The organism is Dyadobacter psychrotolerans (assembly GCF_004349265.1).
GTDB lineage: Bacteria > Bacteroidota > Bacteroidia > Cytophagales > Spirosomataceae > Dyadobacter > Dyadobacter psychrotolerans.
In genome coordinates, this window is sequence record NZ_SMFL01000008.1 from 115343 (window position 1) to 173013 (window position 57671).

The 57671-nt window shown below is 42.0% G+C and carries 43 protein-coding genes (2 of these 43 running past the window's edge); 17 read left to right on the plus strand and 26 right to left on the minus strand.

Annotated features, from left to right (window positions below; genetic code table 11):
• Window positions 1-747, minus strand: partial view of a hypothetical protein gene (locus E0F88_RS20860; protein WP_131960221.1) — the 5' portion only. It extends 15 nt beyond the left edge of the window; 747 of the gene's 762 nt are visible here — the first part of the coding sequence; it begins with the start codon at window positions 745-747; the stop codon falls past the left edge of the window.
• Window positions 748-977: 230 nt separating this feature from the next.
• Between E0F88_RS20860 and E0F88_RS20865 the strand changes: the two genes are divergently transcribed.
• Complete coding sequence (locus tag E0F88_RS20865; protein WP_229213852.1) at window positions 978-2234, plus strand: 3-deoxy-D-manno-octulosonic acid transferase; 1257 nt, start codon at window positions 978-980, stop codon at window positions 2232-2234.
• Window positions 2235-2272: 38 nt separating this feature from the next.
• On the opposite strand, the gene E0F88_RS20870 is transcribed toward E0F88_RS20865, so the two are convergent.
• Window positions 2273-3499, minus strand: a complete 1227-nt coding sequence (locus E0F88_RS20870; RefSeq protein WP_131960222.1) for an ROK family transcriptional regulator — start codon at window positions 3497-3499, stop codon at window positions 2273-2275.
• 354 nt (window positions 3500-3853) lie between these two features.
• On the opposite strand from E0F88_RS20870, the gene rsgA reads away from it, so the two are divergent.
• On the plus strand, window positions 3854-4789 hold the full coding sequence (gene rsgA, locus E0F88_RS20875; protein ID WP_131960223.1) for a ribosome small subunit-dependent GTPase A: 936 nt from the start codon (window positions 3854-3856) through the stop codon (window positions 4787-4789).
• A 26-nt stretch (window positions 4790-4815) separates the two neighbouring features.
• A complete protein-coding gene (gene mce, locus E0F88_RS20880) occupies window positions 4816-5223 on the plus strand; it encodes a methylmalonyl-CoA epimerase (RefSeq protein ID WP_131960224.1) in 408 nt (135 codons plus the stop codon).
• A 12-nt stretch (window positions 5224-5235) separates the two neighbouring features.
• Here mce and tamL read toward each other — a convergent pair whose 3' ends face one another.
• From tamL to E0F88_RS20900, 4 genes are all read right to left on the minus strand, one after another.
• A complete protein-coding gene (gene tamL / locus E0F88_RS20885; RefSeq protein WP_229213853.1) occupies window positions 5236-7677 on the minus strand; it encodes a translocation and assembly module lipoprotein TamL in 2442 nt (813 codons plus the stop codon).
• Window positions 7667-12640, minus strand: a complete 4974-nt coding sequence (locus tag E0F88_RS20890; RefSeq protein ID WP_131960226.1) for a translocation/assembly module TamB domain-containing protein — start codon at window positions 12638-12640, stop codon at window positions 7667-7669. Before E0F88_RS20890 ends, tamL begins: the two co-directional genes overlap by 11 nt.
• A gap of 128 nt (window positions 12641-12768) precedes the next feature.
• Window positions 12769-13482 (minus strand): hypothetical protein, encoded by a 714-nt coding sequence (locus E0F88_RS20895; RefSeq protein WP_131960227.1) that lies wholly within the window; start codon window positions 13480-13482, stop codon window positions 12769-12771.
• A 338-nt stretch (window positions 13483-13820) separates the two neighbouring features.
• Window positions 13821-16232, minus strand: coding sequence for a TonB-dependent receptor (locus tag E0F88_RS20900; protein WP_229213854.1), 2412 nt, complete (start codon window positions 16230-16232; stop codon window positions 13821-13823).
• Between the two features lie 326 nt (window positions 16233-16558).
• On the opposite strand from E0F88_RS20900, the gene E0F88_RS34075 reads away from it, so the two are divergent.
• From E0F88_RS34075 to lolA1, 4 genes are all read left to right on the plus strand, one after another.
• Window positions 16559-16762 (plus strand): hypothetical protein, encoded by a 204-nt coding sequence (locus E0F88_RS34075; RefSeq protein ID WP_220466362.1) that lies wholly within the window; start codon window positions 16559-16561, stop codon window positions 16760-16762.
• A gap of 81 nt (window positions 16763-16843) precedes the next feature.
• The gene (locus tag E0F88_RS20905; RefSeq protein WP_131960228.1) at window positions 16844-17875 is read left to right on the plus strand and encodes a quinone-dependent dihydroorotate dehydrogenase; all 1032 of its coding nucleotides are present in this window, start codon (window positions 16844-16846) and stop codon (window positions 17873-17875) included.
• A 51-nt stretch (window positions 17876-17926) separates the two neighbouring features.
• Window positions 17927-20428 (plus strand): FtsK/SpoIIIE family DNA translocase, encoded by a 2502-nt coding sequence (locus E0F88_RS20910; RefSeq protein ID WP_131960229.1) that lies wholly within the window; start codon window positions 17927-17929, stop codon window positions 20426-20428.
• Between the two features lie 138 nt (window positions 20429-20566).
• Window positions 20567-21217: an outer membrane lipoprotein periplasmic chaperone LolA1 gene (gene lolA1 / locus E0F88_RS20915; RefSeq protein WP_131960230.1), complete on the plus strand. Its 651-nt coding sequence runs from the start codon at window positions 20567-20569 to the stop codon at window positions 21215-21217.
• A gap of 72 nt (window positions 21218-21289) precedes the next feature.
• Here the strand turns inward: lolA1 and E0F88_RS20920 are convergent, their stop codons facing one another.
• The 7 genes from E0F88_RS20920 to E0F88_RS20950 form a co-directional block, all read right to left on the minus strand.
• Complete coding sequence (locus E0F88_RS20920; RefSeq protein WP_131960231.1) at window positions 21290-22681, minus strand: putative oxidoreductase C-terminal domain-containing protein; 1392 nt, start codon at window positions 22679-22681, stop codon at window positions 21290-21292.
• A gap of 149 nt (window positions 22682-22830) precedes the next feature.
• Window positions 22831-23607 (minus strand): 6-phosphogluconolactonase, encoded by a 777-nt coding sequence (locus E0F88_RS20925; protein ID WP_131960232.1) that lies wholly within the window; start codon window positions 23605-23607, stop codon window positions 22831-22833.
• Between the two features lie 77 nt (window positions 23608-23684).
• Complete coding sequence (gene nagA, locus E0F88_RS20930; RefSeq protein WP_131960233.1) at window positions 23685-24866, minus strand: N-acetylglucosamine-6-phosphate deacetylase; 1182 nt, start codon at window positions 24864-24866, stop codon at window positions 23685-23687.
• A 65-nt stretch (window positions 24867-24931) separates the two neighbouring features.
• Window positions 24932-26248, minus strand: a complete 1317-nt coding sequence (locus tag E0F88_RS20935; RefSeq protein ID WP_131960234.1) for a sugar MFS transporter — start codon at window positions 26246-26248, stop codon at window positions 24932-24934.
• A gap of 82 nt (window positions 26249-26330) precedes the next feature.
• Window positions 26331-27728 (minus strand): Gfo/Idh/MocA family protein, encoded by a 1398-nt coding sequence (locus E0F88_RS20940; protein ID WP_131960235.1) that lies wholly within the window; start codon window positions 27726-27728, stop codon window positions 26331-26333.
• Between the two features lie 150 nt (window positions 27729-27878).
• Window positions 27879-28874: a Gfo/Idh/MocA family protein gene (locus E0F88_RS20945; RefSeq protein ID WP_131960236.1), complete on the minus strand. Its 996-nt coding sequence runs from the start codon at window positions 28872-28874 to the stop codon at window positions 27879-27881.
• Between the two features lie 206 nt (window positions 28875-29080).
• Entirely contained in the window at window positions 29081-30139 is a 1059-nt protein-coding gene (locus tag E0F88_RS20950) for a LacI family DNA-binding transcriptional regulator (RefSeq protein ID WP_131960237.1), read from the minus strand.
• A 205-nt stretch (window positions 30140-30344) separates the two neighbouring features.
• Here E0F88_RS20950 and E0F88_RS20955 point away from each other — a divergent pair, with 205 nt between their 5' ends.
• The 7 genes from E0F88_RS20955 to E0F88_RS20985 all read left to right on the plus strand — a co-directional run bounded on the left by E0F88_RS20955 (window position 30345) and on the right by E0F88_RS20985 (window position 43440).
• Window positions 30345-31082 (plus strand): DUF6250 domain-containing protein, encoded by a 738-nt coding sequence (locus tag E0F88_RS20955; RefSeq protein WP_131960238.1) that lies wholly within the window; start codon window positions 30345-30347, stop codon window positions 31080-31082.
• Between the two features lie 576 nt (window positions 31083-31658).
• Complete coding sequence (locus E0F88_RS20960; protein ID WP_165940123.1) at window positions 31659-34673, plus strand: SusC/RagA family TonB-linked outer membrane protein; 3015 nt, start codon at window positions 31659-31661, stop codon at window positions 34671-34673.
• An 80-nt stretch (window positions 34674-34753) separates the two neighbouring features.
• Window positions 34754-36394, plus strand: coding sequence for a RagB/SusD family nutrient uptake outer membrane protein (locus E0F88_RS20965; RefSeq protein WP_131960240.1), 1641 nt, complete (start codon window positions 34754-34756; stop codon window positions 36392-36394).
• Between the two features lie 91 nt (window positions 36395-36485).
• Window positions 36486-37970, plus strand: a complete 1485-nt coding sequence (locus tag E0F88_RS20970; protein ID WP_131960241.1) for a sulfatase — start codon at window positions 36486-36488, stop codon at window positions 37968-37970.
• 32 nt (window positions 37971-38002) lie between these two features.
• A complete protein-coding gene (locus E0F88_RS20975; RefSeq protein WP_131960242.1) occupies window positions 38003-39445 on the plus strand; it encodes an arylsulfatase in 1443 nt (480 codons plus the stop codon).
• 331 nt (window positions 39446-39776) lie between these two features.
• Entirely contained in the window at window positions 39777-42839 is a 3063-nt protein-coding gene (locus tag E0F88_RS20980) for a ligand-binding sensor domain-containing protein (RefSeq protein WP_131960243.1), read from the plus strand.
• The gene (locus E0F88_RS20985) at window positions 42802-43440 is read left to right on the plus strand and encodes a response regulator (protein ID WP_131960244.1); all 639 of its coding nucleotides are present in this window, start codon (window positions 42802-42804) and stop codon (window positions 43438-43440) included. The genes E0F88_RS20980 and E0F88_RS20985 overlap by 38 nt, the downstream gene beginning before the upstream one ends.
• Before the next feature lie 16 nt (window positions 43441-43456).
• Here E0F88_RS20985 and E0F88_RS20990 read toward each other — a convergent pair whose 3' ends face one another.
• Window positions 43457-44023, minus strand: coding sequence for a hypothetical protein (locus E0F88_RS20990; protein ID WP_131960245.1), 567 nt, complete (start codon window positions 44021-44023; stop codon window positions 43457-43459).
• A 101-nt stretch (window positions 44024-44124) separates the two neighbouring features.
• Between E0F88_RS20990 and E0F88_RS20995 the strand changes: the two genes are divergently transcribed.
• Window positions 44125-44631, plus strand: coding sequence for a DinB family protein (locus E0F88_RS20995; RefSeq protein ID WP_131960246.1), 507 nt, complete (start codon window positions 44125-44127; stop codon window positions 44629-44631).
• A 127-nt stretch (window positions 44632-44758) separates the two neighbouring features.
• Here the strand turns inward: E0F88_RS20995 and E0F88_RS21000 are convergent, their stop codons facing one another.
• The 10 genes from E0F88_RS21000 to E0F88_RS21045 form a co-directional block, all read right to left on the minus strand.
• A complete protein-coding gene (locus tag E0F88_RS21000) occupies window positions 44759-44983 on the minus strand; it encodes a PLDc N-terminal domain-containing protein (RefSeq protein WP_131960247.1) in 225 nt (74 codons plus the stop codon).
• 158 nt (window positions 44984-45141) lie between these two features.
• Window positions 45142-45633, minus strand: coding sequence for an SRPBCC family protein (locus E0F88_RS21005; RefSeq protein WP_131960248.1), 492 nt, complete (start codon window positions 45631-45633; stop codon window positions 45142-45144).
• Window positions 45623-45949 carry an ArsR/SmtB family transcription factor gene (locus E0F88_RS21010; protein ID WP_131960363.1) on the minus strand — a complete coding sequence of 109 codons (327 nt, stop codon included), beginning with the start codon at window positions 45947-45949 and terminating at the stop codon, window positions 45623-45625. Before E0F88_RS21010 ends, E0F88_RS21005 begins: the two co-directional genes overlap by 11 nt.
• A gap of 102 nt (window positions 45950-46051) precedes the next feature.
• A complete protein-coding gene (locus E0F88_RS21015; protein WP_131960249.1) occupies window positions 46052-46828 on the minus strand; it encodes an alpha/beta fold hydrolase in 777 nt (258 codons plus the stop codon).
• A 45-nt stretch (window positions 46829-46873) separates the two neighbouring features.
• Entirely contained in the window at window positions 46874-47305 is a 432-nt protein-coding gene (locus E0F88_RS21020; protein ID WP_229213855.1) for a nuclear transport factor 2 family protein, read from the minus strand.
• Between the two features lie 12 nt (window positions 47306-47317).
• Window positions 47318-47743, minus strand: coding sequence for an SRPBCC family protein (locus E0F88_RS21025; protein ID WP_131960250.1), 426 nt, complete (start codon window positions 47741-47743; stop codon window positions 47318-47320).
• 146 nt (window positions 47744-47889) lie between these two features.
• Window positions 47890-48522 (minus strand): flavin reductase family protein, encoded by a 633-nt coding sequence (locus tag E0F88_RS21030; protein WP_131960251.1) that lies wholly within the window; start codon window positions 48520-48522, stop codon window positions 47890-47892.
• Between the two features lie 81 nt (window positions 48523-48603).
• Window positions 48604-49770: a peptidoglycan DD-metalloendopeptidase family protein gene (locus tag E0F88_RS21035; RefSeq protein WP_131960252.1), complete on the minus strand. Its 1167-nt coding sequence runs from the start codon at window positions 49768-49770 to the stop codon at window positions 48604-48606.
• A gap of 148 nt (window positions 49771-49918) precedes the next feature.
• On the minus strand, window positions 49919-50374 hold the full coding sequence (locus E0F88_RS21040) for a hypothetical protein (protein ID WP_131960253.1): 456 nt from the start codon (window positions 50372-50374) through the stop codon (window positions 49919-49921).
• 58 nt (window positions 50375-50432) lie between these two features.
• Complete coding sequence (locus E0F88_RS21045; protein ID WP_131960254.1) at window positions 50433-50840, minus strand: VOC family protein; 408 nt, start codon at window positions 50838-50840, stop codon at window positions 50433-50435.
• Between the two features lie 163 nt (window positions 50841-51003).
• Between E0F88_RS21045 and E0F88_RS21050 the strand changes: the two genes are divergently transcribed.
• Together E0F88_RS21050 and E0F88_RS21055 are read left to right on the plus strand one after the other, a co-directional pair.
• Window positions 51004-52008, plus strand: coding sequence for a GlxA family transcriptional regulator (locus tag E0F88_RS21050; protein ID WP_131960255.1), 1005 nt, complete (start codon window positions 51004-51006; stop codon window positions 52006-52008).
• A gap of 131 nt (window positions 52009-52139) precedes the next feature.
• Window positions 52140-52721, plus strand: coding sequence for an ASCH domain-containing protein (locus tag E0F88_RS21055; RefSeq protein WP_131960256.1), 582 nt, complete (start codon window positions 52140-52142; stop codon window positions 52719-52721).
• 43 nt (window positions 52722-52764) lie between these two features.
• On the opposite strand, the gene E0F88_RS21060 is transcribed toward E0F88_RS21055, so the two are convergent.
• Together E0F88_RS21060 and E0F88_RS21065 are read right to left on the minus strand one after the other, a co-directional pair.
• The gene (locus tag E0F88_RS21060) at window positions 52765-56982 is read right to left on the minus strand and encodes a carbohydrate-binding protein (RefSeq protein ID WP_131960257.1); all 4218 of its coding nucleotides are present in this window, start codon (window positions 56980-56982) and stop codon (window positions 52765-52767) included.
• 487 nt (window positions 56983-57469) lie between these two features.
• Window positions 57470-57671 carry the 3' portion of a filamentous hemagglutinin gene (locus tag E0F88_RS21065; RefSeq protein ID WP_131960258.1) on the minus strand. Its footprint extends 80 nt past the window's final position, so the window shows 202 of its 282 coding nt (coding positions 81-282); the start codon falls outside the window, past its right edge — the gene reads right to left on this strand; the stop codon is at window positions 57470-57472.

Below are 57671 nucleotides of genomic sequence, written 5' to 3' on the forward strand. Positions count from 1 at the left end.
TCCAAAATACAGGGTAATATATCCTGATGAGAAAAAGCTTTTGTTTTCTGCGTAAAGCATGATATTGGGTTTGCGGGCAAATGCTTCCGCAAGAAATCCTATTTCGACACCTGTTACATTTTCACGAAAGGCGCTTAACTCAAAACTAAGTGCTGTTTTCAGGTGAACACCGGGTACAAAATTCATCTGGCCGAAACCCTTGAAAAAGCTCCCGGAACCAATAAACCCTTCATAAGGATTAGCAGCATCTGCGTCAATTGATTTGGTAACCACACGGCGGTCCGTTCCTTCAACCTGAATCATGTAGGGCTTTTCCAGGCCAATCGTAGGCCCAACAGCAACAATACCGCTGATTGAAATTCCCTCATCTTCATGCCTGCTAAAAAAAGTAACTTCTCTGCCGTATTCCGGCCTCAATGAAAAAAGGTAATTAAGCTTCCCTTCAACAAACCGGGCTCCTGAAACAAAATTCTGCTGAGCAAGTTCTTTCGGATGTTTCACATTTACCAGCTCCACCGCAAGATATCGATACTGATTTTTGCCGGAAAACTTCGAAGAAAGAATAGAAGACTGCCGAAAAACAGCACCACCCAGAATTCCTGAGTTGGTATTGGTTGTTAATCCGAACGATGTAAAGGTTTTATAACTATCCTCCAAATCTTCTGTCTTGGCGCGGCGCTGAGCAAAAAGATCTGCCGACAGGATGATCAGGAAAGAAACAGAAAGTAAAAGTTTTGCACGAATCATATCATATTGTGTATATCCTGTGACGAATCATAACGGAAACGAACGGTGAAATTACTAATTATTGATTTATCACTGCTGATCTCCGTTCCTGTTTAACGGTTTTTTGTACATTTATGTTCTTTAAGTTATAAAGAAAATATTTGTTACAAGGTTTCGACCTTTAATTTACAAAATATATCTGAAAAGCGCCGCGGTTCATTCTCTTTCTCAGATTTTTAAATAAGCCAAAATTGTCAGAATTCTTTTATCAGATATTTATCATTGCGTTCCAGGGCATCATGCGCGTCGCTGCCTGGTTTAGTCCAAAAATCCAACTGGGCGTTGAAGGCAGAAAGAACTTACTTCAAAAACTGGAAACAGTTTTACCTGGTTTGATAAAAGGTCGTCCGGTTGCCTGGTTTCATGCTGCTTCTTTGGGTGAATTTGAACAGGGAAGGCCAGTTATGGAAACCTATCGTAAAGAATATCCTGATCATTTTATTTTACTAACATTCTTTTCTCCGTCAGGCTACGAAATCAGGAAGAATTATGCGGGTGCAGATTATATCTGTTATCTGCCTATTGATACAAGAACAAATGCACAAACCTTCGTCAGGATCGTTAACCCGCAGATTGCTTTTTTTATCAAATATGAATTTTGGTATAACTATCTGGTTGAGCTCAAAAACCGGAATGTTTATGTTTTTTCTTTTTCAACGATATTCAGAGCGGGACAGGTTTTCTTTAATTCATACGGCGGATTTTACAGAAAACTGTTAACCTACTTTGATTATATTTTTGTTCAAAATCAGGAATCTGTCGATTTGCTCCAAAGGATCGGAATGACCCGCTTTGCTCTGGCAGGAGATACGAGATTTGACAGAGTCGCTGAAATAGCTGCACAAACTAAAAATTTACCGGTAATAGATAATTTTGTTAAAGGGCAGATGTGCCTGGTTGCCGGTTCGGTTTGGGGAAAAGACATGGAAGTTTTAATCCCCGCATTAAATGCGCTGAAGCAGCCAGTTAAAGTCATCATAGCCCCACATGAGATCAAAGCGGATGAAATCGAAAACTGGCGGAAGCAACTTTCGGGGAGCTCGGTACTTTACTCGGTCTATAAAGAAACGAACGGCGAAGAATCCTTTGACTATTTATTTATTGACAATATCGGGATGCTCTCGTCATTGTACCGGTATGGAAACATGGCATTTATCGGAGGCTCTTTCGGGTCAGGATTGCACAACATCTTAGAAGCTGCAACTTTTGGATTACCGGTAATTTTTGGTAACAAGGGTTATCACAAATTTCAGGAGGCGGTGGATCTGGTAAAACTTGGAGGAGCAAAAATCGTTTCAAATTCCACAGAAATCGTGGCTCTACTGGAAAACTGGATGATTGATGCTGAATTGCTTTCTGCTGAGGGAGCAGTTAGCAGGAGATACGTTGAAGAGAGAAAAGGTGCAACAGAGAAAGTAATGAAAGAAGTGAGAAAACTTCTGGTTTAAGAGCGAAATACGCGGATTGTATTTCGCTCTTAATTATTTTAATTGGCAAATTCCTTTGTTATCAAATGTTCAAACAGATAAGCCTGCGTCCCCAACAGACGCGCGCTTGCTCCCAGTTTTGAAATATGTATCGAAAGTGAATTTTTGAAATCTGAAAGGCAATATTTATTGATGGCCTGCTCAATAGGATTGGAAATAAATGGCCCGGCTTCTGCAAGCAAACCACCTACAATAATTACTTCCGGATTAAAAAGATGAACGGCAGTTGCCAGTCCTTTTCCAAGTTCGGTACCCACTGTACTCAGCAGATCAATAGAAAATTCATCTCCCGAATGAACTGCTTCGATGATGTGTGAAGTATCTAGTAAATCCAGATTATTGTTGACAATCTGAGTTAAAATAGTTGCTCGTCCGTTCTGTATTTCTTCTTTTGCCTGGCGGATCAGCGCCATAGCGGATGAGATGGTATCAAGACAGCCTATCTTTCCGCAATGACATAACAAACCATCCGGTTTAACCTGAATATGTCCCAGCTCACCGGCAAAACCGGAAGTTCCGTTAAAAACCTCTCCATTGACAATAATTCCCAACCCCACACCCCAGTCGATATTGATGGTCAGTACATGTGACTTGTCCATCGCAAAGCCAAACCGGTGTTCGCCTATTGTGGTAGCTTTTGTATCGTTAAAAAGATAGGTTGGCAGTTTAAAATGTTTGTTAAGATATGCAACAAGCGGAGTGCCGCCGGGAGTAAGATTTGGGTATGTCAGATTAACACCCTGTGAGGTATTAATCAGTCCTGGCATAGCCAATCCGATTCCCCATAAACTACTGTAACTAATATTATTGAAACTTAAAAAATCATCTGTAGCAGCAAAGAGATTTTTAAGGAAAGAAGAAGAATCATCAAGTTTGATATCGACTTTTCTTTTAACAACCAATTTATTATGAAGATCAAAGATGACCAGTTGTGTGTCATGGCGGTTGATGTCCATGATCAGAGTCAGATATTTTTTAGGATTCAGTCCGTATAAAACAGGGGGTCTTCCTGCTCTTGCCGGGCCGGTACCGGATTCGATGATCCAGCCCTCTTTCATAAGGTCATTAACAATACCGGTTGCAGAAGGAATACTCGCGTGAAACATCCGGGCCATCTTGTTGATGGACGTATCACCGGACTGATAGAGGTGTAGTAAAAGATTACTTCTTACGCGATTTTTTCTAATATCTATTACGGAATTCGGCTCCTCAGCAACTAGGTTCATAACGGGCAACAATACATTAACATTTACTAAATATACGGCAATTATTAATATTTCTTAATAATTAGCTAAATATATGGAAAATGTGTCAAAAAGTACTTACCGTAAAAGATTTGTTTGTAAATGCCTGATAAGTGTCATAATAAATTCTGTCTCATCATGATTCCCGTTCAACCTGTAACTTTCCGTAAACAATATTAGTTGCATATTTGCAAACGGCAAAATGTATTTTAAATAAAAACATGGAACTAAAAAAAACTACTTTCTTTATTTCTATTTGTTTTCGTTTTTATTACTGATGCAACACAGAGGAATAAACTTCTGTTATATTCGTCATTGCTAAAAAATATTTAAAGAATGTTATTAGAAAAAGGGCTGGTACTTCGCTCCACAGGTTCCTGGTACGAGGTACGGGATGCGCGGGACGGACATATCTGGCAGTGCAGGTTAAAAGGCAAGTTTAAAAATCTTGGGCTAAAAGTGACAAATCCGATTGCGGTAGGGGATCGGGTCCGGTTTGAGATAGAAGATGAAAATCAAAATTTTGGGATTATACATGAAATAGTGCCCAGGGATAACTATGTAATCAGAAGTTCGGTACATAAAACAGCACATGCCCACCTTTTGGCAGCCAATGTTGATCAGGCCATATTGATTGCTACATTGATTTTTCCTCGTACATCATTAGGTTTTATCGACCGGTTTCTGGTTGCTATCGAATCGTTTCGTATTCCCGGCGTGCTTGTTTTTAACAAACAGGATTTACTGAATGACGAAATCAAGGATTTTCAAAATGAGCTGATGGAATTATATGAAAGTCTTGGGTACAGGTGTCTGACAACGAATGCTATTGATGAAGAGGGTGTTCAGGAATTAAAGGATCTTTTAAAAGGAAAAGTTTCACTGTTTTCCGGTCACTCCGGCGTAGGAAAGTCTACACTTGTAAACGCGATTTCGCCCGGTTTGACAATAAAAACACAGGAAGTCTCCACCTTTGCCAACAAGGGAGTTCATACAACTACCTTTGCAGAAATGTTTGAACTTGAAAAAGACACTTTTTTAATCGACTCACCCGGAATTAAAGAGCTGGGATTGGCAGACATGAAACCGGAAGAAATAAGCCATTACTTTCCGGAAATGAGAGAGTTGTTAAACAAATGCAGGTTTAATAACTGTCAGCATATCAACGAACCGGGATGTGCTGTAAAATCTGCCGTTGAAGATGGAGGAATTGCATTTAGCCGTTATGAGAGTTATCTGAGCATGGTAGGAGGAGGAGATAACCGAAAATAAGAATCAAAAGCCTGACTACTTTAAACATGTTTGTAAACGTTGAACATATCGGTATTGCAGTAAAGGAATTGGCTGAGGCCGAGAACTTATATTCCCGTCTGTTTAGTGTTTTGCCTTATAAAAGAGAAATGGTTGAATCGGAATCTGTTTCCACTTCCTTTTTTAAGATTAATGAAACAAAAATAGAGCTTCTTGAAGCGACAAGCTCCGATAGTGTAATATCAAAATTTATTGAGAAAAAAGGCGAAGGTTTTCATCACGTAGCCTTTGAGGTCGACGATATTGTATCAGAAATGGCTCGTTTGAAAGGAGAAGGTTTTACACTTTTAAGCGAAACGCCAAAACGCGGCGCCGACAACAAACTGGTTTGTTTTCTGCATCCGAAAAGTACAAACGGACTATTGATTGAACTCTGCCAGGAGATACGTCAATAGTCCGGGAAATTCTTAGAACGGCAATCCAACTGCAATATTCAACACAAGGTTCTCCTTTCGCCAGGTTCTGCTGCCAAAATTAATTTCCTTAAATACCCATGGATTTTTATACTGAACAGGGGCATCCGGATCAAACGGAGCGTTTGGATCTGAATCAGCCGGAGTAACGGTGTACCACGGTTTTCGGAAAGGAGTTGCCAGGTCAAGACGGAAAACAAGGAAAGAAAAATCCAGGCGAAGACCAATCCCGCCGCCAACAGCCACCTGATTTAAGAAACCCTTTTTGAATACAGATTCCGCGCCGTAACCATCTTCCGCACTTCCACGATATGACCAGATATTACCGGCATCCACAAATACGGCACCATTTATAATATCTGTGAACTTCACACGAACTTCTGAATTAAATTCGAGCCTAATATCTCCAAATGCATTATATCCAAACAGACGGACTGAAGTTGTATCCGGATTGTAGGCACCAGGCCCCAAAGCCCTAGCTCTGAAAGCACGCAAACCAGTACTACCACCTGCAAAATATTGTTTAAACTGAGGTAACTGCATGGTCCTGGAGTTGCCAAACGGAATGGCTACGCCGCCAATAAAACGATTTGCCCATTTAATTTTTGAATTAATGGTTCTGTAGTAACGAACTTCTCCATCAAATTTAGCAAACTGTAAAATTGGTGTTTTCAAAAACTCCTTTGGAAGACTATCGACCTTATTTTTTCCGGCAAGAAGGCTTAGTAAATTCCCCCCGTAGTCCACACCACCTAAAAGAATAAACTGATTTTTGCTAAATGGTCTTGGTTTTGGACGAAAGGAAATGTTATAGTTTGAGCCCATAATAAAGAATTGCTGATCTATGAGCTGAAAATACCGGTATAGATCAAGAGGATTGGTATTCGGATTTTCAGCAATTCTGCCTAAAAGCTCAGTATTTACATTGCCCGTCCGCACGTAGTTCCAGGCAATCGGTGTAAGTGTGTGTTCAAGCTGTGCACTTTTACTCCATACATAAGCCCAGTCTGCTCTTATGGATGTGGTGGTATAAAATCCCTTTTGAACTCTGTTTTCGTAATTTAAAGAAAGTACGGTTTTAGGGAGAACCTGGCTTTTTTCAGGACGTACTCTATAAAACGGAATTACAAATCTGGGAAATGAGAGAGCTGCTCTTGCACCATATCTGGTAAATTCATTACCAACCCTGTTAGGATTTTCAATTCTGTTACCGCCTAACTGAATATCAAAACCATAGTATGCTGTAAGCGTAAGAATTTCTGCACCCCTTAAAAAATTGCGGTTTTTCCAACTGACGTCAATTTGAGAGCCACCTAAGTTGTTCGATTTGGTACTGGCACTCAAAATGGTTTGAATGGATTTTTTCTTTAATGGTGCTAACTCATAAGTTACATTCAGTAATGCCGAGTCAGAACGAGGGACCAGCTCAAAGTTGTTTTTGACAAATTTGAAATTCGAGAAATTAACCAGTCTGGTTAAAGATAATTCCTGCGTTTTATTGTTGTACAAATCACCCTTTCTAAATCCGATCGCGTCGTAAAATATTCGTCGCTTATATAATTTACCAGGATCGGTCACCGCAATTCCTCTTCTTGCAGGGCCTCTGTTTACCGCGCTGTCTGCACTTGTATCTTCATTTGTTCCTGTATTTACAAAAATACCGTTTATGTAGTATTGCTTTAAAGCGGTTTGAGCCGTTTCTTTTTTTACTTCCAGATATAAATTAACCTGTTGAGGAGCCATCGTGGAATCCTGCCGGCCAATGGTTGAGTCAACTCTTACGATCAGATAATCTGGATTAAAATAATAATATCCTTTACCTTTCAATTCCTGATCGATGCGCACACGCTCAGCAGTAGCAACATCCAGACGGATCGGATCTCCTTTTCTGAAATAAGTGTTTTTATTTGTTAAGACCAGGTCTTTATTAAAAGTTGAACTGTCAGGTACAACGAATTTTATTTCATTAATAAAATACCTTGGCATTACATAGGCTTCATATTCTGCGGTGGCCGTTTTCTTTTTACTATAATTCAATTTACCGCTTGCAGAAGATTTGTAATAACCTTCGTTATCCATAAAAGAAACCATGTTCTTTGCATTGATGTCAACAATCCGCTGCGATGCGTAAATTGGTGGTTCTCCCAATTTTTTACGAAACCAGCTGCGAAGGCCGCCTTCATCCTTTGGCTCACCAATAAAATAATAAAACCATACTTTCCAGGGGAATCCAAACAGGGTTTTGTTTGGAGCAGGTTTTATAATCGATTCAAGGTTATCAGCGAGGTCTGATACATTTGGTTTTGTAATGGTATCTGCCTGTACTTTAACTTTATTACCTACATACAAGGCTTGCCCCTCCGGCACATATTTTTGTACCGAGCAGCTGTTTAACAAAACACATATTATCAAGAAGGCTAAGGTATTAATTCTCATTTTTTTGCTTTTGAAAAATTTCACGGAACAGGTCATAATCTGCCGTTATAATAAAACTCACACCAGTTTCGACAATAAAACCTTCCAGAATAGACTGATACTGGTTTTTTCGATAACCTCTGACAAGGTATCTGCCGTCTTTGGTAAGGGTATAATCCAGTGCAATGTTATCAACTACTTCGGTAGAACTAGGTGTTTGGCTTTTACTTTCAAGTTCGAAGTTTTTACCAACAGAAATTTTAAGTCTGTCACCCAAAAATGCCTTACTAAGCCCTACATTCAAATCCGTACGGGCACCTGCCTGCTGGTCGGTAGTCGAGTTGAGGGCAAGATCCAGATTGACGCCTTTTACTAAATCTGAGGCAAGATTGTTAAGCTGGTCGCTTAGCAGCTGACTTACACTTTGGCGTGCAAGAGCTTCCGCACTTGAACCAATATTGAAACCGGATGATGTCTGATCCGTTATAAATTTGTTGGTGATCAAAAGAGCAAACGCCTGTTTATTCATTTCGGAAGGATTGTTTTTCATGTCATTCCAAAAGGTCTGCCCTTCAATATCCCGCACAACGTTTTGTGATACTTCCGCTCCGGGTTCTACATTAAAGGTAATGTTAGGTGTTGCCAGATTTCCGGTGATGATGATCTGAACCTGGATCGGGATCTTTCTGTCACCTTTGTAGTTGTTATCAATTGAGCCGGGATCCACCATCACCTCGTAAACCGCAGTAATGTTCAAATCCGCTTTCATTGGATCACCCGTCCAGATCAGGCTGCTTCCTTTTTGAATCTGGAATTGCCTTTTAAGAATTTGCAGTGTCAGGTCATACGAACCCTGCGTTACGTCGTAAGCACCAATCAGATATAATTGCCCATTGGGGGCTATTCCGGTATTTAACTTGGCATTTCCCTTAAGCTTGATATTGTCACCATTCAATTCGTCGATTACAACTTTGAAATTTGATTTGTCATCCACATCGATATCGAGAGAAATCTGAGATGCAAAATCAACCATGATCTGCTGGGTTTCGATGGAATCAACTTTAGCAACCTGTGTGGAATCGCTCATATCCACAAACTCGATAACACCTTTCTGAGCATCTCCGGCTTCGGTAGCATTGTCGGCAAGTACAACCGTAATATCACTTCCCGAATCAACCTTAACATCACCATCTACTACCGATTTGCTGCCTTTTCCTTTTACAGTCAAATTCGCATCAATCGACGCTTTACCATAAAACAGTTCATTTTGTTTTTGGGTAGAATTTAGAACTGTAAAATCTTTGGCACCAATGGTCAGGTTATATGAAACATCAGGCAACGTAGCAATGTTTACATTGCCATTAATCTTCATCTGCCGGCTTAGTGAGTCAGCGATGGTGAAATTATTGAAATTGATATTTTGCTGATTAAACTGGATGGCCTGCTTATTCAAAGAATATCTTGAACCAAGCTGCGTAACGTTGAATGCAACGTCATCAAAATTGATTGCACCGTCAAGCTTGGGGCTGTCTGTTGACCCTGTGATTTTTGCTTTACCAGTTAAGTTACCGCTGGCTTTCTGAAGCTGTCCAAAGCTAAAAGCTTCAACCGTGGAAGCGCTCAGCCTTTTAAGATCCATGTTGAAATTGAGGGCATTAGCAGTTTCTTTCAGGTTATAGCTGCCACCCATACGTATGTCATTTTGGTCACTCACAAGCGACATTCCGACACGTATCAGGTTTTCGGTTTCATTGGTGGACCTTAAACTTAAATTCCCAACGGGTATTTTCATTACCGCAAGGCTGTCAATTGTAAGCTGCCCTGTGTAAACCGGCGCTACCATGTAGTTACTTAGCAGGACTTTTCCTTTTAACAAACCGGTTGCCATGGTAGAGTCGCGAGTCACAATAGCGATCATTGGCCCGATAGAAATATTATCCATCTGAATATCCAGCGGGCTGTTCGGTTCCGGTGTGGTAGAATTAATGCTTAAAGATTGCTCACCATCGCGGATGACAAAATTTTTAACAAAGACACTATCCGTTGCATAAGAAATATAGCCGGAAGTATCTGTTTGCCAATTTCGGTAATTCAGCAAGAGATTGTCACGCAAATTCAGACGGTAACTGTTATTGGCAACAAGCAGATCTCCTTTTACTGAATGCTGATCAACATTGACGGAGTCTTTTACAATGAAGTCAAATTTCACATCATTGTTGACGATCTCACTGTTGAGAGAAGCATTTTGCATTCTGAAACTTCCTGTATTCACCAGACCAACCTGTGCATCCAGCGCAGCATGTTTGTCCACGTTACTGAAATTTACATAAACCCTTTCTGTATGTATACTATCATATTCAACAACTGGTATGGTAAGTCTTGCAACAATAGATGAATCCTTTTGATTGTCTACTGCGGCATGAAATGTAACCGGATTAAGTTTCGTAAGCTGTGGAGCTAAAATTTTGAAAACCGGATGGTTAATTACTGTGGCATCTACGGTAAAATCAACCGGCTTGGTGACGGGAGTGTAAGTCAGGCCGGGTGCTTTGAAGTGCTTGCCAACCTCCGTAAACAACACATCCGCCAGTTCTGTGTACACAAAATTACCTTCCATTTTAGCTTTCAGAAAGGGAGAGTCGATGCTTGCCTGACGCTCTCCACTTGAATCAGTCAAAGCTACATGCATATCAGAAACGCTGATGGGTCTGCCGTGATGTGTTAAAACCAGATCCGTAACATCAATATTTCCCAGCGGATTCTCGGGGTTCGTTGAAGGCATATCAACTTTGATATCACCTTTTACCTGCAGGGAGTCAGCATAAAGATTAAGGGCAGTTAAATTAAGGTGACCGATATTTACATCTCCTTTTACAGAAGGGAATTCTTTGGACATATCTGCCTGACCGTCGATACTAACCTTTATGTTTTGATCATTCATTTTGGCCGAAACATTTGCAAGGCCTCTGTTAATGTTGCCGGACAGGGTCAGATTATTGTAAACGTAACCTTTGATATCGGCGCTTTGTACTGTTCCGTTCAGGCTGGCCACCATTGTTTTCGGGGCATAACCAACACCGTTAAAGTCCGTACTGAGTGTAAGCTTGCCAAATTGTTCAGGAGGCTGTTTCATCAGTTTTCCTAAATCAAAATCCTGAAAACTCAGTGTACCGTTATATTTAGCTCTTACGCTATCTGTGATGTCCTTAAGGTTGCCGGCAAAAGTTCCTGTTCCGAAAGAGGTATTTATGGTAGTGTTAACAGTAAGATTAGCCATTGAACCATTGACCTTACCTGAAATTTTAATGTTTTCCGGAATTTCAATGGAAGCAGGAACAGCACTGTCAGGTAGCATTTTCAGCAGATCCTGTTTGGTCGAAGACAGCTCACCGATATTCATATCCACCGCCAGTTTATCAGCATTGGGTAAACCTTTGATACGTCCGTCCAGGCTTAAAACTGTTCCGTCCAGCATGCTGAATCTTGCTTTTGAAATAAGCAAGTCATCAACTGAACCTGTTATTAGCCCTGTTCCTTTTAACATTCCGTTTGGTTCTTTATCAAACGGTGGCGTTTTTGCAAGATCCGGTACGAGTAACAGTATGTCAGAAAAAGCAACCTGGCTATCTGTTAATTTCAACCGGATTTTTACTTTCGCAATGTCTTTTGAAAGCTGATCTAAATTTTCGTAACGAAGAACGAGCTCATCACGTAGAAGTGTATTTGGTGTTTTCAGGAAAAGATTTCTCAGGTATGTCTGCTGACTTCCGTAAGCAAAATTTGTTCTGAACTGTTCTATTCTAAAACCGCTTTTGTCTTTAAAAGAACCTGATTTAAGCGCACCGGCAATGTTTTCCGGAGAGAAGATGAAATCCTTTAAATCAATATCCAGGTCACTGATGTCTAAGTGCGCATAATCCAGACCTTTTGGTTGCTTTGATGTGTTAAAGTCATCGTAACGAAGGCTGTTATTTACTAGATTAATATCTCCAACCTTAACATTCCATCCGGGCGCCGCTTTGGCCGATGCATTTGCCGGCACTTCCTCTGGGGTGGTAGTTGCTTTGTCAATTTCTTCGCCAACTTTCTCTGCACCGCTTTTTGTTTTTTTTGCAAATTCGGCATAGGCAGTCATATTTTCCAGCTTAATATTCTGGATATCCACCTGCTGGCCGCCCATGTAAATTTTGTTAATCTTTCCTTCAAGCTTACCTACTGTAACGCCATTTTTCAGACCGGATGTTTCATCGGTAAAAATCCAGTTAAACTGACGAATGTCTACGTCACCTAATTTGAGGTCAAGCGAGTCAGATGGGTTGGATTCTGATGGCGTCGTTTCTTTTTGAAGTGCAGCATAGATCCGCAATTTTGCTCCGCTGTTGAAAAGCGTGATTTTAGTCGGATGATATTGAGAAGTGGACGGGTTAAATTTATCGAACTGAACAGAAGCAGAATCAATGTTTGCATCCGCGTCCGTTCCGATCACGGCATCATGGTAAGCCAGGCGGACATTTTTCATTGAGATTCTGTCCAGTCTCATTTCCATGGGTGCAGCCGTTGTATCAACAGGTGCAGGATCTTCGGTACCCGCGAAAGCATCTACAATAAACTGAAAGTTAAAAACCGTATCCGGTAATGTGCGGTGAATGTTGGCAGTTATGCCTTCCAGTTCAATTTTGTTGATTCCCACATTGCCTTTTATAAGGCTGTACATGTCGATATCCACATACAGTTTTTTACCTGCAAAAAGCGTATCACCTTTTTGGTCGGCAAAATAAACGCCTTCCAGAAGAATCCAGTCGGGGACGTCAAATCTTACTTTTTCAATATTAAGATTTGTTTTTAGTTTTTTTCTCAGGTAAGAATTTGCCTGGTCGGTGAGAAAGTTTTGGCCTGTCGGAGTTTGAATACCCCATATCAGAACGCCTATCAATATTAATACCGTCAGGATTATTATTGCCAATACTTTCAATACCTTTTTCATTCTTTCAAGTTAAACCTCGCCGGTGAAGGTCGGCGCAGGTAATGTATTCAATAAGTTGCAAAAAAACTGGATAGCTATTTTTGAATAACTATCCAGCATTAAAATATTGTACCCGCTAATTTACCATTCTATCGTTTGAACAGCTCAGCATTAACAGCATCATTAATTGTGATGGCAGAAGTAATCGTTACAGGTTTCTTATCCACACTGTTTATTTCAACTAATTTGGCAGGATAAAGCAAACCATACCCTGATTTTGTATACGCCGACAAATCTGTCACTGTTTCAACACCCCCGCGATTTTCTTTCTGACGAATAAGCAGGCCGCTTTTGGCATCAAAATACAAATTGTATTTTGCTCCGTTACCCTGCAATTCTACCTGATTTACAGATACTCCGTTTAAAGTTTCAGTACCCACGGTTGTTGCAATAAAACCCCGGTTTTGGTAATCTATGAAAGGAGCGAGGTTATCATAAATCTCTGTTTTCATGTTTTGCTGTTCGGCAGCGCTCAGATCTTTCACATCCATTTTGTTGCCAAGCGGTACTTTAATCCAGCCTTCATTATCCTTTACAGTATAAACGAAGCTCCTTTTCATAATTGTTTTTGATTTGTAAATCGACTTTTCAGGCACAGAAACCACTATATTGGCGTCGTAAGGTGTCGATGTCGCCGTAGCGTAGCTTCGCTTTATATTATACGATTTGACTGCGTCCCATAATCCCTTGCCACCGGTAGCAGTATAATATTTGGCGAAAATTGAATCTGCCGGTAATTTTTGAGCGAAAGTCAATGTATTTATCAGCAACAAGGCGATTGATATTCCTAAGATCTTTTTCATAATGACTGTTTTTATTTTGTACAATAGTAATACGAATAAATTCATCAGAAGTAATTGTTCTGATAAATTTTAGAGCGTAGATTATATACAGGGTTTAAATGTCTACCCGGCTGTTAACCTTTGTTAACCATTGAATAAGGGCAAAAATTATTCCAGCCCTTACAATATACGTTTTATGTATCAAATGCGGTTGTACCAACAGGTTTATGCATCCTGTGTAAGTCATCAGGAATTGGTAACTGGCAAAATATGCTTGGTGAATGCCCCAACAATTAAGGGTAGCTGATGTCGTGATCAGCTACCCTTAATTCCTTAAATATCAATATTTAACTTGCGAACTACGCACCATTTGCCGGCCGGGTTGAAATTTTCCCAAAACGATAATTAAAACTAATATTAATAAGTCGGTTGGTCTGATGCCAGAGAGAATATTGGGAATAAGTTGCTGTGTTCAGCTGACTTTTATAAGTTCTTGATAAAAACACATCCTGGATGTTGAAAGAAACTGTGGCTTTTTTTTCCATTAAATCCTTACGAATCCCCATATTGGCTATAAAAACACCGTCCCGGGATCCCTGTGCTATGGCTCTTGGACCTTCATAATTTACATAAGCAGAGGCACGGAAATCCATGGGAAGCTTTATGAAAGCGTTTAAATTTCCTGAATAACTCCATGCCCTGTTGTCGATCTGTGCCATTCTGGATACTACTTCGCTTCTGAAAATACGACCGCTGCCATTGATTTTTAGAATTTCCCAAAGTGTGCTGTTAAAGTCTGTTTCAAGTCCGTAGGACATTTCTTTTCCAACGTTATCATACCGGCTCAGTGAAGTTCCGTTTTCATCAATAGTTCTGATTCTGGTGATGGCATTATCGGAATAATCCATAAACAGAGACGGTCCCCAGCCGCCGTTTGTTTCGTAGCTGGAGTAGCCAAGTTCGGCCTTGTGTGTGAATTCAGGTTTAAGATTCGGATTTCCTGTCTGAACATTCCTTGGGTCAGAAAGATCGGTGAAAGGGTTTAGCCAATCTGCTTCCGGGCGTTGTACTCTCCGGCTATAGTTTAGTTTAAGCTGTGAGATGTCACTCAGTTTTCTCGTTATTGCCAAAGATGGTACCAGTGTAAGAAAATGAACGCCAAACTGCCGGTTACTGCTGATCTGGTTGATATCCTGATTATAATCTGTTATCCTTAAACCTGTTCTGATTCCCCACTTTCCGGTTTTTTGGGAAAAAGTTACAAAACCCGTGTACGTTTCGTCCTGATAAGCAAAAATGTTACTTAGTCTGGAGTTGAATTCAAATTCCTGATTTTCTGAATTCAGACTGTAAAAGGCGTTGGTGTTATCATTGCTGTTAAACCGCGAGCGAACCCCCACTTCCAGCGTTGCTTTTTTCGTGATGGGCCAGGTATAATCGGTGTTCAGGAAAAGGGAATTCCGGTTGTTGTTTCTCAGGTTTTGCTGATGTCGATCCAGGCTGTCTATATTACTTTCCTGATCAAAATAGGATTCACCATCCGATACGCCCATTGAGTAATTCGCAGTGAACGAAAAGAGCTGATCTTTTTTATCGAATTTTTTGCGGTAATCAAAACTAAAATTCATGTTGCCGCCATCGCCGTTGCCTTTGTTGATACGGGTAAACTCTTCTTTTACTGTACCGTTCTCAAACGTGGTTCTGTTTAAAAGATCACTGTAACTTTCATTTTTGTAGCGTGAGTAATTTGCACCAACTTCGATCGTGTTTTTCTCATTGAAGTCATAATTCATTCCGATTCTTCCAAAGGCGTTTTTGTTGCCGTTATCCCCGGATCCTGCTTGTTTAAGGAATGTCGGTGTTTCAGATACAAAGTTCTCCCTGTCCAGTGTGCGCTCCCAGTATTTGTCACCCATCTGACCGCTTACAGATGAATTTAGTCCAAACTTGCCGGCCTTGTAGCTCACATTGGCCGATCCTGCATGCGTGTTTGTATTACCAAGGCTAAGGCGGACGCCGCCGTTTGTACCACGAATTTTGACTTTTTTTGTTATAATATCGATCACCCCGGAAGCGCCTTCACCTTCGTACTTTGCTGATGGAGTGGTCATTACTTCAATCCGTTCGATCAGGTTGGCAGGAAAGGATTGCAAAATCGTTGGTAGATCACTGCCATATAAATTGGAAGGTTTGCCATCAATTAATACCACCACATTTCCTTTTCCTCTTAACTGCGGGTTACCGTTTTCATCCAGGGAAACCGCAGGTAGCTTTTCAAGCAGATCGCTCACATTGTTACTGGCAGCCAGCATATCCTGCCCAATGGTGACAATCTTTTTATCAATATCATCCACAATCATACTTTTTTCAGCGGTGATTGTCACTTCACTTAGTTTTTGCGCTTCGGACGTAATCGTAAGCGTTCCAAGATCGACCAGGTTAGCCTCCGTTGCAACTCTGACGTTGGCAACATATAGTGTTTGGTATCCAAGGTTGGTTACCCGGAGAATATAATTACCGGGTTTTACATTGGGAACGTTAAAAATCCCATCGAGGTCAGCGATGCTTCCCTGTACCACGGCAGAATCCTTTACAGTAAGCAAGGCAATTGTTGCAAAACTGACACCGGTATTATTGGGAGATTCCACAATTTTACCAACAAGCTTGCCGCCGTCAGCATAAATGGATTTTTCCGCGGATAGTGCGTTAAGTGCCGGCAGAATCAGCAACAGAAGGACGTACAGCGGGTTTTGAAAAGTTTTTCTTCTCACAGTAAAGAGTTTATTATACGTTAGGGGTTTTTAGGAATGCTATTTTGTCAATGAAGGAGGGTAGTATTCGCGGTTTCTAAAAAACTGTAATTATAAATATGCCGGTTTTCAGGTCAACGCGTTTTTGCTGCAATATAATATATGAAATTGTAAATAAAGAAGGAACTGTAGTATTTTAAACGGTGGTCCCGGGATTGTGCATCTATTTTAAAATGTTGGAGTTTGAAGATGACATATAATCGATGATCAGGCTATGAGGCAAGCAATGCGAGAGGAAAGAGTTAGCTTTTTGTTATATTTACGACGTGCATATTGAAGGAAGCGACATGGGAAAAAAGCGAGCAATTACAATTTATGATGACATGGACGGTCCATACCTGGAATCGCTACGGCAAGGTATGACTGATACTGTTGAAGGGCGCTACTATAAATTTTTCGAAGAAATAAGAAAGTTTAATAAGATAATGGGGATAAAGAAAGATCCGAATGCACGACGTACCATTGAAATTAAGGGATTAACATGGATGTGAACTGATATTTCATTCCTCCCTCCATAAAATAAAAATCCCCCTCTATTCCCCGCTTCCCCGCAAACCTCCTATTTTTGCAGCATGTATAAATATCTGGTTGCACCTATCCTTTTTCTTTTTGACGCTGAGCGGGTTCATTACTTTGTCTGCGAGGTATTACACATTGCTTTTAAGATTCCGCTCGTTCCCCAGCTTTTACGTTCCATGTATACCTATGAGCATCCTGATCTGGTTCAGGAGGTTGCAGGTTTGCGTTTTCGTAATCCGGTTGGTCTGGCTGCCGGTTTTGATAAAAATGCCGAAATGGTTGATGAACTGGAAGCGCTGGGATTTGGATTTATAGAGATCGGAACCCTAACGCCCAGAGCTCAGCCAGGTAACGACAAACCGCGTTTGTTTCGTTTAAAAGAAGATAAGGCGCTGATCAACCGGATGGGTTTTAACAACAAAGGGGTGGAAGTAGCCGCTGCAAAACTTCGGCACCGTAAATCTAAAATACTGGTAGGAGGCAACATTGGTAAAAATAAGGATACCCCTAACGATCAGGCACTCAGCGACTATCTGATTTGTTTCCAAGAACTGTTTGATGTGGTGGATTATTTCGTTGTGAATGTAAGTTCTCCCAACACGCCCGGCCTTCGCGAATTGCAGGAAAAAGAACCGCTTACTGCGTTACTTGGAGAATTACAGAAACGTAACAAGGAGAAATTTACGCCAAAACCGATCTTTCTTAAAATAGCACCGGATTTGACAACAAGCCAGCTGGACGATATTATTGAAATAGTAAAAGCCTCCGGAATTGCTGGGGTAATAGCAACCAATACAACCATAAGCCGTGATGGTTTGAAAACTTCTGCTTCTGAAATTGCAAACATCGGGGCGGGAGGGTTAAGTGGCGAACCGTTGGTACATCGTGCGACGGAAGTAATTCGTTACCTTTGTGAGAAGTCAGGAAACGCTTTTCCGGTAATTGGGGTGGGAGGGATATCTCTTCCGTCACAGGCACTGGAAAAAAGAAAAGCCGGAGCCAGCCTTGTGCAGATTTATACCGGGTTTATATACGAAGGTCCCGGACTGGCCAGCCGGATTTGCAAAGCAATGGTAGGCCATTAATTGTTTTCTTACTTTATAATTACCACTTCACACATCCTAGTTTAGTAATAAATGGCAGTTAATAAACCCCGGGGAAATACACAACGGCAGCAGGAAGAGAAACCCGCGGGATCCCGTTTCCGCTTTTCGATAGATTGGGAAGGCATATTTTCCAGCCCAAAAGGTACTCTGGCATGGGGTATCTTTTTTATGGTGCTCGGTATTATTATGGAAGCTTCTTTTGTTTCCTATATCTTCACCGGCATTAAAGACCAAAGTATAGTTGACGGGTTAGGACAACAGTCCATCCGTGATGCAGGCAGGCAAACCCGTAATGTTTTAGGTGTTCTGGGTGCAGCCATTTCCCACATTTTTGTTTATCGCTGGTTTGGTATCAGTGCGATTCTACTGCCTGTGATCTCTGTTTTGGGAGGCTGGAAAATTGCTTTTGGAAGAGAGCCTTACTCCCTGACCCGGGTAACAAAAGAAGTTATTTTCTTTCTTTTATGGGGAAGTACGCTGATGGGTTATGTGATCCTGATGAGCAATATGGAGAGCAACCTCAGCTTGATTTCCGGAGGCCTGGGATATGCGGTAAACGTTTTTCTTTTCGACTGGCTTAAATGGGGAAGTATCGTTCCGATTCTGTTTGCCCTTTTTGTCTTCTCAGTTTATTTTTATGATGTAAGAGATGTTATTGATAGCTGGCAAAGCAAATATGACAAGGAAGATGAACCTGTTTTTGAAATGCCGGAGGAAGTTATACCGGCTGTAGAAAAGCCGGAAGAAAAGGAAGCGTTAGTGGAGACCACTTATGTTTCCGTAGTAAACGATACCTATGACGATACAGACGATCAGACGGAGCTTATTGATGAAGAACCGGAAGAGGAAACAGAGCCTGAACCTGAGGTAATCCTGCCTTTGCCGGTTGTGATGCCTGCCCGCCCGGCTGTTCCGGGAGTTCTGGAACTGGAAGTGGAAGATACACTTGTTAAGGAACCGGAAATATTTGTTGAGGAAGAGGAGGATGTGAACGCCTCTATCCTGCGGGAGTTTGGACAATATGATCCTACACTGGATCTGCCTTCCTATCAGTTTCCCAACGTTTCGCTTTTAAACGATGCTGTTGATAATACGCATGAAAAAGTGTCCCAGGAGGAACTGGAAGAGAACAAAACCAAAATTGTTGAGACGCTTGGCAGTTATGGGATCAATATCTCCAAAATAAAAGCAACCATCGGGCCGACAGTTACACTTTACGAAATCATTCCGGAAGCAGGTGTCCGTATTTCAAAAATTAAAAATCTTGAAGGAGATATCGCACTGAGCCTTGCGGCACTTGGAATACGTATCATTGCGCCAATGCCTGGTCGCGGTACAATTGGTATTGAGGTTCCCAACAAAAACCGGGAAACGGTTTTTATTCGTTCCGTTTTGTCCAATGAGCGTTTTCAAAAGTCGACGTATGACCTTCCGGTTATTTTAGGTAAAACGATTTCCAACGAAATCCATATTGCTGATCTGGCCAAAATGCCCCATTTGCTGATGGCAGGTGCAACGGGTCAGGGTAAGTCGGTAGGGCTTAATGTTATCCTGGCTTCGCTGATTTACAAGAAACATCCGGCAGAGCTGAAATTTGTACTTGTAGATCCTAAAAAAGTAGAATTAACCCTTTTCAATAAGCTGGAAAGGCACTTTCTGGCTAAACTTCCAAATTCCGGAGAAGCGATTATTACCGATACCAAGAAGGTAATTTTTACACTGAATTCTTTGTGTATCGAAATGGATTCCCGCTACGATTTGTTGAAGGAAGCATCTGTACGAAACCTGAAAGAATACAATCAGAAATTTGCGCAACGACGTCTTAATCCGGAAAAAGGACATCGTTTCCTGCCGTACATCGTTCTTGTTATCGATGAGCTTGCAGATTTGATGATGACGGCTGGCAAGGAAGTTGAAACGCCTATTGCCCGTTTGGCGCAACTTGCCCGTGCGGTTGGGATTCACCTGGTTGTTGCAACACAGCGCCCATCGGTGAAGGTTATTACGGGTTTGATCAAGGCCAACTTTCCGGCCCGTCTGTCTTTCCGTGTAACTTCCAGTATCGATTCGCGGACCATTTTGGACGCAGGTGGAGCGGAACAATTGGTTGGACAGGGTGATATGCTTTTATCCATTAACTCAGAAGTGATCCGTTTGCAGTGCCCGTTTATTGATACCCGGGAAATTGAGGATGTCTGTGATTTCATCGGATCGCAGCGTGGTTATGACGATGCATATGCACTTCCTGAATATGAGGGTGAAGACGGTGCAGAAGGTAAAAGTGAAGTCAATGTAGATGATTTTGATGGATTACTGCCTGACGCTGCCCGTTTGATCGTTACCCATCAACAGGGCAGTACATCGCTTATCCAGCGCAAAATGAAACTTGGATACAACCGGGCAGGACGTATTATGGATCAGCTCGAGTCAATTGGTGTCGTCGGACCGTTCACCGGAAGTAAGGCAAGAGATGTGATGTTCATGGACCTAAGCAGCCTTGATGATCATCTCCGCAATATGGGCATCAGCTGACCCTCATCTTTGTACCAATTCTTTTGATAGTCAATTTATCGCTTTAAACCATCCTATTCTTGTTTGGTCTAAAATTTGTAATAATTTATTTTAACAGAATACCCGTTAATTAACCTGCTAAGAACCAAATTGTTTGTTATGAGAAAAATAAAAATTTCAATCCTTCTGCTGGCGGTTTCAGTTTTTCTGACTGTTGCTTCGTTTGAGACCCGCGCACAGGGTGATAAAAAAGCTACGGCGATTCTGGATGCTATGAGCAGCAAATACCAAAAAGTGAAATCCTTCAAAGCACTGTTTACTTACACACCGGAAGGCGGAAAACCTCTTAAAGGCGATGTGACAACAAAAGGTACCAAGTTTCGTTTGAAAATGGCGGGGCAGGAAATTTACAATGATGGTAAACTGATGGCGACCTATATCAAAGAAACCAACGAAGTGAATTATCAGGATTTCGATCCGACAGCTTCGGGTGACCTTGATCCGACCAAAATATACTCGGCCTACAAAAAAGGGTTTAAATATGTTTTTGTAGATGAGAAAAAAGTAGGAGCGCAAGTTCTGGAAACCGTAGAACTGACACCCACCAACAAAAACAGCCAGGTGAGCAAAGTACAGATTCAGGTTAATAAAGCTGATAAGTCCATCAACAACTGGAAGATTTTCCAGAAAAATGGTGAAAAAGTGACTTATAAACTGGATCAGTTTCAGCCGGATGTAGCCGTTGCCGATAATTTTTTCACTTTCAATGCCAAACAATATCCTGGTGTTGAAGTGGTTGATTTGAGATAATTCTCAAACCAGCATAAAAAAAACAGGTCAATGCTAACGCGCTGACCTGTTTTTTTTATGCCCTGATATTTTTTACTTCTTCTCCTTTGCCTGTTTAAGCGCAAGTGTTGTTGTGTAATATTTGGCGATCATATTCGGAACTTCCCATTCAGGTAATTTGCCCGCTTTCAGGTATTCCATGTATTTATTTGCAACCTGAGCAAAGTGTGACTCGTGGCCTGTATCATATTTCGCAGGAATCGTTATTTCCCATCCGGCAGCATTTTTCTTTAATTCAATACCCGGAAATTTCTCCTGAACAGACTTAAAGCCGGTAGCAAGCGCATCTTCGTAAGCTTTGCTTTTGTCAGTGCTTTCGATGTACAATACGGGTTTGTATTTCTGATCTTTACCCTGGCGTACGATCAGGTTTGCTTTTGAACCTTTCATGATCGAGTAATGCGTGTCGCCGGTTCCTTCAGGTGCCTGAAAATTCCAGATAACGGAAACTTTTGCATGAACACCTTTTAATGTATAATTCAGTTCACCGTTCGAATAAACATTCAAAGTAGTGTCTTTTACATCCTTTTTAAGAAATTCAGGATAAGTATCGCTTTTTGTCACCAGCTTAAACTGAGAAGGAGTAATTTGTGTTGCGGAACGCTTGGTAGACAACAGTTTAATGTCATTTTTGTAATCCAGAGAAACATTTGGAAAACAGCTCCATTGAACCAGATCAACAAGGTGAGTTGTTACATCCACCATTCCTTCACCCTGCTGATTAACATCAAAAAACCAGGTCGGGCGTACCAGTGCTTCTCCTGAAATGTACTTGAAGAAGTGGTGAACACTTTCCTTTACAACGGATGGATTCGCTGGTGTTCCTTTTTGTAATTCACCAAAAATATCCGGAAGTAAAGCAAGTTCACGCTGAAGCGTATTGGTGATCTCATAACGTTCAGTCATGATGTCGTACAAAAGTACTTTGTTTTTTTCTGCACTGGTGAATGCTTCCTGCAATTTATCAAAACCTGCTGCGTCAATCGCCATCGGTTTGTCTGCAAGTACATTTAATCCTGCATCCACCGATTTTTTAATGAAGTCTGTTTTTTTCTGATTGTTCCCGGCCAGTACCACTACATTACCTTTCTTTTCGGAAATCATCTTGTCAAAAAAGTCGGTACCTGTGTACACTTCTTCTTTCCAGTGTGTCGGATCTTCAGGGCGGGTATTATATTTTTCAATTTTGTCAAGATACGCTTTTACGTCCGGACCTTCGGAAGCATATACGTGGACAACAGAATCAACATCTCCATACATGGATTTTTGAACCAAAGCAGCATGAAAATGACCCGGTTCTACCACAATAAGGCTCAGCGGCTTTTTCGACTCACCTGTCCCTTCTGCTTCTTCTTTTTTTTGATTACATCCCTGGTTCAATGCAAGTATGCCCGTTAGAGCGATCATAAACAGTTTTCCCTTCATTTGATTTTTGTTATAAGTCAGCGGCTGTATGTTAATAACGGATTGAGATTACAATTTTACTCTATTTTTTTCGGCCAATTCTAATTTTTTGCGTCCAAACGGTTTCCGATAACGTTTGAAGAAAACCGTAAAAATGAATATTTGTAATATCAGGCCTGACTATACGACGAGATTTCACCCAACTTCCCTGAACTGTCCTTATCAATAAACAAGGTGATACCGTGATGTTTTCGTAAAATGGTAGATGGGAACTGTTCGCTGATATCTTCTGCAACCGTGTTTAAAATGGCCTGTGCTTTTTTCTCACCCGGGACGATACAGTAACCATGTTTGGCTTTTAATAGAGAAGGAATTGTCAGGGTAATGGCATCTTCAGGAACTTCTTCAAGCGATTCAAAACATTTATCATTAACCTGCTGCTGACGACTCGCTAAGTCTAGCGCAACTTTTTTTACTAAAAGCGGATCATTAAAATCTGCAACGTGCGGATCATTAAACGCGATATGACCATTTTCTCCAATTCCCAAACAGACAATATCGGTGGGATATTCCGTAAGCAGCTTTGCATAACGTTTGCACTCTTCCTCAATATCGGGAGCGTTACCGTTGATATAGAAAACCTTATTTACGTCAACTTTATCAAATAAATTAACTTTAAGAAAATTGCCGAAATTCTGTGGCGCGTCAGCGGGAAGACCAACATATTCGTCCATGTGGAATGCATTTATTTTCTCCCAATTTATACCTTCTGCTACCGACAACGCTGCAAGAAATTCATTTTGAGAAGGAGCCGAGGCAAAAATTATATTGACATAATCCTGATTTTTCTGTAATTCCCGGATCTTTTCAGCTGCTTTTGCTCCTGATGCTGCACCCATTTCCTCCCGGGTTTTAAAAATCAGAATGTCTAGATTGTCAACTTTCATGTGTTGTGTTGTTTAAATTTTAACGCGGAGTTCTCAGGGTTACACGATCTGACGCGGAGCCTGCTTTGTTTTATTAATTAAAATTTGCTGTCATAGACTAACCGGCCGCCTACAAAGGTTTTTTCTACCCGTATATTTTCATCAAAAATGATGATGTCGGCATCTTTTCCTGCAACAAGCGAACCTTTGCTGTTTTCTACTTTCATTATTCTTGCAGGCGTTGCCGTGATCATGCGTACGGCATCAAGAAGCGAAACATCGGCCATTTGAATCATGGTTCTTACAAGTCGGTCGGAGGTAGAAACACTTCCTGCAAAAGAGGAGCGGTCGGGCAGCTTGGCTACGCCGTCTTCTACAATGACTTTTAAGCCGGTTTTTAACGGCCCCAAAACGCTTTCGCCTTCCGGCATACCCGCAGCCCGCATGGCATCGGTGATCAAAGCAGTTTTGTCGGCTCCTTTAATTTTGTAAATCAGTTTTAACAAAGGTGCGGGCAGATGTACACCATCAGCGATAATTTCTACATCCATATCCAAAAGAAAAGCGCTTTCAATAGTTCCTGCAAAACGGAAGGCATTTCTGCGCGTCACACCCGACATGGCCGAGTACAGGTGCGTTGCCAAAGTGTATCCATTTTCATAAGCATCAAGCACTTCTTCGTAGATCGCATCAGTATGTGCCACCGCTGCCAAAATACCTTTTTCATGTAACCTTTTACCAAAAGTTATTGCACCCGGTAATTCCGGCGCTGCACTCCATCGGGTAATAGAATTAGAGTAGGCAAGTACTTCCTCATATTCAGCCGGATCGGGGTTTCGGATGTAACGCGGATCCTGGGCACCACGCTGGCTGAGTGCAAAATAGGGACCTTCCAGATGCATGCCCAGGAATTGGGCACCTTTCAGGTTATGTTTATTTGCTGTTTCGTAAATATCCAGGGTCTTTAACAAATCCTCTTTTTCACTGGTGAGGGTGGTTGGTACCATGGCCGTTGTTCCGTAGCGGGCGTGTATTTCTGCAATTTTTAAAAATGCTTCTTCCGTTCCGTCCATAAAATCATATCCGCCGCCGCCGTGAATGTGCAGGTCGATAAACCCGGGAGATATATACTTCCCTCCGGCATCGATGAGCGTTGCATCCGGGAAATCCAGGTCTCCTTCCTTTACCGCTACTATTTTGCCATTTTCAACCAAGACAGTTCCATTGCGGATATACCGGTAGGGTGTAATGATTGTTCCGTTGGTTATTTTTAGCTTCATGAATTGGCGGTTAGCTGTGGGCTTTTAGCAATTAGCTTTTGATGTGTTAGATTGATTCATTAGAATCACCATTTTCGTAGTTTATGTCCTTTTACAGCATAAAAAACGAGATAAAGATAACAGGGGAAAAGCACCCAATAAGCTTGACGCAAATCGTAAACGTCGGCAAAATGTCCGTAGAAAAGTGGCATGATCGCATTTCCGCAAAGCCCCATAATCATGATTGAAGCCCCAAGTTTGGTAAAGCGCCCCAGATCATCCAGCGCCAGAGGCCAGATACCTGCCCAAACCAGCGAATTGGCAAGACCAAGAAGCACTACGAACCAAATGGAAACATCAGTTTGGTGACCAAGAAATGTAAATTCCCCTTTGGTGAAAATGATAAGTAAAGTAAATACGGTACCTAGAATTGTGCAGATTCGTAACGCATTAACCTGACTGATGAATTTAGGAATTACTGTAATCCCGATCAGGTAACCGCAGATGGTGCAGAATAGGGTATAAGAGGGAAATACTTTTGCTTCCAGTAATCCAATTCCCATAGATCCTGCATAACCGATAATCGTGTCGATGGCAATTACCTGTGTGCCAACATGAAGAAAAATTGCTAAGGCGCCGAGAATTAAATGCGGAAACTGAAAAATACTTGTTTTGCCCGCATTTGCAGTTGCCAGACTTTCATCTTCATGTTCGGTGTCTATTTCGGGAAGTGGCGAGCGGTAAACCAGAATTCCAAGGATAAAAAGGAAACTGCCAAGGCCGATATAGGGATTGATCACTCTGCGTATCAGTTCGTCCAGAGCAGAACTTCTTTCCACATCGGTCATGGAGCTGAGCTGAGCGAAAAGATCTGTATCGGTCGGTCTCAGAATGACTGCTGCGAAAACAATCGGAGATAAAATTCCGGCTGCCTTATTACAGATTCCCATGATACTGATCCGCTGTGCAGCCCGGTTTTTAGGTCCCAGAATGGTGATATAAGGATTGGCGGCAGTCTGTAAAATGGCAAGGCCAATACCGATCGTGAAAAGTCCCAAAAGAAAAATTTCATATGTTCGGGTCATGGCAGCTGGCACAAAAATAAACGCCCCCAAAGCCATTGCCCAGAAGCCAAACATCATTCCCTTCTTAAAACCCACCGCTCTAAGCAGATACGAAGAAGGTACGGACATTACAAAATAGGCGATGTAAAAAGCAAAGGCAACCAGATATGCTTGAAAACTAGTGAGTTCGCAGGCGATTTTAAAATACGGAATCAGGATGGAGTTGACCCACGAAACAAAACCGAAAATAAAAAACATCAGCCCGATCAGTAAGATAGACAGCATGGTTTGCCCTTTGGTCAGGGTTTCGACTTTGATTGCGGCGGACGCAGTTTTCATTTATATCGGGGTCAAGGGTTGGTAGTAGCAACAGTCCCGAAGGGACCAATTTGAATAGCCCCGGATGAAGCCCGGGAGCGAATTAAACAGTAGGTTCCCAACCTTTCTGATATTCTCTCTTCCAGAGTTTCGCAGCTTCTTTATTGTTTTTGATATGACCATTTTTCGGATCAACTTCCAGCATTCCACCGGTACGTACAGCAATATTGCCCAACTGACATAACAGCGTGCTCTGATGCCCTCCAACGATTTCGGCGTTCAGCGCTGACCCTTTTTTAATGCCATCAAAGAAATTCTGAATGTGGATTGCATCCAGCGCCTGCGACGGGTTCATTTTATTTCTAGGATCGATTGGCAGGTCATTCTTAACATGTTTTACCAACTTGTTATCCAGGTCGTAAACTTTATATTCGTTTCCGCCGTCGATCTGAACTGAACCTTTATCGCCATAAAATACAACCCCGACGCTGCTTCCTTCGATGGTCCGACCATTGCAGCTTCTTCCTTCCCAGGTCATTGCGGTATTGTTGTCAAAATTCCAGTTGATAACTTGTGTATCAGGTGTTTGCCAGTCATCCTGATAACGGAAACGGCCTCCCGATGAAGTCACATTTGTAGGATATTCAACGCCAAGACCCCAACGCATTAAATCGACCATGTGGGTTCCGTTGTTGAGTGCTTCGCCGGTTCCCCAGTTCCACAGCCAGTGCCAGTTGTAATGGATCAGGTTATCTTTATAAGCCACGCGGGGAGCAGGACCCTGCCATAAATCGTAGTTCAGCCATTCCGGAACAGCCGTTTCTTTCCCAATTCCGATAGATGCCCGGTTATTGGTATACCATCCTTTGGCAAAATAGGCACGGCCAATAACTCCGTTCTGAACTTCTTTTACGGCAGCAGCAACATTCGGCCAGGAGCGGCGCTGGTTGCCCATCTGAATTACATTTTTATATTTTTTTGAAGCGGCAACCAACAATTCACCTTCATTGGGATTGTGACTGCAGGGTTTCTCCAGATACACATGTTTGCCTGCTTTGGAAGCCAGAATTGCCGCCGGTGCATGCCAGTGATCAGGCGCAGCAATTACCAATGCATCCATGTCTTTATTTTCCAGTGCTTTTCTGAAATCCGGAATGTTGGCTGGCTTTGATTTCTGGAGACCTTCAACGGTTGTTATACACTTAACTGCCGCACGTGAATCCACATCAGAAATAGAGATAACCTCGCAATTAGGCTGCAGTGCGTAATTACTGGCCAGAGCCAAACCGCGGCTGTTAACGCCCATCATGCCTACCCGCACTTTTTCATTGGCACCGATAATGTTTGCATAACTTTTTGGACTAAAACCCGGAAGTATTCCTCCAAAAGATAAGAGTGCTGTTCCAGCCAGTGTTTTTTTTATAAAGTCTCTGCGGGAGTCGTTGCTTGAGGAGGTATTATGGCTCGCCAAAATTTCCTGATTATCTCTTTTTTCTGACATAAAGGTTAAGTTTTTAGGTTCAACTTGAATCGAAATCCGAACTTGGGTTAAATTACTTATGACGGTATCAACTTCGTAATAGATACGAAATCTGTTTTATATTAAGTTATTCACAATCTTTTACTTAGGTATCGTTGTGAATTCTTTCAACTACTTTTTTGCTTTGTTCATTACACTTTCCAGCGTAACATTTTTGCCGCCTTGTCTCTTACTTTCATCGGCTGCTTCCATGAATGCAAAAATTTCAATGGTTTCTGCGGGTGTAACCGGTACTTGTCCTGTCTGAAAGTATTTTATAATATCCGCCAAAAGTGGTTCATATCCGCCATAAGGCCCTAGAACTTTGTTGCCATCCTGGGTAAAGACTGTTCCGCCATAATCATGTTTTCCTGTACGTGTACCACGAAATGTACCTGTGCGGCCATCCGCCCAGATCCCGACAACGATGTCTGTGTCCGGCGTGCTTACGCGCGTTACACTTTTGCAGCCCGTTCCCATAACGGTATAAAGTGTTTCCACTCCGTGAATTCCATACCAGAAAAAATCAGGGTGTGTTTTTTCCAAAACAGCGGGACTATATGTATCTGCACCCAGGACTTTGGCTGTATCAATGGCCTCTATGCCTTTGATGTAACGAAGTGAAGATGCAGAGAAAACAGGGATTTTATATTTTTCAGCGGCTTTATATATCGCAATTGCATCTGAAAGCGAAGCAGCAACAGGTTTGTCAATAAACATTTTTTTACCTGCTTTCAGTACTTCAAGCGCTTGTGCAAGATGAAGCCGGCCGTCGTTTGTTTCAAGCAAAACCACATCTACTTTCGAAAGCAGCTCTTTGACGGAACCGGTAATTTCAACGCCGAGTTTTTTTACATCTTCAATATATCCGGGAATCCGTTTGGTGCTTGATTCAATATCCTTGCTGCCGTATGGATAAGCAGCAACGACTTTATAACCATCATATACCGGGTTAGGATTTTCAGCGTTTAGCCCTTTTGCAAAAGCTACGCTATGCGAAGTATCCAACCCGATAATGCCAACGCGTTTACCGTCAGCGGCCCTAGCCGACAAGCTATCCAGCAAGCCAATTGTAACGCTGCCGGCTATTGCTGAGCCAATAAATTTTCTTCTGCTTAGAATATTCATTATCAATTAAAGAAACGGGTTAGGAATAGCTTAATATTGATGGGTTCGGGTACGTACCCGCAAATTTACGATTATTATGTAGACTTCATGGATTTTTGGAAAAAAATTTACTTTTTATTTTGTTAAAGGCGCATTTACTGGAAAGAATTCTACTCTCTTAATACTTTAAGCAAAACTATTGCTGTTTGAATAATTGCCAAAGGAGTCTAATTCTGGTAAAATGCCTGGTTTTCCCGTGTGACAATATCAATAGGCATGAAGTGAATTTTTTCAACCGTTCCGCCTATTACCAGATTTTGATATAAAGCCATGATGCCGCGATAGCCCTGTTCCTCGGGTTTGTGACAAATAAGAAAGTCAATTACCCCGCTATTCAGAAAATCAATATTCTCTTTTAAGAAATCATAACCCACGAGGGCAATGTCGGTTCGATTACTGTTTGTCAGGAATTTAGCGACGGAGAAAACCCTGGAATTGGTCACAAAAATAGCTTCAATTTCTTCATTTTGGTTGAAAACCTGAGTCAGATGACGCGCTACGGAAAGGTAATCCGTATCTCTGATATCAATCCGTATTATTTCGTTTAATTGTTTTTGATCTTTGAAATAGGACCGGAAACCATCCTCGATCTGAAGATAATTGTAATTGTCTGTTTCCGCAGAAATATTCACGACCAGTACCTTTCTGTCTCCTTTTAGTCTGTAAGTCAATAGTTTAGCGCCAACATAGCCGCTCTGGAAAAGGTGCGGGCCGATGTAAGATAAATTGTGCTGATCCGGAACGTTGCTGTCAATAAAAACCAGAGGTATTTTCTGTTTGTGGCATGCTTCGGAGAACTGTTTTGCTTCTTCCAAAAATGATGGGGACATTAACACACCATTTACGTCTGCATCCAGAATCAGTTTACACTGCGTTTGAAACGAATCTTTATCGTTTAGATCAAAGAAAAATGTAGTTAGCTGAACACCGTATCTTTTAACCTCATTACCAGCCCGTTTTACGCCACGCAAAGGTGATTCCCAAAAATCGGTCTCTTCCGAAACCTTTGGAATTAACACGGCAAGCGAGATGATTTTACGCGAAGCCAGCCGGCTGGCCAGAATATTTGGCTGATAGTCGAGTTCTTTGATAATGTCATTTATCTTCTTTTTTGTCTTTTCCGAAACACCCGTCCGGTTGTGAAGTACCCGGTCCACGGTAGCTATCGATACGTTGGCTCTTCGGGCGATTTCCTTGACACCCAAATATGCATTGTCTTTTTCCATTCAGGAATTCAGAATTTTAATTTTAAAGAGGCTAAGTGCAAATGACAGCAATTGCTTTGAATATCACCAAATAAAATGTGCTTTTATCATACAGGATTGTTTTTCTTTTCTGTTAGTGCCCTTTATGCTTCTTCTTTCCTACTGTTTATTTGGGCTTCATTGATTATTTTTTTAGACCTTGCAAAATCATTATTTGAACATAAAGATGCCAAATACGAATCAGGCTAATTTTTTTGATGGATCCCGTTTGTTATTCAGATATGCAGTAATCTGTGTTTTTTTATTGGCTGCCAGTCAAATTTCCGCTCAGCCGGTCAAAAGAGACAAGGTTCTGTATAAAGATGATTTTGAGAAAAGTTTGAATACAAAAACCTGGAAAGTCGAAATGGTGCCGGGTCCTACTGCGTCTGTTTCAACAAAAAATGGCAAGTTGATTATAGATTCTCCAGGAGGGGTGAGTGTATGGCTTAATCAAAAGCTGTCAGGAAATATAAGCATTGAATACGATTGGAAAGTAATCGCTGATGGTGGTAAAAATGACCGTCTTTCAGATCTGAACCAGTTTTGGATGGCGGTTGATCCTAAGAACGCAAACCTGTTCACCAGAAATGGTGTCTTTGAAGCCTATGATTCTTTACGTTTGTATTATGTAGGCATGGGCGGAAATGCAAACACAACAACCCGTTTCAGAAAGTATCACGGCAATGGCAAACGGCAGCTTTTAAAGGAATATACCGATAAAGAACATTTGCTGAAACCAAATCAGACGTATCATATTAAAATCCTGGTTTTAAACGGGCAAACCAGCTTTTGGGTTGACGGCGAACGTTACTTTGAGTACAATGATGAAAATCCGCTTACTGAGGGTTACTTCGGTTTTCGGTCAACCTGGTCGCGACACGAAATTGATCATTTTCAGGTCAGTAGAATTAAATCAGAGTAAAAGGCTTTTTAGTAAACCTATATTTCTGATCATACGCCGCTTGGCCGGCATTGGGTGCTTTCTCTACTTTTGTAAAAATTGAATAAAGCTGCTTATTAATTTAATTAATCCAACATTTTTTTAACAATCCGATAATTCTGCCTACGAAATCACAAAAGCTCTTGTTAGTTTAATTTCAATATATTTACTTTGTCTATCTATTAAGTAGATTATGAATTAAGGGCTGTTAGCCACCAGCAGTTTTCGATTTTTTCAATCTTGATTTTAAGATTAAGCAGGCAATGAAAGCAATTTCCTTGCATGGGAAAATTATGTCTGGTTAATAGGAAAGCCATTTTTCGACTGGAAACAGTCAAGCTAAATATCTTTTACCCCGTTCTTTATACACTATTCAGTATAATCCACTCCTGATACCCGGGAGACAGCACATGCCGGACTTGCCGGATTTTCGGTGGTTGTCAATTCATGCTTGCCCGGCCTGACTGTCGCAGGGTATCAGGAGTGGTCATTCAATATCTCTATTCAGCCCAAGCACCGTATTTAAGCGATTCAACGTCGCATTTTTCAATAACCCATATGCTCAAAATATTATTAAAAAATCTCCTGTCTCAGAGGAGACTTCTCATCCTGTATGTTCTGGTATTTTCTGGTTTGAAGGTTTACGCGCAGCAAATTACCGTGAAAGGTAAAATTACCTCAGCATCCGATAAAACTGAAATACCGGGCGTTAATGTCGTTGTCAAAAATTCGACAACGGGTACGTCATCCGATGCGCAGGGAGATTATGAACTCCATGTCAGTTCCGGTGCAATTTTAGTTTTTTCAGGAATCGGGTATGTCACTCAGGAAACTGTTGTCGGTGGCCGTACGACCATTGATATTTCGCTTGTATCGGATACCAAACAACTCGATGAACTGGTTGTGGTAGGTTACGGAACTCAGAAAAAGCGGGATCTCACCGGAGCAATTTCTTCCATTTCAGCAAAAGATTTAGCCGAAACACCCGCAGCCAACTTTCTTGCCAACGCGCAGGGACGACTTGCTGGTGTGGATATTGTAAAAACCAGCGGAGCGCCCGGCTCTGATTTTACGATTCGTATTCGTGGGAACCGTTCTATTAATGCCAGCAACAACCCCTTGTATGTCGTAGACGGGATTCCAACGGATGTCAATATCAATGATTTTAATCCCAATGATATTGAGTCCATGGAAGTACTGAAAGACGCAAGTTCCGTTGCTATTTACGGTTCACGCGGTGCGAACGGTGTTATCATTATCACAACTAAAAAGGGAAAAGAAGGCAAGGCGGTGATCAGCTATGATGGTTATTATGGTGTCAAAAAAGCAAAGAAAGATATAAACCTGATGACCGGTATTGATTTTGCAAAATACATTCGGGCTTCAAGAGGCCTTGCGGCTGATGACGCCAGCCAGGATGCATCGTTTTTAAGTGGTATTGAAATTGAGAACCTTGCCAAAGGCGTTTCTACCGACTGGCTGGATCTGATCCTTCGCGACGGCGTGCAGCAAAGCCATCAGTTATCGGCAAGCGGAGGTAATAAAAACACGACCTATTATTTGTCAGGATCTTATTTTAACGAAAAAGGAATTCAGCAAAAAAGCGATTACAAACGATATTCTTTCCGCACAAACATTGAAACAAAACTAACGGAAAGGTTAAAAGTCGGACTGAGTGCAACGGTAACCAATGATTTGCAAAACACCATGTCGAATGCGCCTTATACGAATGCATTGTCATTTTCGCCGCTGGTATTACCTAATGATGCGAACGGCAAATTTGTAGCTTATCCCAACCCGCGTGAGGGAAATGCAACCAATCCGCTGCTGGAATATCAGCCCAACCAATATGTGAATGAAAGAAAGAAATATCGTGTTTTCGCTAACATTTATGGAGAATATAAAATAGCGGAAGGACTTCGCTACCGACTTAACTACGGGCCCGATCTGAACACCTCCCGTATAGGAAATTACAACGGAACACTTGCAGGAAGTACCAATAATGCGGCAGTTGACAACCAGCAAAACTTTGCCTACACACTTGAAAACATTCTGAATTTTGACAGGAAATTTGACAAACATGCTCTAAACGTCACAGGGCTTTTGAGTACGCAAAAAAACCGGTATGAATCTTCGCTGATCAGCGTGCGTGACATCCCTATCGAAACCTCTTCTTTTTACGATGTAGGAAGTGCCGTTGAAATTTTAGACAAACGGAGCTCGCTTACACAATGGGGGTTACTATCGTACATGGGCCGGGTAAACTACGGATTTAAAGATCGTTATTTGCTAACGCTGACCGGCAGAGCTGATGGTTCTTCACGTTTGTCAGCCGGAAACAAGTGGGCGTTTTTCCCTTCCGTATCTGCGGGCTGGGTTATTTCAGAAGAGTCATTTTTAAGTAAAGCAAAAGCTATTTCTTTCCTGAAAATCAGAGCGGGATATGGACAGGTTGGCAATACTTCCATTCAGCCATACCAAACGCTTGGAGGTCTGAACCGTTCTAGTTATGCATTTGGCTCCGAGCCTGCATTCGGTTATGCACTGAATGTTATTCCTAATCCTGATTTACGCTGGGAAATTTCGAAAACAATTAATGTCGGTGTGGACTTAGGATTCCTGAACGACCGGATTTCGGGTTCCCTGGAATTGTACGACACCAAAACAAGCGATTTGCTTCTCAGCAGGCTGATACCGATTACTTCCGGGTATTCTTCAATTTTACAAAACATCGGTTCTACCAGAAACAAAGGCTGGGAGCTGACATTAAACGGCAGTATTATCAATTCATCTACGGGTTTTAAGTGGGACGTAACGGCAAATGTTTTTTCCAACAAAGAAGAAATTGTTGAATTGTTCAACGGTCGCGATGACGATGTAGGAAATCAGTGGTTCATCGGTCAGCCGATCAGTGTTTTTTATAGTTTTAAACAGGCAGGAATCTGGCAAAGCAGTGAACTTACCAAGGCAACTGAAGCTGGTCAGCGCCCGGGAGATGTCAAAATTGAAGATGTAAATGGCCGCGATGCAAAAGGAATACTAACCAAATCACCGGATGGTAAAATCAATGCAGATGACCGTACAATTTTGGGTTCAACGGTTCCAAAATGGAGTGGCGGAATTACAAACCGTTTTAGTTTCAAAGGCGTTGACTTTTCGTTTCTGGTATTTGCCCGTCAGGGACAAATGTTACGGAGCGATTTTCACAATCTCGGAGGAAATCAATGGCAGGGAAGATATAACAGTATCAATTTTGACTACTGGACGCCAACCAACGAAACCAACGAAATTCCAAGACCTTATGCAGCGTCAGCTCCGTTGTATGCCGATGCAGTTCGTTATTTCGATGGTTCATTTGTTAAAATCCGCAACATCACTTTGGGTTATAATTTGCCAAAAAGTCTGTTGGGCAAAACAGGAATTTCGAGTCTGCGTATTTACGGCACAGCCGACAACGCCTTTATTTTCTCGAAATACAAATTGGTTGATCCTGAATCGTCGAATGGCATCGTAGGAGGAAGCACACCGATGTCCGCAGCGACCTATGTCTTGGGTATAAACCTTAAATTTTAACAAACTATCTAAAAGGCAAATATCAGCAAAACAGTTGATCGCGCCTGTCCGCTAATAGCCAACAGCTAACTGCTAAATATATGAATAAGATAAAATACATTCTCATTTCGATCATCTTCCTGGGAAGTTTCTCTGCCTGCAATGATATTCTGGAAGAAAACCCGGTAGGTTTGGCTACGGCTGAAAGTTACTACGCAACACCGAAAGGAATTGAAGACGGATTGAAAGCGGTTTATACTACGCTTCGTAAGTTTTATGGTCAGGAAGAAAGTTTTTTCCTCACCGTAACCGGAACCGATGTTTTTACCAACGGTTTTGGTGGTGTAACCAACTCGCCGGATATCAATAATTACTCGGTAAACTTGCTGGGTACCAACGCGATGATAACTGCTGTCTGGAACAATTTCTATATCGGAATCAACCAGGCCAACGCGGTGATCAGCAGGGCACCAAAAGTGCAGGGATTAAGTGAGACTGAAAAACAGCGGATCATTGCAGAGGCGCGTTTTATCCGGGCACTCTATTATTTCCATCTTGTGCAGCAGTTCGGTGATGTTCATTTTTCGCTGGAAGAGACCATCGGTGTACAGACAACGGCCAACAGAACGCCGGTCAAAACTATTTATGACCAGGGAATTATTCCTGACTTGCAATTTGCAATTGCTAATTTGCCTGCCAAAGCAGCGAAATATGGAAGGGTTACAAAACCTGCTTCGGAAGCCTTACTGGCGCGAGTTCAGCTTACTTTGGGAAACTGGGCGGAAGCTGAGAAGCTGGCTTCTTCGGTTATTAAAAGTTATGATTTTCAGCTGCTAAAACCGTTTTCAAGACTTTGGGATATTACCAACGATGTTAATTCGGAAGTGATCTGGTCTGTGCAGTTTACAGCAGATCCGCTCACAAACGGGGATGGAAATCAGAGTCATTTGTTCTTCATTTTTGACTATGCCCAAAATCCGACTATCATACGTGATTTGGCAAATGGCCGGCCTTATCAGCGTTTTATGCCGACAAACTATCTGATCAAACTTTTTGATCCGGCAAAAGACAGCCGCTGGGACGGTACTTTCAAAACGGTCTGGATAGCGAATAACAAAGGAACAATCAATGGTAAAACGGTCTCACCAGGTGACACAGCCATCAAAATTGTGCCTTATCCCGTAGCTGACGCCGTACAAAATGCAGCACCGTACTGGCTGATCGACTTCAACGATAACTGGGTTGGTGGCACCATTACAAATCTGGAATTTGGTGGCGGGCAGCGGAGGCGTTTTCCTGCTGTCAAAAAATACCTGGATCCTTTGAGAACAAGTATCAACGCCGTGGATGGAAGACGAGATTTTACAGTGCTCCGACTTGCTGAATTGTATCTCATTGCAGGAGAAGCGGCATGGCGTCAAAGTAAAAATGCGGAAGCGGCGGCTTATTTCAATGTTGTCAGAACGCGGGCTGCCATTGAAGGAAAGGAAGCTCAGATGCAGATCACGGCTGCCGATGTCAATCTGAATTTTATTCTGGATGAAAGAGCGAGGGAACTGGTTGGAGAGGTTGACAGATGGTATGACTTGAAAAGAACAGGTACGCTGTTGGAACGCGTGAAAAAATACAATCTGGATGCAGCTCCGAATATTAAAGAAATGCATTTGGTCCGTCCGATTCCTCAGACACAACTTGACAGGGTAACTAATCCGGGAGAATTTGCTCAGAATCCGGGATATTGATATGTTGACTTAGTCAGCTAACTTTTATTACCCATCCGACGGTGAAAAAACCGTTGGACGGTAACAAACTACAAAGAAAACCAGGCATTTTATGCTAAAAAAAATTATTTCAATAAGTACATTGTGTTTTGGGCTTTATGCCGTTTTCCTCACATTCGGTGCTGCGAAACCAGCGGCCAAAAAGCCCAACGTACTGTTTATTTGTATAGACGACCTTCGTCCGGACCTGAAAGTTTATGGCAATCCGATTGTACATTCTCCTAATTTGGATAAACTGGCGGGGCAGGCAACGGTTTTTAGGAATCAATATGTTACCCAGCCAACCTGCGGGGCATCGCGTTACAGTCTGCTTACGGGAAGACTTCCCAGAAGACCGGTCGAACTAAAAAATGAGGCGATTGAACAGCAAATAGCAGGCAAACGCCGAACCGATAAACCAGAAACCTTTATCGACAACCTTCGCCGGAATGGATATTACACCGTCGGAATCGGGAAAGTCAGTCACTCCGCGGATGGTTATGTGTATGAGTATACGGAGCCCAAAAGCGATAAACTGGAATTGCCAAACAGCTGGGACGAAATGCTTTTTGATCCGGGAAAATGGCAAACGGGCTGGAATGCGTTTTTCGCTTATGCTGATGGTTCAAACCGGCAAGCTAAAAAGGCGGAGGTGAAACCTTATGAAAAAGCGGATGTTCCCGATGAAAGTTATCCGGATGGACTGAGTGCAAATCTGGCTGTTAAAAAGCTAAAAGAACTTGCCAAAAAAGATCAGCCTTTCTTTCTGAGTGTAGGCTTTTTCAAACCGCACTTACCGTTTACAGCACCTAAAAAGTACTGGGATTTGTACGATGAATCGAAAATTAAGCTTACCGATTCGCCGGATGTTCCCGAAAATGTAAACGAAGCAAGTCTTCATCCAAGTGTGGAATTTAATCAGTACCAATTAGGAGAAGAAAAAGCTTCCCTGCAAAAACCAGTTTCCGATGTCTATGCAAGAAAACTCAGACATGCTTATTATGCAGCAATCAGTTATACGGATGCTCAGGTTGGTAAAGTTCTGGACGAATTAAAAGCACAGGGCCTGGCTGAAAATACAATCATTGTGGTTTGGAGTGATCACGGCTGGCATTTGGGCGATTACCGGGTTTGGGGTAAACATACGATTTTTGACCAGTCACTGAGAAGTGTATTGATCGTAAAAACGCCTGGGAACAAAAAAGCAGCGGTTCGGGATCAGATAATCAGCTCTGTGGATATTTATCCGACACTCATGGAGTTATGCGGAGTAAAAACGCTGCCTGAACTGGATGGTAAAACTTTTACTGATCTTTTGAAACCAAAGCCCGGTAAAAACTGGGAAAATGTGGCTTACAGTTATTACAACAGAGGAATTACGGTCAGGAATGATCGTTATCGCTTTACAAAATATTTCCGCGAAAAACAGCCCGTTGTTGAATTGTACGACCACAAATCGGATCCGCACGAAAATCATAACGTAGCTGAACAACATCCGGAAGTTGTTGCTGAGTTGACCAAAATCTGGGAAAAGGGGAATACGGGTGTTTTTAACTGATCCTTTTATTTTTTTTTATTTAAATTGAAACAATGAAAAAATACCTATTGCCGGCTTTGATCGTTGCCGGTTTGTTTGGGAATAATTTAACTGCCCAGACGCAAAAAGCACAGCGTCCGAACATCATTTTTATTCTTGCAGATGACCTGGGTTATGGAGATGTTGGTTTTAACGGACAGAAGCTGATTAAAACACCAAACATTGACAGGCTTGCCAGGGAGGGCGTTAAGTTTAATCAGTTTTATGCCGGTACGAGTGTGTGTGCACCATCCCGATCGTCGCTCATGAGCGGCCAGCATACCGGGCATACCTACATTCGTGGCAACAAAGGTGTGGATCCGGAAGGGCAGGAGCCCATCGCGGATTCGGTTGTTACCATTGCTGAGGTTTTGAAAAAAGCGGGCTACGCTACAGGCGCTTTTGGGAAATGGGGACTTGGTCCGGTGGGCTCGGTTGGGGATCCGAATAAACAGGGTTTTGATCAGTTTTATGGTTACAACTGCCAGAGTCTGGCGCACCGATATTATCCGGACCATCTTTGGGATAACCAGAAAAAAATCGTTCTGGAAGCCAATCAGAACTTGATGTACAACAAACAGTACGCGCCGGATCTGATCCAGAAACGGGCACTGGAATTTGTGGATTCCAAAGACGGGAAACAGCCTTTCTTTTTATTTCTGCCTTACATCTTACCACATGCGGAATTGCTCGTTCCGGAAGACAGTATTTTTCAATATTACAAAGGTAAGTTTCCTGAAAAAGCGCATAAGGGGCTGGACTACGGTCCTAACGCAACAAACGGAGGCTATGCATCCCAGGAATATCCGCATGCAGCTTTTGCAGCAATGGTGTCACGGCTTGATTTGTACGTCGGGCAGATTTTGGCAAAACTGAAAGAAAAAGGTCTTGAAAAAAACACGCTGGTCATCTTCACAAGCGATAACGGGCCGCACATAGAAGGCGGAGCAGATCCTGAATTCTTCAACAGCAGCGCTGGTTTTAAAGGTGTAAAAAGAGATTTATATGAAGGCGGAATTCGCGAGCCTTTTGCAGCCCGCTGGCCGGGTGTGATCAAGCCGGGAACGACAAACGATTATATTGGTGCTTTCTGGGATCTGCTTCCAACATTTGCCGAACTGGGCGGAGCAAAAGTTACTTCCCGAATTGACGGAATCCCTTTCACTGCGGCACTTACCGGAAAAGGAACACAGAAAAAACATGACTTTTTATATTGGGAATTTCACGAACAGGGCGGCAGACAAGCCGTTCGTCAGGGGAACTGGAAGGCTATCCGACTGAAAGCAGCAGGTAATCCACAGGCTCGGGTGGAACTTTATGACTTATCGAAGGATCCCGCAGAAACCAAGGATCTTTCAGCACAATTTCCTGACAAAGCAAAGGAATTGGGACAGATCATGAACAGATCGCATGTGCCTTCGGCTATTTTTCCTTTTGGAAAAGAGGAGGGTAAATAAATTTTAAGAGGAGGACACAGATAAGTTTTGTTTTTGAGATAGTCAGGGAGCCTGGGCGATATGCCAGGGCTCCTTTTTGCTATCTGCTGGTGTGTATAAGTTTTATCTGATAACAGTTAAATTTTTGTAACTTAATTCACTACCAATAGTGTTAAAAAAACAACTAATTAAGAGGATTTAAATGGAATGCTCTGTTATACATTGCTGATAGTCAGCTGGTAAAGATTTTGTTCTGTAAATTTCATAACATCTCATCAACTTCGCTATACCCGGTAGCGGGTATTTTTGGGTAAATCGTTGTATTTTACCTTAGTAAGTGTTAACTCTTTCTATGATGAAATCTTTACGCGGTTGCTTCTGCACTATTTTACTGATCGCTGTAAGTAACGTTTATTCCAGTAATGTTTTGGCCCAGTATAGTTTCCGGCACTTAACAACCCGTGACGGACTTATACAGGGTTCTGTTTATCATTTCCTTGAAGACAACCGGGGTTATATGTGGATGAGTACACAAGCCGGGCTGAACCGTTTCGATGGCCGGGAGTTTGCTTCCTACGTGCATGATGATCTCAATGCATCTTCGATCAGCAAAGGAGAAGTTAGAGGAATAGCCCAGGCTCCTAACGGGGATATCTGGGTTGGAACCGAGGTAGGGCTTAGCAGATTCGTCGCCAAAACAAATCGTTTCGAAAACCATTATTTAAAAACAAAGAAAGGGAAAGCAATATATTCCCAGCATCTGGCTTTTTATGCCGATGATTCTACTGTTTGGTATCTGAATGACAGACAGGGAATTGTTCGTATGAACTACCATTCAGGTAAACAAACGATCTTGTTTGCAGATGCAAATTTTAGTTATCAGTTCAAAACACAAATAATTCACTTTGATCCTGTTGGACAAATAATATGGCTTATCCAGCCAACCGGCATACTTAAACTTAATAATCGCCGCAGAAACATCAGCTTTTACTTTACCGGAAAAACGAACGGCGTTCTGGACACAAAACTTATTGTTTACGGTATTTTCTCAAAAGATAATAAGACAATCTGGCTAAGTACTGATAAAGGGCTGGTTGAGTTAAAAAACGAAGCGTACACGCTGCATCCGGTAGAGATCAATAAGGCCGACGATATTGTTTTCTCGATCACAATGACCAATGGACATCTTTGGCTGAGTACTTCGAAAAGAGGGATTCTGGTCTATGATCCGGTAAAAAAAGTCGTAATTCAAAATATTACAAATGATCCGCTCAACGAAAATTCCCTTGCAGTAAATCTGGTTTCAACCTTGTACACCGACAGTAAAGGTGTAGTCTGGGCAAATGCAGAGCCACGATCGGTTGATCTTGTATTTACAGACTCTCTGACCATCAGCAAATATGACGATCATGTAACCAATCCGCAGGGTTTTAATAAGGCATCTATCCGGGGTATTACACAGAATGCCGGCGGCGATCTTTGGGTTGGTACCTCAGGTGCGGGCATTCGAAAGATTACCAAAAGGGGCATCGAAAAACCCTTTGATGTTTACAATGGCTTTCCTCAGGCCTCCGTACGCAATATGCTAACAGATTCTTCGGGTAATATCTGGATCAGTACCGTAGCGGGACTGGTAGTGATCCCAAAAGATGAAAGTGCCCTGAAAACGGTCCACTTCACAGGGCCGGATCCCGCTAAAAGTAATTTTGTCCGTGGTGTTTTACAAGTTGGCAAAGATCATTTTCTGATTCTTACGATGGGTGGTATGTTTCGTTTGAGAAACGGGGTAACCACTTTGCTGTCGGGTTCAAAAGAGGCTTACACAGGTTCAGTTTATTATGACTTAAAACGAGGTGAGCTCTTTGTTGGGCGAAGTGAGAGAGATTTGCGCTGCTACCATTTTGACGGAGAACACCTGACCTATCTTTATGATGCCCTTCCCGGCCACAGCATTCTGAATATGACGTCTGAAACTGACCGGGCTGGGAAAGCTGTACTTTGGGTCGCTACTGATAACGGTCTGATCAAATTTGATCCTGAAAAAAGAAAAATTTTAAAATCCTTTTCAACACGTGACGGACTCCCGGATCCGGTCGTTTATGCAGTAATAGCCGATAATGCAGGCGGAATCTGGATGAGTACGAATAAAGGCCTGGCACGGCTGGATTCCAAAGAAGAATTCCAGCGTATACGGCATACAGAAGGAATCGAATTTAATAGTTTTGCTTCGTTAAAAGCCAGGGATGGCAGTATCTATTTTGGAAGTGTAGCAGGGCTCTTTCGCGTCATGCCTGGTGCGTTGGCAAAAGCTTCTTCAAGGGCACTCGCTGTTACAGGTATTTTTGTAAACGATTCGCTCTATCATCCGTTTTCAGATTTTGCCGAAATAAACGGGTTGGCACTTCCTGCCAACCAAAACAACATTACTTTTCAGCTTGCTGCCTTGGATTATTTGTCCGATATACCAGCCATTTATGAGTACAGGCGGATAGAATTAAATGAAAAAGGTAACTGGGCAAAGTACGGTCCCTCATCTTTGATAAATTTTCAGAACCTGCCTGCCGGCGACTACCATTATGAGTTCAGGGCGTTGGATGCAAACGGGTTTTATACGGATTCAAAAGCCGTTTATTTTTTTATCAAATCTCCTTTCTGGCGTACCTGGTGGTTTATAACTCTGTTGTTTCTGGCCGGAGCCGGTTTGTTATATTTATTGGTACGTCTTTATGTAAACCGGCAGCAGGCTATCCAAAAGGAGTTGACGGGCCGTATCATTTCTGCCCAGGAGTCAGAGCGGTTCCGGCTGGCGATGGATATTCATGACGATGTAAGCAATACATTGGCCGCAGCTAAAAACTATCTTCACAACTACAAAAAAAACGACCCGCAGCTTTACCAAAAAGACATAGATCTTTCTAAAGAACTGATACAAAAAGCTACTGAGGACCTCAGAAATATCACCCACGATCTGATGCCGGTGGAATTTGAGAAATATTCGCTGCCTGATGTGGTAGAAAAAAGGGTAGAAGAGTGGAATAACGAGGGAGAAATTATGTTTACGTATATTTTTGCCGGAACTTACACACAGCTTAATGTCAATTCTGAACTGATGATTTACAGAATTGTAACTGAAATCGTCCAAAACATCAGAAAACATTCCAAGGCAAGTGCTGCCATCATTCAGGTCATTTATCAGGATCAGGAGCTAATTTTGAGTATTGAAGATAATGGCATAGGTTTTGGTAAAAAACAGACCAGTAGAATTCATTCGCAGGGAATTGGTTTAAAAAATTTGAATACCAGAGCAGAGTACCTGAAAGCCGATCTGCAGTTTAGTTCTGACCAGGGTGGTGTATTAGTTCATTTAATAGTTCCTTATGCCGGTAACAGACCCGATTCGCGTTATTTTGGTTGATGACCACCACTTGTTCAGTGATGGTTTAAATGCAATGCTTTCCAATTATCCTGTTATAGAAGTTGTAGAACAGATTTTCCATAGTCCGGATGTTTTGTCAAAAGTACACAACCTCAATCCGGATGTCATTTTGCTGGATTTCAACATGCCGCGTATGAATGGAATGCAGGTAGCAGAAAGACTTCTGTCCGGTAATTCCAAGTATAAAATTCTAATGCTGAGTATGTACAATGAGCTGCGTCTGATCGAAGAATTCAGGAAAATCGGTGTAATGGGTTATCTTCTTAAAACAGCAACCGTAAAAGAGGTAGTTGAGGCAATTGAAACGATCAGCAAAGGTATTCCCTGGTACCCGGCGGACCTGGTACCAAAAACGGGAAACAATCATTCAGACGATTATTTTTTGAAAACTTTCAAATTAACCGGCCGTGAACTGAATATTATCAGGTTGATCCGCGAAGGACTGTCGTCGCAGGAAATTTCTGAAAGTTTGTCTATTAGCCTTTTTACTGTGGAAACGCACCGCAAAAACATTTCAACGAAACTGAATCTAAAAGGCCGGAACGAATTATTGCGGTTTGCGATTGAAAACGATTTGTAGATAAAGGCAGTGTAACTTAAAGTTTTGCCGCTCCTTCAAAGCCGATCTTTAAGGGCTGTTTGCTGTCTCCTTCGTTACTCATGCCGTCGGGCTGCAGAGTTACGTTACGACATTTGAAGTAAAGGAAATCTCCTGATTTTGAAACAGTAATCGTACCGGCTCCATCTGCGCCTGACCAGTTTTTTATCTTTTTATTGGCTACATCTGAAAAAGATACTTTCACTTTTTTAGCTGCTTTATCTTCCTTTTTACTGATCTGATAAACTCCCAGGGCGGGCTCATCTGTACCGAAATCCATGGAAAATAATTGTAGTTTACCGGATTCGGTCAATATAAAAACCTCGCTGTTTGTGGTGAGCCCTCCTTTGAAAGTATACTTCAAAGCTGCTGAATTAACTCCTTCCGCTCTTACCTCGCCAAAGTTCCACCAGCCATTTGGTCCTGCATAAACGGCACTTTTAGGATTGGTATAACGGTCATCCGGTGATTTCGGAACATTCAACCAGGAATCAGCCGCCGTTTTTTGTGCCAGAGAAGGTATTGAGAATAAAATGATCAGGATCAGATTCAGCAAAGATTTCATAGAGGTGTTTTTGAGTTGGTTTTTAATATAAATGCCATCATTTAAGTAAGTTAACTCAAAAGGCATTATTTTTTATTCTTTTACATAAAAACAATAAAGCTATGGACAACACAGATTTTACTGCTGCTTTCCTGAAAGAACTGGATGCAGAGTATACTTCAACAAAAAAATGTCTGGAACGTATCCCGGAATCGCTGTATGGTTTTAAACCGCACCCCAAATCTATGGAAATGGGTTATCTTACGTTGCTGGTTGCAGAAATCCCTCTCTGGATTTCATACATGATTGAAAAGAGCGAGATTGACTTCGTAACCTTTCCGCATTTCAAGGCAAAAACAACGCAGGAATTGGTGGATCATTTTGAGGAAAATTTCCATAGCGCAAAGCAGTCGCTGCAAAACGCTACAAGGGAAGAAATGGAAAAACCATTTTCCCTGAAAAATGACGGGAAAGTACTTTACACAGCACCCAAAGTGGACGACATTGCTACCACGATCAACCATTGGGTACATCACCGCGGACAGCTTACCGTTTACATGCGAATGAACGATATTGCGGTTCCATCGATTTACGGGCCATCGGCGGATGAAAAAACCTTTGATAAATAACAAAAAGAGCGGAGACACCTTTTGATGTCCCCGCTTTAAAAATTTCCGATTATTACCAGCCTGGGTTCCACATGTAGGCTAAACCGGCAAAACAATGGTCAAAATAGATTTTTCGCCTAACACAAAATTAACGCCGGCTGGCATTAACTGTTCTCCCGAAGTATAAATAAAGCAGCGTACCTAAAACTGGCAAGACCATGATAACCGTTATCCATATCACCTTTTCCAGACCTTTCAGGTTGTTGTTTCGAAGAATGTCGATTATCGCCCACATTACGACAGCGAAAAATGCAACTCCTAATAAAATGAGTAAGGTTTCATTTCCTCCAAGGCTGATTAATATTGATTTCATGTGATTCAGGTTTTAGCTGTTTATATTAAGAAGTGTAATTTGGGTAAGTACGTAAATTTAATATAACTTCTTAAAATAAAATGCTGTTTGTTAAGCAGATAAAAACAAACAGCCAGCTCCCGAAGAATTATTGCCTCGAAATTTATTTGTCCGTTTAATTATGATAACAGCTCATCAAGATTTTCCATACCTGCGGTAAATCCTTCTTTAAAGCCCATTTCAATTGTCGTCTCCAAATCTGAAAGTTGTTTATATTTTATTTCAATGGAAACCAGCGTTTTATCTGATTTTTCTGTAAAGCGATTCGTCCAGATAGAGCGGGGGAAATCCGTATTAATTTTTCCGTTTTTATCACAAAAAGCATCTTCTGCAGAATAGCTTTTTAAAGGTGTGATTGCTTCATAATCGGCTCTTGCCCAGTGTTCTTCACCTTCCGGTCCAACCATCGCGTAAAGCCAATAACCTCCCACACTGAAATCCATAGTTTTGGTTCGTGCTTTCCAGGGTTTGGGAGCCCACCATTTATCCAGAATTTCACTTTCTGTCCACGCCGACCACACATTTGCAAGTGGCGCGGCAAATTCCCTTTCTACTAAAATCTTCTTATTTTCCTTGTCTACAGAAAAATTCATTAAAAGGTCATTTTTCATTTTTACTAGAATTTAGGTTGATTAATACTGCGTCAAGCTGGCTGAAACGATCTTCCCAATGTTTCTTAAACTGTTCAAGCCAGTGGTCAATTTCTTTCATTTTACCAGGATTGAAATGGTAATAAATTTCTCTTCCTGCTTTATTCTGAGTTAACAAATCACAATCTGCCAGCACTTTGATATGTTTGGATACCGCCTGCCGGGTTGTATCAAAATGTTCTGCCAGGGCATTCGGAGTCATCGCTCGTGTGGCAATGAGCACTAAAATGGCTCTTCTGGTCGGATCGGCAATGGCCTGAAAAATATCTCCCTTCACTATTGAATTCAATTAAGCAACTAATTGGTTGCAAATATAAGCAACTTTTTGGTTGCGCAAAGTGGCGCGATAATTTTTTTACTTAACATTATGAAACCGATGTTATTTTGCCAGCCACTCCAGCAACATTCCCGCCACAAATTCCGGCATCCGGCTTCCTTCCACAGCGGTACAGATCTCACCGATAAATGACCCGTGGATACCGGGTAAAATCATCAGTTCGGCATTTGGAATGATACGGGAAATTTCCAGTGCATGCTCATTTATTACGGCATCACGGTCTGCATTGATGATGAGGGTAGGGGCATTTATGGCCTTCAAATTACTTTCCGGCCAGTCTTTGAAGTTGATCATCCGATCCCGGTCTTTGTCGTGCATGATTTTCAGACGATTAGGATCAGGAGCTACTTTGAGATAAGACTCCTGCAATGGCTGTGGCATATTTTCCAGAGATGCACTTTGCATCATGTCAAAAAAGCCCGGAAACATACCTTCTCTTTTAAAAATAGCGGAAATTGCAATCAGCTTGTGAACAACATCAGGATGCCTGATTCCAATCTGCAGTGTTGTACTTCCGCCGTTGCTGAAACCCATGAAGTTCGCCTTTTCTATTTTCAGATGTTTGAGTAAAGCCGCGACATCATCAGCATCCTGTTCAAATGTTTCCTCGCTGTCGCGGTCACCGGAATGACCGTGTGCCTGCAATTCAACGGCAATCACTTTCATTTGCTCAGCGAAAAACGGAAGTATTTTGCCAAAACTGGTTTGAATCGTAGAACCTCCGCCATGAATAAGAATCAGAGGAATTTCTCCGGATCCGTGTATTTCATAGTAGATTTTCAATCCGTTTACGAAGGCGTAGCCAGTTTCAAGTGTCATGGCGATAATTGACGTTTTGAGTTTGTTCTTCCAAAAATTTAAGAATCACTGTCCTGCGGAATTATCGTAATAAGTGAAATCCCCGGCAATTAATCCATTCTCAATCGTGAAAACAGTACAAATGGGTAATTCGAATTTAGAGCCGTCCGGCGCCGTGCCTGTTGATATAAATTCAACAATAAGGTGTTTTTCACCGGAAGGATATATCGCTGTGATTTTATCCTGTACATCAGGAAACATGCTGCCCAGTTCAGCATATTTATTTATGATCTGCTGACATGTTTGTTTTACTATACCAGGCCCAAGTGAAGGATCTTTAAAATCAGCAACGGGCGTGTACATTCCGGCCATTTTATCCCAGTCGTGCTTATTGAAATATTCGAAGTACTGTTTTACCAGCTTTTCATTTACATCAGTTTGCCGGTTACAGGAAACGAAGAAAAACAGGATGAAACAAAATGTCAGGGAGAATTTCACTATTTATATCGTTTAAATACTTTCAGCGTATTTTTTGAAATTGTTCATAATCGCCTGCCAGCCACCTTTTTGCATCTCAATCGGGTTTTGGTCCTCTGCTTCAAAGCTTTGGGTGATATGTGTCTTCGAACCATCAGCAGCAAAAATAATCCTAACTTTTCTTTGGTCACCAAGTGTATAGGCGATCAAAGTTTCAGGTTCTACTTCATCATAAATCCCCCAGAAATCAAATCCAAAACTGCCGTCTTTGGCTTCCATACGTGACGAAAATTTTCCACCGACGCGCAAATCGTTTTCGGCTGTCGGGGTATGCCAGTCTTCCGAGGCAAAGCTCCACTGTTTTATTTGCTCAGGATTGGTCCATATTTCCCATGCTTTTTCTACAGGAATATTAACGGTAACTTCTACGGTAATGACCGTTTTTTCGGGTGACTGCATAATGGCTTCAGGTTAAGATTTTTGTCCTAAATTATTATTCGTTTTTCGAACATCAAAACAATGTCGGGAGTAAGACAGCAACACCTTTAAAAAGGAGACACGACCAGGAGAAAAATTTTCCGATAGATAGAAAGCAATCAGAGATTTTAATTAAACTCCGGCAAATTTCTGACACGTGCATATTCAAACTTCGCAAGCTTGCCGACCTGACTGTAAGATTCCAGCCCGCTCACGCAAACATCTTTCACAGCTGACAGATCTACGTTTCCGTCTTCGGCTATAATTTCCCCCGGCAGAATGAGGTATTCTATTTGCCCGATAATCATGATCGTACCGTTGAGCTCAATAGGCATTTCCTGCAGGAACTTCATACCTATCTTCACTTTGCTTTCCTGTACAAACGGAGCATGGAAATCTGAGATATATTCAGCAGTTAGTTTAACCGCATCAAATTCAGAATCTGTTTTATCAAAGTTGGCAGAGGTAAAATGAGCCTGCTCTACAAATGCTTCATGAATGTGATTGATGGTATAAAAACCTGTCTCCAGAATATTTTCATAGGTATGGCGCGGCACGGAAGCAGGTCTGACGATCATACCGATTAAAGCCGGATTTGCGCCCAGGTGTACCACAGAACTAAATACGGCAAGGTTTGTTTTTCCATCCGCCGATTTTGTTCCAATCAGGTTTGCCGGTTTATATCCGGTTACGGAATTGATCAGATTGGCTCTGTAATATTTACTTAATTCCTGAATATCCTGGCTGCTGAAATTTTTCATTAAAATGTTAATTGATTAAAAGCATGTAGTTGCAATGAAGAGAAATTTCGCAGATTTTCCAATTTGTACTGATCCTTGCGATTACTTCAAACCGGAAACCTGCCGGCCGGGGTTAGCCAGCGGAACGGTTGGAATGTAACCTTTGGTTCCGTCTTCCAACTCCACACGGTAGCCTTTTGCCATTTCTCCGATCAGTTTTACCAGGGTATTTTGTGGTAATGTTGCAATTTGTCCTGATGGCAGAAATAAAGCGGAAGAGAATAGATTTGCCTTTTTACGGATTCTGACTGTATCTCCAAGCCAACGCGATTGCTCCGGCAATCCGGGAATTTTTTCCTTGCGGTCGTTGATAAACGGAAGAGGATTAACGGCTCCTGAACCTCTCGCATAAATACCAAAGTGCAAATGGGGAGAGGTAGTGATGGCGTTTCCTGTATTGCCAACAAGTCCAAGTGTATCTCCTGTCACAACCCGTGCTCCAACTGACACCAGCTGACTATCCAAATGTGCATAATATAATGAATAAGGACTGCCGCTTGCAGATAAAAACACGATTTTGCCACCAAGATTGTTGGTACCTGTTTGTGTAATAAATCCGTTTTGTGCAGCAACTACCGGCGTTCCGCGTTTTGCGCTGATATCGATTCCTTCATGAGAACGGGCGCCACGGTCACGCTCTGCACCCCATACACTAATGACGCTATTCATACCATGACCTGCTACCGGAAATGATAAACTGGGAAGAGTGGTGAGTGAAAGCGAAACGACAAGTCTCTCATTGAGGCCGGTTTGTAAGCGTAAAAGCAAGGTATCGCCTTCATGATTGGTATAAGAAATCGTCTGCGCACCATTATTGAGATAATCAATTCGTTGTGGTTTACCGTTTGATTTGATTTTATATAGCTCTACAAAAAGTCTGGAAGAGGTATCGTTTTCATTCCGCAAAGGTGTGATGGTAAGCTTTCGTCCCTCCGGTATTTTTAACCTGATAGCTTGTGCAGGCGTGGAGTCACCCAAAAAAAATCTTTCCTGATAAGGCGCGACCGAAAATAATGAATCATTTAAAACGGACTTGCTTACTCTAAACCAGGTTTGACCTGCCTGGGTTTTTTCCAGTTTATCTTTGTATAATTCCTTCTCATAATACTCCTGTGGCGTTACCGGAAACCAGTGTGAAACGGGAACGGGTTTACAACCGACAAGATAAACGGTGATGATGAGGATAGAGAAACGAATTGAAAATCTCATTGGGTAACTTATTGATCTGATTTTGTGATCAATAAAGTCATGCCATTGGCGGGCGGGCAGCGGTCTGAACGGCGGAGCCGGGCTCAACGCGTAGTTGGTGAGGTGCCGGGGACTTTCTGTTCAGCCTGACTTCGTCATTCAGACCGGATCAGTTTTGCCCGGCTTTTGCTTTGCCTTTTTCTGACAGTGCACCGAGTGAGTTTCTTTTCATTGTTTTAATAAAATCGACTTTTTTGAAACGAAGCGCGCTCCAGTCCTCATCAATAGCTACCATTCGCACAGGTTCAAGCTCATAGTTGCCCATAATCGCCCAGCCTGTATCCCGGTTGAAATCGCAGTTATATTTTTTTGATGTACCTTTCGGATAACACATCCATAAAATCGCATCTCCTTTTAGCAGCGGTGCGATGTCCGGTATTAAATTGTCAATTTCCGACTGCTTTTGTACAAATAACACAGCAAATTCAACTTCGTTACCCAGGTCCGTTTCAATTTCAGTTTCTTCACGGACGCTATCCAGATTGACGCTGAAACTTTCAGGAGAATTAAGTACCAGAATCTTTTTCTGACCTTTGAAATTTAGCTTTTTAAAAACTGCATCCATTAATTGATAAGATTTTCGCTTTGAATTAGAATTGAATGTAAGAACAAATGAGGTTTTTTTAGGAGTCAAGATTGGTGCTGATCATCCAGATTTTACCAAAACGGTCGGTAACTTGTCCAAGATAGGCTCCCCAAAACTGTTTTTCAAATGGCATCGTCACCCTTCCACCTACTGCCAGGTTGTTAAATATGTTGGTCGCCCGGTCTTCATTTTCAAAACCAACAGACAAAACAATTCCGTTACCGTTATTTATTTTCCCGCCTGGAAAAGTGTCGCAGGCCATGATGCTGTTGTTTCCAAAATCGAGCTGACAATGCAATATTTTGTATTTATATATTTCCGGAACTTCCATTGGAGCAGAGCCATAGAAATCTTTGTAGGGAACATTTCCCTCGAAAATTACACGGTAATAATCAATTGCTTCTTCGCAGTTTCCTTCAAAATACAGATAAGGAATCAGTTTCATATTTAACGGCAAGTTTTACAGTCCAAAAATAAGTAAGTCGCTGAAAAAATATAAGGGTATGGGCAGTCAAAAATATGGGGTATTCGGGACAAAATATTAACTTGGGATTTCTTTCGAATTGTATTTTAAAGATTAGGAATATAAAATTATACTTTCAGGAAGTATGGTAAAGCTGGCTTTATTAATCACCAGGAAACATCGTTTGCTTAGTGTAGCAGCAATTCTGGATGTTTTCGAATCGGTAAATCGCTTTTATGAAATCGATGGGGAACAGCCATTTTTCGAAATTAATCTTTACGACCAGGAGGTAGAATACATTTCATCCTACGGTAGCCATAAATTCAAGAACTTTAACGATGCTGTTGATCCGGATCTGATATTTATTCCGGCATTCTCGTCGGAGGATATTTTTCAGGCTGTTATTGAAAATGCAGCTTTTATGCCCTGGTTAGAAAAACAGTATCTGAGAGGAGCCGAAATAGCCAGTTTTTGTACGGGTGCTTTTCTACTCGCAGCAACAGGGTTATTAAACGGAAAAACGGCTACGACCCATATTAATGCAACGATACCGTTTGCATCTGCTTTTCCGCACGTTTTGTTAAAAGCCGATTCAGTTGTTACTGACGATGAAAGGCTGTATACCAGCGGCGGCGCTACAAGCAGTTTTCATTTGATGTTATATCTCATCCGGAATTACTGCGGAAAAGAAATGGCCTTGAGAATTGCGAAAATGTTTGCCATTGACGTCGATCGTAATCAGCAATCCTACTTTGGAACTTTTGAACCTGCCCAGGATCATGGGGACGGACTGGTTAACCTGGCTCAGAAAAGAATTGAAAAGGAGTATCAGGAAGGAAGTACAATCGAAAAGCTAATTCAGGATATTCCGGCCAGCAGAAGAAATGTGGTGCGCCGTTTTAAACAGGCTACGGGTGTTACACCAATAGAATATCTTCAGAAAACCAGAATTGAAGCCGCGAAAAAACTGCTTGAACAAACCGATCAGAGTGTGCTGGAAGTGATGCTGAATTCTGGCTATAATGATCTTAAGTCTTTCCGGCAGCTGTTTAAAAAAAGTGCAGGATTAACTCCCAAGGAATATCGTGATAAATTTAATGTTGCACGGCTTGCTATGGGTAAAAGAACAGCCGCAATTAATTCAATATAAATTTGAGCTTGTTCCAATTTTGAGGTTACATTTCGAGGCTCGCATTGGTGCTTACCGTTGAGCTGAAATTTATTGATTACCCACTCTCACAGGAAGTCGTATCTTTGCAGGAAATTATAGAACTGGTTACCATGTTATTTAAACAAAAACATCTTGAAGGAATAAAATCCGGTAAAATCTCGCTGGCTTTTCGAAAATGGAAAAAGCTTACAGTTAGTGAAGGAAACCTGATCAAGACGAGTGTAGGAAATATTAAAATTGTTTCAGTTGAAGAAATTGCTCTTCAAAATATAAGTGACGAAGAAGCTGAAAAGGCAGGATTCAAAAATGCATCTTCACTGGTTCAGCTTTTGGAAGAACAAAAGGAAGGTGCTATTTACAGGATAGGGGTCGTCTTTGATTCGGAAGATCCCCGGATTGAGCTGCGGGAAAGATTTCAGTTTGAAGAAGGTGAACTCGAAGGCCTGAAAAGTGAACTTGAAATTCTGGATAAATACAGTAAAATAGGAAAGTGGACAACCAAAACACTTCAGGTTATTCGTGAAAACCCTAAAATGAAAGCAGCTGACTTGGCTGTAAAAGCAAAAAAGGAAAAAGAATGGCTGAAACTGAATGTTCGTAAACTGAAAAGTCTGGGACTTACAATCAGTCATGAGCCGGGTTATACGCTCTCTCCGCGTGGAGAAGCCTACATGGATTCGATAGAAAAATAAACTAAAAGCCGCAGAAACTCAATTCCTGCGGCTTTTACATAGATTACAATCCTTTAACAACCTTTCTGAAAGCGCGGTCATTTCCCTGTTTAACTTCAATGATATAAACACCGGTAGGAAGAGCCGACAGGTTGATTTTTTTCACAAGTGCATCACCTGACTTCTGAATTCTTTCCTGTTTGTGAAGTCTTCCTATTTGTGCATCAAAGATTTTTACTTCAACATCAGCAGTGGATATGTTTGACAAATCAATCGTCAGATAGTCGGCCGTTGGGTTTGGATAAACCTCTACTGCATGATGTAAAGGTTTAGTTTCCTCTGTATCTAGAAGTGGCGGAGCGATCTCAGCAGCGGCAGTCCGTGCATTGGAGGTGGAAGCTTTCATTACAAACATGGGCGTTTCCGTAGCCGTCACTGTTACGCGCCCGTCTACCAACGGAAGTTCTTCCATGCTCATATTATCACTTCCTGCTACCGGCCGGTAAATTCGGGCAATTCCTGTTCCTCCCAGGTTTACTGAATAATTTGCCGTTCTTCCGGTTTCATCCGGAACGGTCAGAATAAACACTGATTTCCCATCAAGTTCGTATCTGTCCACAATCGGATCACCGTTGATGGTTTCTTTGTAACGATATTCACCGAATACTTTATTGACCTGTAAAAGATAATCGGCAGCCGGACGACGGGTTTGATTGGAGTTGAGCAACCCCGATGAACCGAACATGCCTCCGCCGGAATTATCATCATACATTTGGTAAAAGAAAACTTTGTCAATTCCAAGTCTTGCAGAAAAAAGCGAGGTTCTTAAAATCCAGTCTCCCTGTGTTTCCAAAGCAGATTTATTCCCAATCGGGATAGCTTTAATCGGACTGTCCTGGTGCACGTCAAATCCGGTTTCTGTAATCCAAACCGGCATGTCGTAGCATATTTCATGTGCAGTTTTTACAAAATCTTTTACAATCGCGTCAGCCGGTGTCATTTCGGCTGCCATGCCGCGGGTTGACGTACCGCTTTGCGCAGATGACGTATTGTCTGTATACAAATGGAAGTTAATTACATCCCAGCATAGGTTTACAGTGCCGTCCGGATTGTAACCACGATATTCTTTGCACCAATCCACCATTCCTTTGATATAATCCGGGCCGGTAACCAATCCTGCAATAACGACTTTCATAGAAGGATCTGCATTTTTTACACCAATTGCCGGACCCATTGAATTTTTATGACCATCATAAAAAGCAGATAAATTGGCTGCATATTCACGGGCAGTTTGATATCCCATACGGCCCTTCCACCATTTGTCACGCTCGTTATCGCATTCAATATACTTTACAAGATCAAGACCAATTTTAACCGTGTTAGGATTATCACCCGGCCATCTTGGCGTACTGTGCACACTTAGCAACGCAGGATTTACACCAGTATTTCTTCCGTAACGTGCAGTAAACTGAAATGCAAGGCGAGCCTGTTCAATATAAGAAAGCGGATCTGCAAAACTTTTCCCATAACGAACCGGAACAAATTCACTGTCACGCTCCCCCTGAGGATAAGTCTCCTGCATCCATGTTGGCTGTGTTTTGATACAAGCCAGTACATCAATTCCTTCCTGCTTAAGGCGCTCATACATCAGGTCATAATGCCAGCCGCCTGCCAGCGTCGGATTATAGGAATAAACGCCTTCATGAGATTCAAGCTTGTCCCAGTCCATATAATGTCTCACTCCGGTAAAACTTTTGGCAACACTAAACATCGCCTCATCATTTTGCCAGGGTGTTGCGCCATGCTGGAAATTCCATTCATAACCGTTTACACCAAACATGTCGCCGAGTTTAACCGCTTTTGCAGGAACCGGAGTCACAGTTTGGGTTGCTGGTGTATGGGTTCCAAATATTTGCATTTCGGTTGGCATGATACCTCTCACGCTCAGCACCAGATAGCGAATATTGCCAACAGGGGCATCAAGTTTGAATTCTGCATTTCCATCTTCCGGTAGATTTCTTTCCGGATAAGGGCCAACCCATCTGCCATATGTTGAGCCGGTGAAAGTAGCAATCTGAATGCGTTCCCACTGGTCGTTGATGATCGAAAGCGTTGCTGGATTATCCTGCGTAGATCCCATTAAATCAAAGAATTTCAGACTTTCGATCGTCATTTCTTCTCCGTCCAATAAAGGATAATAAGCATCGTAATCGTTGATTACTTTACCCCAGCCGGTCTGAAGACTAACCTGCGTTTCGCCGTCGAAAAGAGGTTCCAGTCCGCTCGTTGCATTGGTCAGCTGATACCAGCGTTTAGGATCTATGGTTATTTTGGCAGCTGTTGAAGGATTGGACGGTACCGTTGATGCAGCCTGGATAACCTGTGTTCTGGTTACACTTTCTGCTGATGCAAATGTGCTGTTGCCCGCCTGCTGAGCAGTGATCGTCGCGGATCCTTCCGAAACTGCGGTTGCTTTCCAAATTCCGTTTTGATTTGAAACCGTAACAATGGCTGGATTGGAGGAAGTAAAGGTGACCGGACTTTCAGAATTGTTGCTGGTTGCCGACAGGTCAAAAGCAGGATCACCAACTTTTCTTGCAGACAGTTCACCAAAGCTGATTACTGACTGAACCGGACCGGCAATCGTACCACCTTCTGTCACCTCAAACCAGTTGAAATTGAAAGTGCCTTTTCTCGCAAAAATTCTGATAACCTGATCTCCGGCAGGAAGAACAGCCGCTGTATTGATTGTTACATAATTTTGCCATCCGCCGGTTCTCGGTACATTTGCCTGTCCCAGGATTTCTCCGGCCGCATTTTTTATCTCAATTACACCGTTTCCATAACTGTTTGCCACACGGAAATGAAAAGTGTGAATTCCGGCTGAGGCAACGGTAACATTGTAGTCCATCCAGTCTTCGTCATCGATATAATTTACATTCAGACCGCCGCCGGTGTCTTCCGTAGTTTCGGTACGGACATCGGTAGTGATGTCAAAATTTTCAGCCTCAATTTTTCCGGGCAGCGACTTTGGAGAAACTGCTTCAAACCAGTTTAAACTAAAAATTCCCTTTTCGGCGAATACCCTCAGCGTTTGATTCCCAGCCGGGAGAGAAGCAATCAAATTTACTGTTTTCCAGCTTTGCATTCCACCGGTTCTTGGTATGGCAGTTTGTCCGACAACGGTACCATCTGCTGTTTTTATTTGCAGTAAAGCATTGTCGCTGAACCCGTTGGCGATTCTTAGTTTGAAAGTATACAAACCTGTATGTGCAGTACTAACGTGGTAATCCATCCAGCTGCCGTCTCCAATCCAGCCGATTTCCTGCCCGCCGTCAGTATCTTCCGTATTCCCTCTATCAACCCCGGATTTTTCAAAAAAGTCTTCTGCCTCAACTTTACCCGGTAAGAGTGCATATCCTGGTAAAACGACCGGAGCAACAGGAGCGGCAGGCGGAGCTACCTCAAACCAGTTAAAATTAAAAGTGCCTTTGTTTGCGAAAAGACGAATTTTTTGGTTTCCGGCTGTCAAGGTAACTGTAGTGCTTACAGTTACGTAATTTTCCCATCCACCGGTTTTAGGAATATTTACAAATCCAAGGATATCTCCGTTTGTATTTTTTATTTCAAAAATCCCATTGCCATAGCTATTGGCTACCCGAAAGTTGAAAGTATGCTCTCCGGCAGAGGTAACATTTACATTGTAATCCATCCAATCGGCATCATCAATGTAGCCCACCGTTAAACCGCCATCTGCATCGTTCGTATTTTCTGTCCTTACATCGGAAGCAAGGTCAAAATCCTCAGCCTCAATTTTACCTGTCAGGTTTTTTGATGCGGAACAGGTAAACCAGTTCAGACTAAAAATTCCTTTTTCTGCAAAAATTCTCAAAGTTTGATTTCCTGCTGGGAGGGTTGCTACCAAACTGGCATTTTGCCATGATTGCATGCCTCCTGTGCGCTGAAGACCGGTTTGTCCGAGTACAGTACCGTTGGAGGCCTTCAACTGAATAGTTGCATTGTCACTAAATCCGTTTGCAATTCTGAATTTGAAGGTGTAAAGGCCAGCCGATGGGATATTAACCTGATAATCTATCCATTTTTCATCTCCAATCCAGCCGATGTCTAATCCGCCTCCCGTGTCGTCGGAAGATTCGGTAGAAATGCCGTCCATGCTGTCATAGTTTTCAGCTTCTATTTTTCCCGGAAGTGTTGTGAAAGATTGGGCCTGAATGCCAAAAGAAGATAGTATTAAGAAACAAAGTAATAGAAGTCGTTTCATTTCCCTGTAATGTTTAAATTTTTAGAGGCTGATAAGTTGAACGCGTAATAATAGCGGTAATGTAGAAATTTCATTACATATTATTTGAATAAATTTATTTCGATTTAAAATAAATTATTGTCACAGTCGTTTTAGTTCACCAAAAATTCGAACAACGGCTTCTTTATCTTGTAATTTCTTGTAGTTTTTATAATTGTAGTAGTGTGAAACTATTTTGATATCACTTCGCAATGATTGCAGCTCGGCGCTTATGAAGAAGGAAAGACGTAAGTAAGGAGGGAAGAAAAATTGACTTGATGAGTTAGGTCCGTTGCCAGATAAGTCTCAACACAGGTAGAAGTCCCACCATTGTGATAGTGAATATCTTTAACGACTTTCTCCTGCGTCAGGAGGCAAGAGATATCACCGGAACTATTAAGTTCTATGGCACTTTTCAGTTTGATATACTACCGGTAACTAATGAATCAAAGTTTGTTCAAAACAATGATTAAAAGAATGCAGGTATTTCAGGCTCCTGTCCGGGGCCTGGCAATGGTTCTGTTTCGGGAATAACGGGTTCTACCGGGGGAAGTTCCGGTTCAGGCTGATATGGTGGTGTTTCCGGTTCCTTTTCGTAAGGCGGATTTTCTTCGGGAACATTAGGGACAGGCACCTCAGGACGTGGGTCGAAAGGCGGTGTTTCGTCAGGA

Excerpts from the sequence above, each read along its gene's own strand:
- E0F88_RS20870 (WP_131960222.1), bottom strand. The coding sequence starts at position 3,499 with ATGAACCTAGTTGCTGAGGAGCCGAATTCCGTAATAGATATTAGAAAA.
- rsgA (WP_131960223.1), top strand. The coding sequence starts at position 3,854 with ATGTTATTAGAAAAAGGGCTGGTACTTCGCTCCACAGGTTCCTGGTAC.
- mce (WP_131960224.1), top strand. The coding sequence starts at position 4,816 with ATGTTTGTAAACGTTGAACATATCGGTATTGCAGTAAAGGAATTGGCT.
- tamL (WP_229213853.1), bottom strand. The coding sequence starts at position 7,677 with ATGAGAATTAATACCTTAGCCTTCTTGATAATATGTGTTTTGTTAAAC.
- E0F88_RS20890 (WP_131960226.1), bottom strand. The coding sequence starts at position 12,640 with ATGAAAAAGGTATTGAAAGTATTGGCAATAATAATCCTGACGGTATTA.
- E0F88_RS20895 (WP_131960227.1), bottom strand. The coding sequence starts at position 13,482 with ATGAAAAAGATCTTAGGAATATCAATCGCCTTGTTGCTGATAAATACA.
- E0F88_RS34075 (WP_220466362.1), top strand. The coding sequence starts at position 16,559 with ATGGGAAAAAAGCGAGCAATTACAATTTATGATGACATGGACGGTCCA.
- E0F88_RS20905 (WP_131960228.1), top strand. The coding sequence starts at position 16,844 with ATGTATAAATATCTGGTTGCACCTATCCTTTTTCTTTTTGACGCTGAG.
- E0F88_RS20910 (WP_131960229.1), top strand. The coding sequence starts at position 17,927 with ATGGCAGTTAATAAACCCCGGGGAAATACACAACGGCAGCAGGAAGAG.
- lolA1 (WP_131960230.1), top strand. The coding sequence starts at position 20,567 with ATGAGAAAAATAAAAATTTCAATCCTTCTGCTGGCGGTTTCAGTTTTT.
- E0F88_RS20920 (WP_131960231.1), bottom strand. The coding sequence starts at position 22,681 with ATGAAGGGAAAACTGTTTATGATCGCTCTAACGGGCATACTTGCATTG.
- E0F88_RS20925 (WP_131960232.1), bottom strand. The coding sequence starts at position 23,607 with ATGAAAGTTGACAATCTAGACATTCTGATTTTTAAAACCCGGGAGGAA.
- nagA (WP_131960233.1), bottom strand. The coding sequence starts at position 24,866 with ATGAAGCTAAAAATAACCAACGGAACAATCATTACACCCTACCGGTAT.
- E0F88_RS20935 (WP_131960234.1), bottom strand. The coding sequence starts at position 26,248 with ATGAAAACTGCGTCCGCCGCAATCAAAGTCGAAACCCTGACCAAAGGG.
- E0F88_RS20940 (WP_131960235.1), bottom strand. The coding sequence starts at position 27,728 with ATGTCAGAAAAAAGAGATAATCAGGAAATTTTGGCGAGCCATAATACC.
- E0F88_RS20945 (WP_131960236.1), bottom strand. The coding sequence starts at position 28,874 with ATGAATATTCTAAGCAGAAGAAAATTTATTGGCTCAGCAATAGCCGGC.
- E0F88_RS20950 (WP_131960237.1), bottom strand. The coding sequence starts at position 30,139 with ATGGAAAAAGACAATGCATATTTGGGTGTCAAGGAAATCGCCCGAAGA.
- E0F88_RS20955 (WP_131960238.1), top strand. The coding sequence starts at position 30,345 with ATGCCAAATACGAATCAGGCTAATTTTTTTGATGGATCCCGTTTGTTA.
- E0F88_RS20960 (WP_165940123.1), top strand. The coding sequence starts at position 31,659 with ATGCTCAAAATATTATTAAAAAATCTCCTGTCTCAGAGGAGACTTCTC.
- E0F88_RS20965 (WP_131960240.1), top strand. The coding sequence starts at position 34,754 with ATGAATAAGATAAAATACATTCTCATTTCGATCATCTTCCTGGGAAGT.
- E0F88_RS20970 (WP_131960241.1), top strand. The coding sequence starts at position 36,486 with ATGCTAAAAAAAATTATTTCAATAAGTACATTGTGTTTTGGGCTTTAT.
- E0F88_RS20975 (WP_131960242.1), top strand. The coding sequence starts at position 38,003 with ATGAAAAAATACCTATTGCCGGCTTTGATCGTTGCCGGTTTGTTTGGG.
- E0F88_RS20980 (WP_131960243.1), top strand. The coding sequence starts at position 39,777 with ATGATGAAATCTTTACGCGGTTGCTTCTGCACTATTTTACTGATCGCT.
- E0F88_RS20985 (WP_131960244.1), top strand. The coding sequence starts at position 42,802 with ATGCCGGTAACAGACCCGATTCGCGTTATTTTGGTTGATGACCACCAC.
- E0F88_RS20990 (WP_131960245.1), bottom strand. The coding sequence starts at position 44,023 with ATGAAATCTTTGCTGAATCTGATCCTGATCATTTTATTCTCAATACCT.
- E0F88_RS20995 (WP_131960246.1), top strand. The coding sequence starts at position 44,125 with ATGGACAACACAGATTTTACTGCTGCTTTCCTGAAAGAACTGGATGCA.
- E0F88_RS21000 (WP_131960247.1), bottom strand. The coding sequence starts at position 44,983 with ATGAAATCAATATTAATCAGCCTTGGAGGAAATGAAACCTTACTCATT.
- E0F88_RS21005 (WP_131960248.1), bottom strand. The coding sequence starts at position 45,633 with ATGAAAAATGACCTTTTAATGAATTTTTCTGTAGACAAGGAAAATAAG.
- E0F88_RS21015 (WP_131960249.1), bottom strand. The coding sequence starts at position 46,828 with ATGACACTTGAAACTGGCTACGCCTTCGTAAACGGATTGAAAATCTAC.
- E0F88_RS21025 (WP_131960250.1), bottom strand. The coding sequence starts at position 47,743 with ATGCAGTCACCCGAAAAAACGGTCATTACCGTAGAAGTTACCGTTAAT.
- E0F88_RS21030 (WP_131960251.1), bottom strand. The coding sequence starts at position 48,522 with ATGAAAAATTTCAGCAGCCAGGATATTCAGGAATTAAGTAAATATTAC.
- E0F88_RS21035 (WP_131960252.1), bottom strand. The coding sequence starts at position 49,770 with ATGAGATTTTCAATTCGTTTCTCTATCCTCATCATCACCGTTTATCTT.
- E0F88_RS21040 (WP_131960253.1), bottom strand. The coding sequence starts at position 50,374 with ATGGATGCAGTTTTTAAAAAGCTAAATTTCAAAGGTCAGAAAAAGATT.
- E0F88_RS21045 (WP_131960254.1), bottom strand. The coding sequence starts at position 50,840 with ATGAAACTGATTCCTTATCTGTATTTTGAAGGAAACTGCGAAGAAGCA.
- E0F88_RS21050 (WP_131960255.1), top strand. The coding sequence starts at position 51,004 with ATGGTAAAGCTGGCTTTATTAATCACCAGGAAACATCGTTTGCTTAGT.
- E0F88_RS21055 (WP_131960256.1), top strand. The coding sequence starts at position 52,140 with ATGTTATTTAAACAAAAACATCTTGAAGGAATAAAATCCGGTAAAATC.
- E0F88_RS21060 (WP_131960257.1), bottom strand. The coding sequence starts at position 56,982 with ATGAAACGACTTCTATTACTTTGTTTCTTAATACTATCTTCTTTTGGC.